The organism is Agrobacterium sp. rho-8.1 (assembly GCF_033957725.1).
GTDB lineage: Bacteria > Pseudomonadota > Alphaproteobacteria > Rhizobiales > Rhizobiaceae > Agrobacterium.
The window spans coordinates 1,275,343-1,333,013 of record NZ_CP192789.1; the positions used below are offsets into that span (position 1 = coordinate 1,275,343).

A 57,671-nucleotide genomic window follows, 5' to 3' on the forward strand; every position below is an offset into this window, starting at 1 on the left:
GGATGCGGGAAAGCTCAAGTGCCCCTTTGGCAGAAACGCGTGTCCGTCCCTCGAAGGCCAGCGACAGGCACAGATAGATCAGCAGCAGCAAATCCTTGTTGGCGCCGGGTGACTGGTGGAAATGGTCGAGAATATCGAAAACGCGGTCGCCGCCCGTCACGTCATTGTGGAACGTGGAAACCAGCCCAGAGCGAGCCCAGCCTGCGCGAACGCCCCAGGGTTTGCTCAAAATGACATCGTCCACCGTCGCGCAGACAACATAATGCGCTGCTCTCGCCCGTTCCGGGCTTATGCGGGCCGATGCCAGATCCCGTTCGTAACGGGTAATCGCCTCCACGCAGGCGCGGCGCAGATGGTCTGGGCTCGGCTGAGCGTCGCTGAACCGCAAAACATGTGCGAGGTTCAGAAGGGGGGCTGCCGACTGGACCAGCGTTGGTACCTCTTCGCCACCAAAGCGGAAGTTGGTGAGAAGCGCATCAATGGGCAGGCCGCCATCCCCGCTGGACGTGCGCGCAGGGGCGTCCTCACCTTCGATGATGTCATCGAGGATGGCCGCCATGTTGCGAGCGCTTTGATTGCGGGCGCGGCTTTCGTCGGTGATTTCTACCACCGTCGGTAAATCTTGCCAGGAGGAGGGCTTTTCGGTGCTCATTCGCGTAATGCCCACATTTCCATCTCGAGGCCCGGAAACTCGCCGGCGAGATGCAGCGCTATGGCGCCTGAGGTTTCAAGCTGCTTCCAAAGAGGGGTTTTCGTATCGATTTCGAAGTAGATCGTGCCTGACCTGTATGGCAACTGGCGTGGCAACACGGGCAGCGAGCGAACCGGGATGCCCGGAAGTGCGACGTTGACGAGCTCGGAAATGCGCTCCACCGGACCAACCTTGATCTGGGCGGGAAGCTTGCGACGGATGTCCTCTGCCGACATATCCGCACGCACCGCCAGTACGAAGCCTGCGTCACGCAGCAATGTCCTGTCGTGAATGGTGCCGACGCGCACGCCGTGTCTGCGCTCCACAAGCTCGATGGCCACCGCCGATTGCTCCAGCACGGCAGACAGTGAGGTGCGCAGATCATCGAACACCGCTGCAAAACTGGCCTTCAGGTCATCATGTCTGTAGGGCGGGAACTCCGTCGCTCGCTTCTTCTCCGTGGTAAAGGTCGCCAGCTCACCGGCCAGTTGAATGCAATCCTCATAAAAGCGAATAGGGTGAAAACGCGTCGCATTCGCGAAAAAATGGGCAAGCAGAGGATCAGCGCGATTGAGGATTTGCAGCAGAAAATAATCGCCAACTTCGGCAGTTCCGCGGATCGTCGGGTCGCCGATGCGTTCGGAAATGGCCTGCGCACGATGACGCACGATGCCCAGCAACTCAGTCAGAAGTTCACCCAGCCGCGACGAGGCGGCGCAGTTCAAGGACGGAGGGATAAAATCAGGATCGAGAATAACCGCCCGGTCCGATCGAACCTCGATAACCTTTGCAAGACCAATCAGATCATAGCCGGAGAGATCGTCGCCCGTCTTCAAGAAGCGCAGGCTGAGGCGCCCCACGTCGATCGGCGCCACAAAATCGGTATCGACGTTTGCGTCCGATGCTTCATATGTCGTTGCGACGACCCGAACACTGCTGGTGTTGGCAATATTACCACTGGACATATCTGCCTTGCCTGGCTGGCGTGCGGGCAGCGCCAGATACACGATGGCATTCTTGACGCCTTCGTCCAGATCGAGTGGCGGGGGCAGGTCGGAATCCTCGGGAGCCTCGAAAGGTGTACCGTCGGGCAAGATACCGCGTAGGTTTGATAGGGCAAACTGACCGATTGCCAAGGCACTGCGATCAATACCGATTTCCGCGATGCCCCAGGGGTAGGGGGACAAGTTGCGTGTGGTATTGCGCACGAGCCGTTCTGTCCAACGGTCTGATTGCTGAAAATGTTGAACGCGAAGGAACATGCCTTCGCTCCAGGCAACACGGTTTTCATGCCTCATCTTGTCTGCTTACCCCCTTGGTATCTGTTTCGTGATCGGACGTTGCTTCTTCCTGCGCCACGTCGCCTTGTGCTGCGCGCTGGAGAAACTGCCGGACGGATAATTGCCGACCTTCCTGTTCAAATTGCTGCTTATAGGCGGACCAGTAGTCGGTGCGTTTGATGACGGAGCGCCATTCCTTACGTTCGATCTTGGCCCGCCAGTCGTTTTGTGCATCTGCCATGGCCTCGACTAGCCTGGGTTCAAGCTTGCGGGTGCAGGTCTGGATCAGTGTCTCAAGTGTCGATGCGAGGAGGCGCTGCTGGCGGATGAGGCTCTCTATGCGTCCGCGTGCGGTATCGTCGCTCAGTTCGATATCGATTGCGGTGTGGTCGATATCCAAAACGGCAAGACTTTCGGCGGTTTCCTTTTCCAACTGGACCAAAAGATCGTCAATGGCGTCCTGCGCTGGAGAAAAAACAGGGAGTTGCGGCTCTTCGATTTCGAATTTATCGTTCGCATCCGTAAAAACGGCATCGAAATCTTCCGGTGCGGCCTTTGTCTTCGGCCGCGTGACCATGACCGGAATATTTAACGCATCCGTATGCTCGTGTTTGCTGCTCTCATCCGGTTCCTTATCCCAGTCATTGGGCAGAACGACACCGATGCCGGATGTCGCAGGCGGCGCGTTCCAGCCGATCTCCACATTGCGCGAGATGGATTTGCTTTTCTTGCCCGATGGATTGGCGACAGCTTCGGGCCACTCATCGTTGGCGGCGCCACCTGCAATCACGCCGCGCGCCGAACGGCCGTTTGGGGCGATGTCCGCAAGGATTGCCGAGATCGTCATACTCTCGTCGCTGACACGCAGAGACGTATCAGGATCGCCGAAATCCATTTCGGCTTCACCCGTGATGACCGCTTCGAAAACCTGCCCACCGATGCCGATCTGCGATCCATTGTTCAACCGCGCCGTCTGTCCCTCCAGAAGCAGGCGACCATCCACCTGCGTTCCGTTCGCACTGCGGTCGAGGATCGTGAAGCCTTCGCGGTCACGGTTGAGCGTGCAATGAACTTTCGATACACGCCTCGCGTCGTCATCGACCTGCCAGTCGCAGTCACTCGAGCGACCGATGACCCGGCTGCCGTGTTCAAAACTCCACTGCGTGGGCTTCCCAGCACCACCCGCGTTTTTCTCTTTCAGCACAAGTTTCATCGTTTCGTCCTCATGCAGACAGCGCCGAGGCTTCGCGCTCGGTCACGATGGCGTCGGTACTATCCTTTTCGGCGGGCGCAACACGTGCCCAGCTGTTCCAGCCAAGCCGGGCGGGGGCGTCCGGTTGTCCCAACTGGCAAAACGGCACATCCTCTTTTTTCAAAATGACCTGAACATCAAAATCAAAGGCACTGCCGACGAAAAGGCGTGTGACTGCAAAAATTTCGGCGAGGCGTTTCGATCCCGGGGTCAGCGCGAGATAATCGGCATAGCCGACAGGGCCGAGCACGATGCGAAAGCCACCGCTGAAATCCTGTACAGCGCTTCCGGCCGAGACGTTCCGCCCTAGCGACAAGCCGCCCGGCTGACCGAGCTGGCTTTGTTCGTGAATGGGAAGCGGAACCCAGCGCCTGCGAAACTGTTCGACCGTGACATCAAGGCCGGTAAATTCGGAAAGCATAGCCGTGAGTGCAGTCGCATTGCGGTTGCGGTTTGCCAGAAGTCCGCTGAAGCGAAGCAATACGTCATCCTTGACGCCAACTTTTTCGCTGAGCCCGGCTGTACCAAAACCGGTAAGTGACAGCAGGGTCTTTCGGAAGGCGTTGTTTTCCCAATCGTTTGACCATCGCAGTCCACGAGCAAGTCTGTATTTTTCGGTGGCAGCAACGAAAAGCTCGCTGAAACGAGCCGCGAACAGACTGAAAAAGCTGCCCAGCGCCTTCGAGCGATTACGCTCTTCTCTTTGCAGCATCTCGCTATAGACGGGTGGCAGCGAGCCGAGTGGCCCCATGATCGGCGCGAAAGCCGAACGCAACTCCGCTTTGCCGTCTTTTCGTCGAAAGCCGCCGATGGCGACAGGCGTCAGACGCGAGCCATTATGCGCGCCAATCGACAGCTCCTCGTGCCCAGCCAAATGCTGCGCGACACGAAAGGCCGTTGCAGGCTCGAACGCGCCGGGGTCACGCCCCAGTCGCTCCGCTTGTTGTTCCCGCATATCCTTGGCTGCCTCTGGCATCCAGACCTCCTAAAGCAGTGGGCGGTCCGCCGCACGGGCAGGCCACTTGGCAAGAGGTTCGGATTGGCCACGCATGGTTGCTGTCAGGCGCGTGAAGCTGTTGATGGATGTATAAAGACCAAAGAAATGGTTGAGCACGCTCGCAAACACGAAGGCGGCAGAACGGTCGATCATGGCCGGATCGAACTCCAGAGTGATGTCCGTTCCCGGAACCATGGCCGATCCGATCCGGGCGTGGGAATTGTTGGCTTCCACCGACGTAATCGCTTCCACCAGTTGGCGTGTCTCCGGCGTATCGCGGAAAGCGTAGAGCGACAGGATGTCCTTGAGCGGTGCGCCACCATTGTCAAAGAGCGAGAGATGGTTGAGCAACAGGTGGGAGACCAGCCTCCATTCGCGCGCGGATCGTTCGGTCATTCGCACGGCTGGCGTCGGCGGCAACAGGGCATGAATGGACTCGATCGCCTCGTTTCCAGCCGAGAGCTGGAGGAAGGGATGCCCTCCGCCGAAAGGAAGCTGGCTGGGAAGCTCGCGATTGATGCACAGCGTTTCCACGCTGGCGACGACATCGAGCGGCCCCAAGGGACCACGTTGCTGGTCAACGAAGGCTATATCCGTATCGGATGAACCATCGTCATCATCGAAACGCCGGTAGGATTGCCAGAACACATTGCAACCATTGCTTCTCTGGGTTCGACCAAAGAATGGCGACGTCGTTTCGATCTGACCGGAACGGTTTGTCAACTGGACGCTTTCGACACCGTAGATTTCTCGTGTTCGCTGGCGTCGTGCATCCGGCAGCAGCCGGTATTCTGTTCGGGTGCCGTCCAGATTGATCGGTTCGCAGGATTGCTGGAAAAGGTTGATGACGGGAGAGGCGTTGAGCACGAAGTCCTTTGCTGAGACCATCCGCTCAAGACGCGCATCGGCTGCGTCGAGGTATATATAGAGTTCGCAGTCACCGCCGGTCCATTGATCCATGCCGTCAATATCGAGAAACAAAAACTTGTGCGGAAGTGCGAAAAACTCAGTCAGCAGCCGGTAACCGTCGAAGCTGTTTGCTGGGTAGGGCAACATTGCCTGATCGCGCGCAAAGCCCGAAGTCTTCAGGCTCTTTGCCGGAAGAAACACGGCGTTCTTATCTTCGGAATGCTGGGCAAGTGCCACTCCGACACAATGATTGGCCAGCAATTCGTAAAGGGCTGTTGCCTGCTGCCATGCCGACGAGATGAAAATCGGCAGCGAACTCAGTCCCATCTCTCGGAATGTCGTGGGGCGCGGTGCGGTGGTGCGCAGGGAAAGCTTCAGGCAACTGGCAGCGCCAGCACTACTTGACGAAAACGGCGCGTCGATGGGCTGGCTGACGAGCGATGCGCCAGAGATTTCCAGCGGAATGATATCGGTGTCCTGTGCGGTCCGGAACCGGCAGCTCTCCCCGCCAATCGGTTCAGCCAGAATTTCGCTATGACGATCCAACCTCTGAACGGTCGTGAGAGCGGCGCTCGGCTTGAAATGCACGACGCTCATCGAGGGCAGGGGCGCCAGATAATGGGGATAGAGCGTCTCGAGCAGGCTGTCCGAGAGCTCGGGAAATTCGTCATCGAGCTTCAGACGCACACGGGCGGCGGAGTAGGCAAAACTCTGGATCAAGCGTTCGACATGCGGGTCGTCGGCAACGTCGCCGGTCATCCGCAGCCGTCCGGCAATCTTGGGGAATGCCTTGGCAAAGCGGGACGCACGCTTTCTCAGCGCAAACAGTTCGTCATTGTATTTTTCCAGAAAGCCGTCAGGCATTTCCTGCCTCCACCAGAAAGCGTTGGGTGGAAGGGTCTATCTTGGATTCAAAGCTGATCGGTGGCATGCCCTCATGCAATCGGAACGTTGCCTGAATGCGCATTCTCAGCGCCCGATCACCGTCCACCCGATTGCGCAGAATGGTGACCCGAACATCTGAAAGCCGTGTCTCAAACATGCTGATGCGCCGCTCGATGGTCTGGGCGAGCTTTGCCTTGGAGGCATCGGTTACGAGGTTGGCGGACAATATGCCGTCCACGCCGTAGCTCACCAGCGCGTCTGAGAGCTCTTTGAGATCGCCGGATGGCCCCGCAGGATTGCGCCGCGTGTTCAGCAAGGCTTCCAGATCGCGGCGAATAACCTCTCGCATTTCGCGAACCTGATCGGCGAGGCTGGCTGGAGGATCATTTTCCGCATCCGGTGCATCATCCAGCAGTCGGTCGAAAACCGACCGAGACAACGTCCGCTGTTTTGGTCTGTATTGCTCGAGCGGATCAACCACGCGCGGTCTGCCTTTCTTGCGTTTCAGCTGTGGAGGTCAGTGTGGAGATTTCGTGGAATGGTACGAGGTCGTCGCCAATCAAGAGGCAACGCTGACCCTCTCCGGTGACGAGTGGCCCGACATCGTTCCAGACCGTTTCACGACCGAGCAACATTGTCGGACTGTCGGTTCCGCTGTGGTACAGCGATGGCACCAAGACAGACGCCATGGCGCCGTCGCGCAGAGATAACTCTGCCTGGCGGAAGGCGATGTCGCGGGGGCGTTTCATGGGCTCGATCGTCAAGGACCCGATCCTGGCGTAATCGATCCATAGATAGCGACCACCGTCCGTCAGCACTTCGAGGGCGTGCGGAATACGGTCATCGAGATCGCGAATATCTCCAGCAGGCTTGCCGTTGCAGGCCACGGATAGCTCACCGCGCTGAGCCTCGAGTTCCGCGAGTGCGCCCGTGGCCGCTTCCGCGTCACCCGCGCGCGCGGCGATATTGGCCTTGATCGCAAGCTGATCGAGTTCGGAAGGACCATTTGCAAAATCCGGAACGGCGCCGTCTATAAACCAGGCATTGCGCGCTGCCATAGCACGCAGATGGTGGCGTATGATGGAAAAGCCGACAGCATCCTGTGGGGCAAACGTAGCGGCAAGGTTGCACTGCGCATCTGCTTTTTCGAACTCGCCAGCGAGGATGAGAAGGTCGACGTAAAGATTGCGTCCTTCCTTATCCGACGGCTTTACCTTCACATGCTCTTTTGCGGCGCCAATGGCCTCCTGGAGCTGATCGCCGTCGAGCAGGCGGGAGATGTCTTCGCGCAGTGTCATGCGGTAATCCTTCGCGGCTCGGGGGCTGCCCCGCTGCGGACAATTGGAGTTGTCGTTTCGGCAATCAGGTGGAAACTTGTGGAGACGTCATCCAGCTGAAAGTGTGGCTGGAGACGAACGGTACACGAGAAGCTGCCCGGTTTTCCCGGGATTTCGAAGACCTCTATGCCCGCGGAACGCAGGGGGTAGCGTGCTCTGAGAGTCGCCTCGGCGTCGTCATTACCCAGTGTATAGGACGCCAACCATGTTTCCAGCTTGCGTTCGATCGTGCGCGCATCACTTAGCGCGCCGATATCATCGCGCATGATGACCTTGAGATAGTGCGAAAAGCGGGAAGCACACAGCACGTATTGCAGCATCGCAGCCAGTCTGGCGTTTTGTCGTGCGCTCTCTCCGGAATAATGGCCCGGAGCATGAAGCGACTGATTGGCGTTGAAAATTGCCATACTAGATAAATAGGTCGTAGAAACCGGCACGATTCCGAGGTCGGAGAACTGTTGTTCCTGCCCCGTGGTGAGCTGTGCTTCGACGGGCGACTGTGCTGAAAGCCCGTTGCTTTCGAGGCCCAATTCGAGGGGGGGCAACTGAGCGGGCGACAGCATGCCGCCATCCACAGCGTCCTGCGTCACACCGCGAATATCGGCAAACCAGCCACTCTCGTTGAAGTTTCTGACGACGACGGCACCAAAGGCAAAGGCGGCATTTCCCCACAGCAAAGTTTCCCCGTTCTCCGACACGTGTTCACGGAAGGGGAACGGATCCTCGCGCCTGCGGGAATAGGGTTTGTGTGGAGAGCGCAAAAGGATGCGCGGGGCGACAAGTCCAACAAACCGGCTGTCATCACGCGCACGCAGTGCATTCCATCGCAGCCGCGACTTTTCTTGCTTCAACCATGTAAAGTCGTGAACGCGGTTCAGTTCGGAAAAATCCTGAAGGCCGACTGTCATAGGGGACGCCGCAGCGACGAATGGGCAAAACGCGGCAGCGGCCACCATGCCGATCTGTGAAAGAGCGGTTATGGAATCGATACCTTCGAAGTCGTCCGGCGAGAAAGTATAGTCACCGATCAACAGACCCACGGGCTCGCCGCCCGGCATTCCGAATTCGCGGCTGTAAATGATTTCGAAAAGATGGCTTTGATCGAAATCCGTCGCCCGCTCCATGCTTCGGGCCAACTCGCGCCAACTTGCATTCAACAGCTTGATTTTAACATCTGGGCTGCGGCTCGCTTCTCGCACCACCATGGCAAGCCCGCGCCATCTCGCTTCCATCGCCTGGAAATCAGGATGGTGCAAAATGACGTTGACCTGCGCGTTCAACGCCTCGTCTATGAGTGCGATGAGCAGGTCGGCCTGACTGCGGGTGTCCGAGACGGACCTTGGCTTCATGGATGAGCTCCAGGCGGAAATGCGGGAAGAGGGGCACTGCTGCCCCTTTTCATGCTCAGTTTTTGGTCGGAATGCGGGCGACCATACGCAAGGACGTCGTCAGCTCTTCCATCTGCAACCATGGACGCATCCAGGCAACGGCGTTGTATGCACCAGGCTTGCCAGGAATTTCCTGAACGGTGACCTTGGCGTCGCGAAGTGGATATTTCGCTCTGGATTCCTCGCCGGCCTCGTCGTTGGCGTTGACATAGTTGGAGATCCAGCGATTGAGCCAGACTTCGCAATCCGATGCCTCCATGAACGAGCCGATTTTATCGCGGCCCATGACCTTCAGATAATGTGCAAACCGTGACGTCGCCATCATGTAGGGCAGACGGGCGGACACTGCTGCGTTCGCCGTGGCTTCCGGCCGGTCGTAGAGCTTGGGCTTGTGTGCCGTCTGCGCGCCGAAGAACACGGCGTAATCTGTGTTCTTGTAATGGCACAGTGGCAGGAAGCCGAGTTTGCCGAGTTCCGCATCGCGACGATCCGTGATCCCGACCTCAGTCGGGCATTTCAGATCCAGATCGCCATCGTCACTGGAGAAGACATGCATCGGTAGATTTTCGACCTTGCCGCCGTTTTCAGCACCGCGGATGGCCGTGCACCAGCCGTTTTTAGCAAAGGCGTCCGTCAGCTTCGTACCCATGACGTATGCCGCATTCATCCAGCAATATTCGTCATGATCCAGATCGTTGTTCACGGAACCCTTGGTTTCATCATACGCAAACTCGTCAACCGGGTTTGTCTTCGGTCCGTAGGGCATACGTGCGAGAACGCGTGGAAGCGCGAGTGTGACAAAACGGGAATCGTCGCTTTCGCGGAAGCTGCGCCACTTCGCGTATTCGACGGTGTCGAAAATCTTTTCAAGATCGCGTGGACGCGCCAGATCGCGGTAGTCGTCAAAGCCGAACATGCGCGGGCTTGCAGCAGAAATAAACGGGGCAAACGCAGCGGCCGCGATCGAAGAGACGCCCTGCAACAACTGAACGTCTTCGAACGAGTTATCGAACTCGTAGTCACCGATAATGGCGCCCATGGGTTCGCCACCGGGGGTGCCGAATTCGTCTTCATAAATCGACTTGAACAGGCGGGATTGGTCGAACTCAACGGCCTTTTCAAGATCGCGGCTGACTTCACGCTTGGTGGCGTTCAGAACGCGGATTTTCAAATTGACGCTCGTCTCGGAGTTCTTGACCAGATAGTTCAGTCCCCGCCACGTACCTTCCAGTTTCGTGAACTCGGGCGCCTGCATGACGGCGGCGAGCTGAACGGAAATGGCACGGTCAAGGTCGGCAATTGCCTGATTAAGGGTAACGGTCAGGTTACGGTCATATTTGACGGTACCCTTGAGAGCTTGATCCGTCAGCGTGCGCAGAAGATTTTGAGCACGGTCGGGTTCGGTCTGGCGTGTTGCGGCAACCACCTTGGCCAGAAGGCCATTTTCTTCGGTCGTCGTTGCCTGTGCTTCATTTTTCAGCAGGCTATCAGCGCTCATGTCTCAATCCTTCCAAATGCGGCTTTCTTGTTTGCCGCTAGAACCGGGGAAGCCCCGGTGCCGGGGCGTCTCAACGAAGCAATGCTTGTGCAGCGAAGCTATTTGCCTTCGCCGTTCTTCTCTTTCAATTCAGCGACAAGCGTCCCCAGATCGGTCTTGTTCTGCAGGATGTCTTCCAGAAGGCGCTCCAGGTCTTCCGAACGGTCCGCTTTGGAAAGCAGGTCGCGCAGTTCGTTGCGCGCATCGAGAAGGGCCTTGAGCGCCGGAACCTGCTCAACCACTGCACCGGGCAGGAAATCGTCCATGCTCTCGAATTTGAGGTTGATCTGCAAATCCGTTCCGTCGTCCTGAAGGGTGTTGGGAACACTCATGTTCAGACCCGGTGTCATGCGGCGCATGACCTCATCGAAATTATCACGGTCGATCTGGACGAATTTGCGCTCACCAAACGGCTTCAACGGCTGGGTCGGGTTTCCGGAGAAGTCACCCAGCACGCCGACGACAAATGGCAGTTCCTTGACCACCATGGCGCCTTCGGTTTCAACTTCGTATTTGATGTGAACGCGAGGTTTGCGAACACGCTCCAGTTTCTCATGTACACTTGGCATTGGAACCTCCTTGACGCTTTAAAAGCATTGCTGACTTTGGGGAGCATGCTCCCGTGGTTTCACTATTTCCCGGCATCATCGCCACCCGGCTTTATGCCCGCTGCCGTCAACACCGCATTGCGCGCGTGCGCCTCGGGCAACAGCTCTGCAAGTAGCTCTGAAAAATCCATGCGCCCCCTGCGAACCAATGTTTCGATAGCCAGCGAAATCGGAGAATGCGGCTCCGTTCGGCGGAAGTAACGCGCAACTGCGAGAAGAGTTTCAAATGCGTCGTCACGTGAAGCGATTTCTTCCGGGTTCGAAGTTAAGTTTTTCTGAACTTCTGGCTGCGCGGGTGCATTTTCTCCATCCGTTATGCGTGTATTCTGTGGCGGCGGCGGTGGTGCACCATCTTTTCCACCCAAGGCGCGGATTGCTGCGGCTGTTTCGATGAGGATATTTCTGATGTTGGAACTCGCAGGTGCATTCGGCCCACACCGTTCCGAAAGAATTGCGCTGATCGCGTCAAACATTTCCAGGCAGGCATTCACGTCGGCCAGTTGTGCGGACATGGCGGCAACGCCGACTTCGGACGCCGCCTGATACAGATCTTCGCGGCGCTTGGTTTCGGCGGGTCTCTGCGCCAACTGAAAGTCCCAGAGCGTTCTTTCTCCGAACTTCCCGCCCGGAATAAGCGAGCTCAGTCTCAAGGGCTGAACAAGCGTTCCCTCGCTTCCAACACCGTTCAATCCGGCGAACGGAGAAAATTTTTCTTCGTCATCATCATCGCTGATCGATTTAATCGAGTCCCACTGGTTGCACAAAATGTCATGGGTCAATCGGTAGATTTCGAGCAGGCCGATGTAGCCGCGCAGCCTAAGTTCTGCTTCGGCAAGCCATGCCAATATTTCGATATCACGACTTTCCGAATATATAATCTGCAATCCGAGATTGCTAACCTCTGTCCAGTTATTGGAAATCCTCAGAACTTCCTGCGGGGAAACAGAGCGCTCTTCTGCTCGGGCCTGGTTTCTTTCATCCTTAATTCTATAGTAGAGTTCACGAGTTCTTTGATTGCTTCGAATATTTTCTCCGCAATCTCCAAGGTATTCTATATTGCTTGTGACCTCTTGCGCACTCAATATCAGTCTAACCCTCTTAAAGTATGATGTTTCCGTGACGGTTACTTCCGTTACGTAATGTAAGTCACCAACCAGACTTATGGAAAATAAGGCAAAATTGTGGTGACTTCATTTTAAACTCGTCAAATAAAAAACGCAACTTTTGGCTGGACAAGTGAGTTTCACCCACCTAACTATGCCACGTCACGTTGTGTAATGTCGCAAATCGGAGGCTCGCTGCATGTCGCACATAGATCTCAATCGCCTGATTGAAGCGCTTGAGCCTGACCTGCGGGTATCGCTGGAGGCTGCCGCATCGGTCGCTGCCAGGCGTAATCATCGATATGTGGATATTGCCCACTGGTTGTGCGCGGTTGTGGAAAACGACAAGCATGCTGACATTTTGGCGCAACTGAAAATTCCCGTCGACAACCTGCGAGCCGAGATCGACAGAGCCTTGGACGATGCGGCAATCGGCGATGGCGAGGCGCTTTCGCTGTCGCAGAACGTCTTGACGACCGGGCGCGAGGCATGGCTCCTTGCGTCTTTACAGGATGGTCGCAGCCACATCGATCTTGTTCACCTCATTCTCGCGCTTGATGAAGAGACTTCGCTGCGCAGTCTCGTGCGGGCGGCTTTTCCTTCGCTCAAGCTGGTTGATCGCGTTGCGCTCCAAGCTTTGCGCGAGGAGCAGGCCTTGCAACCCACGAGCGGTGGTAAGGCCGAGCAGGGTTCACCTCTGGTGGGGCAGGGCAAAGACCAAAATGATTTTCTGAGGCTTTACACGCAGGACATGACGGAAGATGCCCGTCAGGGCAAGGTCGATCCGGTTATTGGTCGTGACGACGAGTTGCGACAAATGATCGATATTCTGACCCGTCGTCGTCAAAACAATCCCATACTCGTCGGCGAGGCTGGCGTCGGTAAGACGGCGGTTGCGGAAGCACTGGCTCTGGAAATTGTTTCCGGAAATGTGCCTGAAAAACTGAGAGACGTGCGACTTCTGAGCCTCGATCTATCCCTTTTACAGGCAGGTGCAGGGGTGAAGGGTGAATTCGAGCGGCGTCTGCATGGTGTTATCGACGCGGTAAAACGTTCAGTTGAGCCAATCATTCTATTCATCGACGAGGCTCATGGACTTGTGGGCGCAGGCGGTGCCGCAGGGCAGGGAGATGCTGCAAATATTCTCAAGCCGGCGCTGGCCCGCGGTGAAGTCCGTACAGTGGCAGCAACCACGTGGAGCGAGTACAAGAAATATTTCGAAAAAGACGCGGCTTTGACGCGCAGGTTCCAGCCTGTCCATGTGCGCGAGCCCGATGAAGCAACCGCAGTGCGCATGTTGCGCGGCGTCGCCGATACGTTCATCAAGCATCATGGCGTCACGATACGCGATGAGGCCATCGTCGCAGCCGTACAATTGTCTGCGCGCTATATGCCCGCTCGCCAGTTGCCGGACAAGGCTGTCAGTCTTCTGGATACCGCTGCGGCAGCAGTTTCGCTTGCTCGCCAGACCCTGCCCGAAAAGCTTCGGAACATGGAAAGTGAGAAGCGGCTTTTGGCGACAGAGCATGACTGGCTATGTCGGGAGCCTTCAGACGAGGATGTCAGCAAACGTATTGACGTCATTGACACCGAAATGGCCCGTCTTGAGACTGAGATCGGGAACCTGCGGTCGCGTTATGATGCGGAGATACTCGACTTATCGCAGTCCGTTGCATCCGATATGAATGGGCTCGACGGATCGAATATAGCGCCGCTGAGGCCAGTTCCTGTTTCCACAGGAAATGGCGAGGAACGATTGGTGCCGCTCGTCGTGGACCGGGAGATGATTGCCGCAGTTGTGTCGCGCTGGACGGGTATCCCGCTTGGAAAGCTGCTTGCCGACCAGATCGAAAGCGCCAAGACCCTCGATGAGCGCATGAAGCAGCGTGTCATCGGGCAGGACTGGGCCATCGATCGAATTGCAGATGCGATGCGTGCGGCGAGAGCTGGCCTATCGGATCCTCGCCGTCCACCTGCCGTTTTCATGCTTGTCGGCATGTCTGGCACCGGCAAGACAGAAACCGCTCTCTCCCTCGCCGACCTGCTCTATGGCGGGAATGGCCATCTGACGACGATCAATATGTCTGAGTTCAAGGAGGAACATAAGGTTTCCCTGCTTCTCGGCTCCCCCCCAGGCTATGTCGGTTATGGCGAGGGTGGCGTTTTGACGGAGGCGGTGCGTCGTCGTCCATTTGGCGTCTTGCTGCTGGACGAAATCGATAAGGCGCATCCGGGCGTTCAGGATATTTTCTATCAGGTGTTCGACAAGGGGATGTTGAAAGACGGTGAAGGCCGCGACATCGACTTCAAAAACACGACGATCTTCATGACGGCCAATACGGGATCGGAACTCCTGTCCGCTCTGTCGGCCGATCCCGATACGATGCCAGAGGGTGAGGCTCTTGAGGCACTTTTGATGCCGGAGCTGACAAAGCAGTTCAAACCAGCGTTCCTCGGTCGAACTATTATCCTGCCTTTCATGCCGCTGGGACCGGAACAACTTTCCCGGATTGTGGACATCCAAATTCATAAAATAGCCGAGCGGGTGCGCGCGGCTTACGGGACTGAACTGGAACTTTCGACGCCGGCGCGAGAAGCGCTCGTCGGACGCGCTGGTTCAAGTGAGATCGGCGCTCGCGCCATCGAAATCATGATTGGCAGAGATCTGCTGCCACCTTTGTCCAGCTTCTTTCTCGAGAAAGTCATCGCTGGCGAAAAGGTGAAGCACGTGACTGTCGATTTTGATGATACCGGGTTCGGCATCCGTGCCGATGCGGTTGGGAATATGGACGAATTCGCGGCGGCTCCTGCAGCTGGTGCGGATAAAGTTGCCGCGTCGGATGGGGTTTCTCGACGCATGCGGCATTAGACGAAAGGTAACCCGACCTCGAAGCAAGAGGTCTATCAATCATTACAGGAGCTTACAGTATGCCAATTTATCTGCAGTTGGACGGCATTCAGGGTGATGCAACCCATGAGGAACACCGTAAGTGGATGGATATCGAAGCCCTCCACTGGAACGTCGCTCGTAACATGAATACCTCTGCTGGTTCTGCGGCGAACCGCGAAGCCTCCGAGCCGACAATCTCGGAAGTGATCCTCACAAAGGTCAGCGACTCATCCTCCACCAAGCTTTTTGGTGAAGCATGCGCCGGACGCACCGGCAAGCAGGCGACGATCCACCTCGTCACGACCGGCAACCCCGGCAACACCTATATCGAGTACCTGCTGACCAATACTCTGATTGCCAGCTACTCCGTCGATTCCAGCGGTGACCGTCCTGTTGAGACCATCAAGCTCAACTTCACCAAGATGGAAGTGAAGTACACACCGTTCGACGATCAGAACAACCCACAGTCTCCAATGATCTCGTCTTACGATCTGGCGACAACCAAGGCAGCGTAATTGCCTTGCCTTCGGTGCGGGATCACCCCCGCACCGGAGTTTTTCATGGCGGCACGAACCTTTATCGGTGTCGCCCAAGCTTCGGCTTTCAATGGATGAAGATATGTCCAAATTCTATCCGTTGCTGACAGTCGCGGCGACCGTCTCTTTTTGGGCGGGGCTGGGGGTAGTGCAGGCTGAGGATCGGACATGGACATTTTCGGGTGCGGAATTGAAGCAGGCTATCGAGGGAAAACTTGCGCCCGAGGTCTCCGATCCTGAAATTCGTCGCATGATGTCGGTCGCAAAAAGCACCGCCTATATTGCGGGTGTGGCAGACCTGACCGCGAATACCCAATGGTGTGGCGCGGGCGTTGCGCCTCATGAACTAACAGATCGCGTCTATACCTATTTAGTCGATGCGCCCTCAGAGAAGCTCAATGAGTCAGCTGCCACCTTGGTGGAAAAAGCACTTGAGAGTTCCTTTCCGTGTGAACCCAAAAAGACCTGATCGGATCCTGTCATGCGCGTTAATTTCGATACGCTCTACGCAAACTATCCAAGCAGCGATGTGTCGCGAGGCACGCATGTCAGTCAGAAAGACCTGTTCAAGGAAATGGGCTGGGATGATTTTATCGGTAATCCCAATTACAACAACACCTGCGCTATTCGGGTCAGCATTGCGCTCGTAAAATCGGGCGTCAATATTGTTCCAAGCTCGCACAAAATCCAAAAAGGGCCTTTTGCCGGCAAGGGTGTTCAGGTCTCCATGCGGCGGCTGGCCGACCTGCTTGCACAAAACAATTATCTCGGTCGCCATGAGGACTACACGCCTGCGACTGCCCAGAATGGCATCGGCGCTCGCAAGGGCGTCGTCGCTTTCAATGACATTCCTGGCTACAGCGGTGGCGGTCACATCGACCTCGTTCTCGGTGGCGCTGACGCGACACAATGTGGCTCGCATTGTTACTATAATTCCAAGACCATCTGGTTCTGGCCTTTGCAATCCAGCCGCGTGTCCTGAACGCGACTTCAGCCATAACATCGCGGGTATGAACTCATGCTTTTGTGAGTGCTGGACAGACTAATTGGGTTGAGGTTATGGGCACTATGATCAGATTTCAACGCTCGCCCATGCCGCCACGGGCGGTGAAAAAGTGCAGCATCTCCCTTTCATGGATACCGACGTGACGAGCGCGCAGAAAAGACGTCACTGCATTCAATCGAGATTGGTCCAAAATCGTAGATGCATGAGGCCGGCCGAGAAGATGCGGCATCTGATGGGTTGACGGCGAAGCCTGTGCCTTGGGAGCGGTTCTCCACAATTATCGAGAAAGCAGGCAGGCCTGAATTGTTATCCTATGCTAGGGCTATGTCGGCGCCACAAATGATCGTCGTCTTCGGCCGTTGGCTTGATCGACCAGTTTGAGGCGCTTTCGCTTTAGAGGAGGCCAGATATGACCAAGAGAATCGTTTTTACAGGTGGCACAGGCAAAGCTGGGCGCCATGCCGTTCCCAAGCTATTGGAAAAGGGTTATTCCGTTCTGAATGTCGATTTAAAACCCTTGGATTTGCCGGGGGTCAACACTTTGATTGCGGATATCACCGATAGCGGTCAGGTCTTTAATGCGCTGACGACACATTTCGGTTTCGATGGTTTTGAAACAGGCGCGCCGCCTTCTGCGCCTGATGCCGTCGTGCATTTCGCAGCCATTCCCCGTGTGTTGATCGAGCCTGACAACAAGACCTTCGAAGCGAACGTGGTGGGCACATATAATGTGATCGAAGCAGCCATGAAGCTGGGTGTCCGCAAGGTCATTATTGCTTCAAGCGAAACGACCTATGGTGTCTGCTTTGCGGAAGGTGAAAAGGATTTTCACGCCTTTCCATTGGATGAGAGTTACGATTCTGACCCCATGGACAGTTATGGCCTGTCGAAGCTCGTCAATGAAAAGACGGCGCGGGCTTTTGCCATGCGCTACAAGGCAGATATCTATGCGCTACGCATCGCCAATGTCATCGAGCCGCATGAATACTCCAACTTTCCAGCCTTTCTCGATGATCCCATGTCGCGAAAACGCAATGCCTGGAGCTACATCGACGCGCGGGATCTCGGCACTCTCGTGCATCTTTGCATCGAAAAAGACGGACTGGGATATCAGGTTTTCAACGCCGTCAACGATACGATCACGGCCGATCTCCCGACCGCAGAATTCCTCGCCAAATACTGCCCCGATACGCCGATTTTGCGGGAAATGGGGGCAGATGAAGCGCCACTTTCCAATCGCAAGGCGCGCGATATTCTTGGCTTCAAGGAAGAGCATCCTTGGAAACAGTACGTCGCAAGATAGCGCTTGAATCCTCTTCGCCGCTTTCGACGAACTGAGAAACAGATGGTGGGTTCGTGACGCGAATCTGCCTTCTTTTCTCTAAGTCCCCGGTGCGCCCGGACAGGAAAAAACATCCGTCGCGCACCTTATGGTCTTGGTACCAATCAGAGCTTTCAAGCTCGTTTATCCCTTCATTATGCTGCCCGTAAAGCGCGATTAATGCAGTGACGGCATCATGTCGTGTGCCGCCGTTCCCTCGCGAATCTCGGTGTTTTTGCACATTTCCTGACGTTTTTCGTGCCTCAAAAAAGGCAACTGCACAGACAAGCAGCGCGTCTCAAAAAGAGATTTAGTCACTTCGAAAAGAGGCTTTACAAATGATATAAAGTGATAACAATAGAAAGTATGAGGCGAGCCCCTGGTGAGGGAAATGGCGACTGAAATCGGTCGTGCAGGGAGGTCGCATGTATTGGAGGTCGTCATGGAAATGTCATCGCTCACCGCGCGTCAAATTTACGAGCAGGCCAAGGCAAACCCGACACGTAAACGGTTTGGGTTCGGTCGCAAGCCGATGCTGATCAACATCGATCTCCAGTGTGCCTATACCTCTCTTGGCGAATTCGTGTCGGCCTACGAAACCGATCCGAGGCAGCTTGAGCACGTCAACACGCTGTCGAACCTTGCTCGCGACAAAAAGCTTCCCGTGACCTGGACCTATGTGGCCTACATGGAATCGGGTGAGGACTGCGGTGTCTGGGGTACGCGGACCAACACGCCGGATTCCCTGCAGAACATCAAGGTCGGTTCCCGCAGGGCCGAGTTCGATCCGCGTCTGCAAATCGATCACGTCAAGGACATCGTCATCAACAAGCGTATGGCGTCGCCGTTTCATGAAACCAATCTTCAGTCGCTGATGGTCTGGCATCAGTGTGATACCGTGGTTCTGACCGGTGGTTCGACCTCCGGCTGCGTCCGCGCCTGCGTTGTCGATTCCATTTCGCGCGGTTATCGCGTTATCGTTCCCGAGGAATGTGTCGCGGACAAGCATGAGAGCCCGCATTTCGCCAACCTCTACGACATCGCGATCAAATATGGCGATGTTATCCCCGTGGCGGATGCCATCGCCTGGTACGAGGCCTACCAGCCGGAGGTACGCTGAGATGGGTGCAGAGGGAACCGAGATGAAGTCGGATCTGGGTCTTTACGATTACCTTCCATGGCCCAATCGTCCCAAGATCGTCTGGCCCGGTAACAAGAAGATTGCCGTCTGGATCGCGCCCAACATAGAGTTCTACGAATACGATCCGCCGAACAACCCCACTCGCACGCCGTGGGCGCGGCCGAACCCGGATGTCTTGCAATATTCGCACCGCGATTATGGCAACCGCGCTGGTTGGCAGCGGATGATGGCGGCGATGGATCGTGCCGGGTTTCGCGGTTCTGTCTCTTTGAACGTCGCGCTTTGCGATCACCATCCTGAAATCATCAAGGCCTGCGCTGATCGCGGCTGGGAGTTCTTCTCCCACGGCATCTACAATACGCGTTATGTCTATAATCTCGATATCGAGCAGGAGCGCGCTGTTATTCGCGATGCGTTCGATACGGTGCGCAAGCATACCGGTCAGGAACTGGCCGGGTGGCTCTCGCCAGCGCTGTCGAACAATTTCTGGACGATGGATATTCTGTCGGAAGCCGGCATTCAGTACACCTGCGACATGTTCCACGACGACCAGCCGATGCCGGTCAAGGTCAACACCGGCAAGCTGATTTCGATGCCTTACTCGCTCGAGATGAACGATGTCATCGTCTACAACAGCCAGAAGGTCACGCCGCGCCATTATGGCGAAATCATCAAGCGGCAGTTCGATCAGCTTTACAAGGAAGGTGATGAAAGCGGCACGGTCATGTGCATTCCGCTGCATCCCTATCTCGTTGGGCAGCCGCACCGCATCGATGCGTTCGCCGAGGCGATTGAGTACATCGCTAGCCATGATGGCGTGTGGCAGACCACAGGCCGCGAGATTGCTGCTGCCTACCATTCTACCGGTGCCTATGACGCCATGAACGCTGCCATGGTTGCCCACAATGTCGGGAAAGGTGCGGTCTGATGTCGATGCCCAAGGATTATCTCAGCTATCCTGCCCGCCGCTACGGCATGGACCATGATCGCTACGAGTGGAGCGATCTCTTCACCCGCAAACCGGTTGCCTGGCCAGATGGTGCGCGTATTGCGCTGTCCATAGTCACCCACGTCCAGCATTTTCCGCTCGACATGCCGTCGAAGCCATTCAAGGCACCGGGCGCTTTGTCGATGCCTTACCCGGATTTCCGCTATTATACGAACCGCGACTACGGCAATCGCATCGGCATTTTTCGCATCCTCAAGCTTCTTGCGGAAAAGGAACTGGAGACCAGCTTTGCCATCAATGGAGCAATTGCCGAACGTTACCCAGCGCTTATCGAAGCCGTCGTAAGGGGCGGTCACGAGATCATTGCCCATGGTCTGGATATGGGCAAGGTCCATCACTCCGGGCTTGGCGAAGACGACGAAAATGCCATCATCGCCGAGGCTTTGAACCTGCTGCGTGAAGCGAGCGGACAGAAGGTCGAGGGGTGGCTGTCGCCGGGTCGCGCGCAGGGTTTCAATACGCCCGATCTCTTGGCGCGCAATGGTGTTGCCTACAGCCTTGATTGGGCAAACGACGATCTACCTTACGAGATGCAGACGAAAAACGGGTCTCTGCTCGCCGTGCCCATGGCCTATGAAACGGACGACCGTGTGGTGGCGGAAGAATATTTCCAATCCGAAGCGGAATGGGTGCAGCAGGTCAAGGATCGTTTCGACGTCCTCTACCGGGAAAGCGCGGACTATGGCGGCCGCATCATGAGCCTTCCGCTGCACAGCTGGGTCTCCGGCATGCCTTACCGCATCGAATATCTGCGTGAGGCGCTCGACTACATTCTGTCGCATGACGGTGTCTGGAATGCGCCAGCGGGTGACATCTGTGCAGCGTTCCGTGCTTCGCGTTAAAGCCGAACGTCGAGCCGAGTAACAGGAAGACAGGGTCATGGCGCAAGCAGCCGCACCGCGCACAATGTTGGGCAAGATCTGGGATGAGCATGAGATATTGCGCCATCCCGCCGGGCCGTCGCTGCTCTACATCGATCGCGACATGATCCATGAAGGCAGCTTCCACGCTTTTGCCGATCTCAAATGTCGTGGCCTGAAGCCACGGCGTCCACAGCAAATCTTCGGTGTCGCCGATCATTATGTGCCGACACTGGGGCGAACATCGAGCGATGCGGCGAGCCCCGCCATCGCTCACATGATCGACACCTTCGATGAAAACATGAAATGGGGCGGTATGCGCCATTTCGGAATAACGAGCCGCGAGCAGGGCATCGTCCACGTCGTGGCACCGGAACAGGGCATCACGCTTCCCGGCCTCACCATCGTCTGTTCCGATAGCCATACCTCGACGCAGGGCGCCCTGGGCGCGATCGCTTTCGGCATCGGCCAATCCGAAAACGCCCATGTTTTGGCCACCCAGACGCTGTGGCAGTCTCGTCCCAAAACCATGCGGGTCACGATCGATGGAAGGCTTGGACAGGGCGTCACGGCCAAGGACGTGATGTTGGCGCTGATCGCGAAGATTGGTGCTGCGGGCGCCGGTGGCCACGCCATCGAATTTGCCGGACAGGTGGTAAGAGACCTTTCCATTGAGGGTCGGTTGACGCTGTGTAACATGTCGATCGAGGCTGCGGCCCGTTTTGGCATGGTCGCTGCAGACGAGACGACCTTCGCTTACGTCAGAGGTCGCAATTTTGCGCCATCGGAGCAGGAATGGGATGGCGCGGTGGCGCATTGGCGCACGCTCTCCAGTGATCCGGAGGCTTTCTTCGACGCAGAAATTTCGTTGGATGGTGCCGATATCGCGCCGATGGTGACATGGGGCACGAGCCCGGAAGATGCCGTTTCGATCAATGGTCGTGTTCCCGATCCATCAAGTTTCGACAGCTCCGATAAGCGTAAGGCGGCGACGAAATCGCTTGAATATATGGAGCTCGCTCCCGGTACGGCTCTGGATGGCTTGAAACTGGACAAGGTTTTCATCGGCTCCTGCACCAACAGCCGGATCGAGGATTTGCGGGCAGCGTCAGTCATTCTCAAGGGCCGTAAAGCGGTCATCCCGGCCATCGTCGTGCCGGGCTCGACACAGGTTAAAGAGCAGGCGGAAGCAGAGGGCATTGCCGACATTTTTCGGGATGCAGGCTTCGAATGGCGCGAGTCCGGCTGTTCGATGTGCGCGGCGATGAACGGCGACATGGTTGGTCCCGGTGAACGCTGCGCCTCCACATCGAACCGCAATTTTGTCGGTCGCCAAGGCCCTGGTGCCCGCACCCATCTGGTCAGCCCTGCCATGGCGGCTGCCGCTGCCATCCGTGGCTGTCTGACCGATGTGCGAAGGATGTGAGGACACGATGATGAAAGCCTTCATTCGCGAAACATCCACGGCAGTAGCAATCCCCGGCGTGAACTGTGATACCGACCAGATCATTCCCGGACGCTTTTTGAAGGCAGATCGCGCCCAAGGCTATGGGCAGTTCCTGTTCCACGACATCCGCCGAAACGAACAGGGGGAGATGGACGCTTCTTTTGCGCTTAACCAGCCCGGTGCCGAAAAGGCGACCATACTGCTTGTCGAGGACAATTTCGGCTGCGGTTCGTCCCGCGAGGGCGCTGTGTATGCGTTGGTCGATCATGGCATCAGGGCTGTCATCGGCCCTAGCTTTGGTGATATCTTTTTCAACAACGCTCTGAAAAACGGTCTCGTACCCGTCCGCTTGGCGGCTGACCATTGCGAGGCGCTGGCGGACTATCTTGGTCGTGTTGCCGATGCGCAGGTAACGGTCGATCTCGAAGCTGGTGAGCTCATCTTGCCCGGCGATCTCGGCACTCACCCCGTTGCCATCGATCCCTTCGCGAGAGACTGTATCTTACGCGGTCTTGATGAGATCGAGATGACGTTCACATTCATGGAACAGATCACCGCCTTCGAAACGGATCGAATGGCGTCACATTCCTGGCTGGGCCGTTGACGGGCGGACCAGCGAGTTTCTTTTGCCGTCTCATAAAAAAACTGGGAGCATAACAATGACATTCGAAATTCAAAGACGCAGCCTTTTAAAAGCATCCGGTGCCCTGGCCGTTGGCTTGGCCGCACCGTCCATTCTTCGCGCGCAGACCCCGACCGTAAAGGTCGGCGTCATCGAGCCGCTAACCGGCAATCTTGCCTACAACGGCACGCAAAGTGCCGCCGGTGCGAAGTTCGCAGCAGAAGCCATCAATGCTGCAGGCGGCATCAAGTCCATGGGTGGCGCGAAAATTGAGCTCGTCGTGGTCGACGCGCAGAGCCGCCCGGAAGCCGCTGCCGCTGCCGTCGATACGCTGATCCAGGCCGATGCCTGTGCCTTTACGGGTGCGACGGCATCCGCGCTCGGGCTTGCATCCTCGCAGGCTGCTGCGAAGTACAATCTCGCGCAGGTCTTCTCCATCGGCACGGCCGAAACCGTCGTCCAGCGTGGCCTGCCGAATGTCTTCCGCTTTACCCCCGGCGTGAACAAGTGCACCAGTGTTGCGCTCGATAACCTGAAGCTTCTGAATGAGAGCACGGGCAGCACGGTCAAGACTGCGGCAATAGTGCATGAAGACGGGCCGTTCGGCTCCAACATGGCGAAAATTCTTGCCGAGCAATTGCCAAAGCAGGGTATCGAGGTTGTCGAGACGATCTCGCACCCGACGCCGCAGCGTGACTTTTCCAACATCGCTTTGCGTGTGAAGGCATCGAAGGCCGATATTCTCATTCCTTCGAATTACATCAACGAATACACGCTGATGGCGCGTGCGCTCAACCAGCAGCGCGTGGAACTGAAGGCGATCTATTCGATCCTCGGCGGTGCGGCATCCAACATCAAGTTCGTGCGCGAAAACAACAAGGTCGCGCAGTACGTCATGGATTGCAATCACTGGTACGATCCTTCCAAGGACCTGTCCAAGGCGCTGGCCGCCAGCGTTACCGCTGCCAATCTGGATATGACCTATGACGTTATGGTGTCCTACGCGACGATCCAGGTTATTGCCGACGCGCTGGAGCGTAGCGGTTCCGCAGACCGGCAGAAGATGATCGAAGCCCTTGCTGCATCTACCTTCGATCAGTCGATCATGCCTTACGGCCCGACGAAGTTCGTCAATGGCGACAATGTCAATTCGCGGCCGGTCAACACGCAGATCCGTGGTGAGAAGATCGAACTGGTCTTTCCGAAGGAATATGCCACCGCAGAAGCGGTTTTCCCGATCCCTGCCCAAAACTGACACGGTCTCGCCCCCATGGACGTCAATGTCTCTGGGGGCACTCTTTAAACGACAGAGAGGCGAGCCCTGATGTCAAGTCTGATCTTACCTGCCGTGTTGAGCGGCCTGATGATGGGAGCCGTCTATGCGCTGGTGGCGCTGGGACTGACCCTCATCTACGGCGTGCTCCACATCATCAACTTTGCGCATGGCAGCCTGTTGATGCTGGCGCTTTACGCCGTCTATTTCCTGTACTTCTATTTCGGCGTGGATCCCTATCTCGCCATTCCCATCGTTCTGCCCGCATTCTTCGCGCTCGGCTATGCGTTGCAACGTTTCCTGATCGCGCCGATGAGCAGCGGCTCGGAACAGAATGTTCTTCTCATCACACTCGCCGTATCGATGATCATCGACAATCTGGCGCTCTATTTCTGGACGTCGAACACGCGCACGGCCGATATCGCTTACGCCTATGATACGGTCGAAGTGTTGGGTGCCTATCTGCCGCTCGGGCGCGTGATTGCTTTCGGTGCCGCACTCGCCGTCGCGCCGCTGCTCTGGTGCTTCATGGCCTATACGCGCACGGGCTCTGCCATTCGCGCCGTGGCGATTGAAAAGCGTGGTGCTGAACTCGTCGGCATCGATGTCAATCACACCTATGCGGTCTGTTTCGGTATCGGCACCGCCTGTGTCGCACTCGCCGCCTGTCTGTTGTTGCCGACATTCTACATCACGCCGCAGGTTGGTTACACCTTCGTGCTCGTTGCCTTCACCACGGTGGTGCTGGGTGGGATGGGCAGTCTGCTGGGTGCCTTGGTCGCCGGTCTCCTTCTTGGCGTGATCGAGTCATTATGTGGCCTCTTCCTCGGCGAAAGCCTCGGTCAGATCGGCATCTTCCTCGCCTTCATTCTCATCCTTCTCTTCAAACCGTCAGGGCTACTCGGGAGGGCAAAGACATGAGACCTCAATCCATCGGGCAGATTGCCCTTATTGCGGCGGCTCTCGCCTATCTCTTTGGTGTCTATTTCGCGTCATCGCCAGTGTGGATGGGCTTTACCATCAATGCGCTGATCGTCGCCGTCGTTGCCCTGTCGTGGAATATCACCGGCGGCTTCGGTGGAATGTCGTCCTTCGGTCATGCAGCGCTTTATGGCACCGGTGCTTATGCCTCCGCCATTCTTCAAGTGCAGTATGGCGTCAACGCATGGGTCGGCTTCGGTGCGGGCATTCTTGCCGGTGCCGCCATGGGTGCCTTCATCGGCGCGCTCGCCTTTCGTTATGGCCTGAAGGGTTCCTACTTCGCGCTCGTCACCCTGGCCTTTGCCGAAGTGCTGCGCATCTGCGCATCGTCTTTCGATTTCACCGGCGGTGGCAGCGGGCTGCAACTGAAGCTGGCCCCCGGCGTTGCCAACCTGCAATTCAACGACCGTGCCATCGCTTACACCGCTCTTCTGGTCGTGGTGGCTTTGGTTATGGCGCTGACGGCTCTCATCAAATTTTCCCGCTTCGGTGCCTACCTCATCGCCGTCAGGGAAAACGAAGATGCCGCACGTGCACTCGGTATCGACACCTACAAGATCAAGGTACAGGCCATGGCGATCTCAGGCGCCTTCGGCGGTTTGGCCGGTGTGCTGTACCTCCAGCTCTGGCTCTTCATCGACAGCAACGTGGTCTATGGCAGCGCCGTTTCCATTGAAGCACTGATCGGCCCGATCATTGGCGGGGCCGGGACGATCTGGGGTCCGCTGCTCGGCACGCTCGGCCTGCATCTTCTAGGGGAAGGCGCGAAACATCTGCTGCCCAATGCGCCGGGTCTGAACTTCGTGCTCTATGCGATTGTGCTGATCTGCGCGCTGCGCTTCCTGCCGAACGGTCTGGTTGGCCTTGCTGGCAAGCTTGGGACCTTCAAGAAGAAGGAGGACGACAATGCTTGAGGTTCGTAATCTTTCCAAACGCTTCGGCGGCTTGAAAGCCGTCACGGATGCCTCGCTCGATGTGCCCGAGGGTTCCATCGTCGGACTGCTCGGCCCCAACGGTGCGGGCAAGACAACTTGCTTCACCATGATTGCCGGTTTTACCAAACCAGACGAAGGCACGGTCCGCTTTCAGGACAAGGACATTACCGGCCTTGCGCCGCACAGCATTTGCGCGCTTGGCATGATCCGCACCTTTCAGATCGTTCAGCCTTTTGCGGGGCTGACGGTTCAGGAAAATATCGCTGTCGGTGCCTATCTCCATCACTATGATCGACGTGAAGCGATGTCGGTTGCCCGCGATGTCGGCAAGCGGCTCGGCATGGGTGCGATGCTTGATCGCCCTGCATCGTCGCTGACGATTGCTGGCCGCAAGCGGCTGGAACTGGCGCGTGCGCTGGCAACCGGTGCGAAGCTGCTGCTGCTTGATGAAGTGATGGCGGGTCTGATCCCCTCGGAGATCACCGAAATCGTCGGCATCATCCGTAAAATCCGTGATGAGGGGCACACCTTCCTGATGATCGAACACGTCATGCAGGCGGTCATGCAGCTTGCCGAAACAGCTTATGTCCTCAACCAGGGCAAGATGATTGCCCACGGGCCACCGCGTGAACTCGTCAAGGACCCGTCGGTGGTGGAAGCCTATCTCGGCCACGGTGCCGCTGCCCGGCTGCAGGAGGAAAACCATGCTTGATATCAAGGGTATCCGCGCAGGCTACGGCTCGATGAGCGTGCTGCAAGGCATCGATATGAGCGTCGAAAACGGCGAAATCGTCGCCCTGTTGGGCTCCAACGGTGTAGGAAAGACGACGCTCAACAACGTCATATCCGGCTTCATCAAACCCAGTGCCGGATCGATCTCCTTCAAGGGCGTGACGATAACAGGCAAAAATGCGCGTGACATCGTGGCACTCGGCATCGCCCATGTGCCGGAGGGTCGAAAGGTTTTTCCGAATCTGTCAGTTGGCGAAAATCTGAAGCTCGGTGCGTTTCGCCGTGCCGGCAAAAACACCAAGCAGAATTTCGAGCGTATCTGCGAGATTTTCCCGAAGCTTAGGGAAAGAATAAACCAGCTTGCGGGCACGCTTTCCGGCGGTGAACAGCAGATGCTGGCGATTGGTCGCGGCATGATGTCGGAGCCGGAACTGCTCATTCTGGATGAACCGTCGCTGGGTCTCTCCCCCATTATGGTCGAAGAGATGTTCGGGCTAATCACCAAGATCAATGCTGACGGCGTTGCCGTGCTGCTGGTGGAGCAGAACGTGATGCAGTCCTTGAGTGTGGCAAAGCGCGCCTATGTCATCGAGCAGGGGCGTTTTGTCATGCAGGGGGAGGCCGCAACCCTGCTGGCTGATCCGCAGCTGCGCCAAGCCTATCTCGGAATGTGAGACGCTGCCCCGGATGGAGTGAGCCGGGGCCAATTTACGGAGAAATGGAGAATACAATGTCCCTTACACGTACCCAACGTCTGCGGCAGCTGCTCGCAGGCGAACGAGCCCTCATGGCTCCCGGTGTGGTCGATGCCATGTATGCCCGACTTGTGACAGAAGCAGGTTTTGATGCCATGTATATGACGGGTGCAGGTACCTCTGCCACGCGCCTTGGCTACCCGGATGTCGGTCTTTTGACCATGACGGAAATGGTCGATAATGCCACGCGTATTGCCGACGCCTCGGACATTCCGCTGATTGCCGACGCTGATAATGGTTTCGGTGGTCCGCTGAACGTCCGCCGCGCAATCCAGCTCTATGAGCGTGGCGGTGTGGCTGCTGTACACCTGGAAGATCAGGTGCTGCCGAAGCGTTGTGGTCATCTGGCGGGCAAGCAGATCGTCTCAGCGGACGATATGGTGGCCAAGGTCAAGGCTGCCGTGGACGCGCGGATCGACCAGAACTTTGTCGTCATCGCCCGCACAGATGCTCTGGCACTACACGGCCGCAATGCTGCATTCGACCGTGCTGAAATGTACCGTGAGGCGGGTGCCGATGTCATCTTCATTGAAAGCCCTGGCCCGGATGACCTGCCGCATATCGCCCCGCGTTTTCCGGGCGTTCCGCTGCTCTACAACATGGCGACCTCGGGCAAGACGCCGTTTCTGACGCGATCTGAAATTGAGGCGCTGGGCTTCAAGCTCATCATCTATCCCAACTGGCTGCTGCTTTCGGCTTGCGAAGCTGCGCGCAAGACGCTTCAGGTCTTGAAAACCGAAGAGACCATTGCGTCGGTTGCGCCGAATGTCATGAATTTCAAGGAATTCTTCGACATGGCGCGGATGCCGGAAATTCAGGAGCTGGAGGCGCGCTACGGCACACCGGAAGCAAACCGCACCAGCTATTGAACAGGAGATTTGAGCCATGGCAGTTCTATCTGCGGAAGGCGTGACGTTCGATTTTGAAATGCCGGTGGTCGTCGTCGGGGCAGGGGCCTGCGGTCTGGTCGCAGCCCTTGCGGCCCATGATGCAGGGCAGGAGGTCATGGTCTTGGAGCGGGACGAGAACCCGACAGGTTCCACCTCGCTGTCCGCCGGTCTCATTCCGGCACCGTGCACCCGTTTGCAGAAGGAGGCGGGCATTGAGGACAACCCCGAACTTTTCGCGCAGGACCTCGTCGCCAAGACGCATGACAACACGCCTTACGATATGGCGTTGGTCGCGGCCCAAACCGTGGGTCCAATGATCGACTGGTTGATGGACACCCATAAGGTCGAGTTCGAACTGGTCACAGGGTTCACCTATCCCGGCCATTCGCGCCTTCGCATGCATGGCCCGAAAAGCCGGACCGGTGCTGACCTCGAACAATCTCTTCTCGCAGCAGTGTCTCAGGCCAATATCGATCTTGTCACAGACGCGTCCGTTGAAGACCTTTATGTTGATGCGACTGGTCGCGTCACGGGGGTCCGTTTCCGGCGTCCCGATGGCGCGCTGGAAATGCTGGGCTGCAAGGCGCTCGTACTCGCATCCTGCGGCTTTGCCGGCGATGTCGCCTTGGTGCAAAAATACATCCCGGAAATTGCCGATGCCGAGTGCTGCGGTCACCTTTCCAACACGGGCGATGCGGTGAAATGGGGCGCACAGATCGGCGCGGCACTCGCCGACATGGGCTCCTATCAAGGGCACGGCTCGGTTGCCCATCCCCACGGATTACCATTGACTTGGGCGGTCATCACCAAGGGTGGCATTCTCTTCAACGCCGAGGGGCAGCGCTTTTCCAACGAGATGCGCGGCTACTCCGAACATGCCGCAGAAGTTGCAACGCAGCCCGACCACATTGCTTGGGACATCTACGATTCCAAGGGTGAAGATGCAGCAATCGGCTTCTACGACTACCGTGAGATACGCAAGCTGGGTGCCGTCAAGACGGCAAACAGTTTGGAGGAACTTGCCACCGTAACGGCGCTTTCGCTGGCCGCCATTCGCGAAGAGTTCGAAGCCATCGAAACATCCGCACGCACAGGCGAGCCTGATCGCTTCGGTCGCAGCTTTACGCAAGATCAGGTGTTGAGCGCGCCGTACTACGCCGTCAAGGTCAATGGTGCGTTGTTCCACACTCAAGGTGGTCTGGTAATCGATGCCGAGGCGCGGGTGTTGCGCGACGATGGCACGGCCTTGCCTAACCTTCTGGCAGGCGGTGGTGCCGCTCGGGGCGTGTCGGGAGATTCCAACTACGGCTACCTTTCCGGCAACGGCCTTTTGACGGCAACCAGCTTCGGTCGGTTGGCGGGCATGACGGCCGCGCGGATTGCCGCCGAGACCTGAAACCGGATTTCGAACGTGAAGGAGGACATGATGAAAAAGGTCATGGTTATCGTACCGTTTCCCATGGGGCAGGATGACATCGCCCGCAGGCAAGCTCAGATGAAAGCGGTCGATCTCGGCCCCGGAATTGAGTTTCACTATCGCGCCGTGCGGGTGGGTCCAAAGAATTATTCGAGCCAGCACGATATGGCGCTCGCCGATTTCTCGATCCTCGATGCCGGTCTTGATGCCGAGAAGGAAGGCTTCGACGCCGTCTGCATCGACACCATGTCCGACAGCGGCATGTCGATGCTGCGCTCGGTTCTGACCATCCCTGTCATTGCGCCGGGCCGTCATTCCATGCTGATGGCGCAGATGCTGGGCGACAAGTTCTCGATCCTGATGATGTGGGATCGCTGGAAAATGCTCTACACAAAAACGCTGGGCGAGCTTGGGATGAAGCATAAATGTGCCTCCATGCGCTCGATCGGCGTGACGCCGGATAATAAGAGCTTGCTGGCTGGCAAGGAAGACGAGGTGTTCCCGCTTCTGCTGGATGCCGCGAAAAAATGTGTCGAAGAGGATGGCGCGCAGGTGCTGATCCTTGGATCGACGACCATGCACGAGGCGCATTCCTGGCTGTCTGCCCGCATCGGCGTTCCCGTCATCAATCCGGGACCGCTGACCTACAAGCTGGCCTCGATTGCGCTCGACCTTAAGCTCACCCACAGCAAGGCGACGTGGCCGACGCCGCTTTCACCCAAGCATGACATGATCCGTGCCATCGGTGCTGCCGGTGGGGCCTATATGGAGGGTAGCCAATGACCCGCATTCTCGTGATCGTTCCCTTCGCGCTGGATGAAGAGGGCGTGCGCAATCGCGAAGCGCAGTCGCAATATGTGCCGCTGCCTGCGGATTGGGAACTGACCTATCGCCCCGTGACCTGCGGCCCGACATCCTTCATGTCTCCGCACGACTGGGGGCTGATGGATCTCGCCATCTTCGAGGCTGGATGCAGTGCTGAGGCCGACGGTTTCGATGCCGTTTGCATCGATACCATGTCGGATAGCGGTATGGTCATGCTGCGCTCTGTCCTCTCCATTCCCGTCATCGGTGCGGGCAAGGCTTCGATGCTCTATGCGCTGACGCTGGGCGGCACGTTTTCCGTACTGGCGCAATGGGAGCCAGCGCTGCCACGTTATCGTAAGGCCATCCGTGAATATGGTTTCGACCGCCAATGCGCCTCTGTGCGCAGTTTCGATCAACCGCCGGATTTCTCGAACTTGCTGGGCGGCAAGGAAGACAGTGTCTTTCCGCGCATGCGTGATGTTGCCATGCGGTGTATCCAGGAAGACGGCGCGGAGGTCATCTGCTTGGGATCGACGACCATGCATCAGGCCGGAGAATATCTCGCTGCCAACCTGCCGGTCCCCGTCGTCAATCCCGGTCCGTTGACCTACAAGCTGGTTGAGACCTTTCTGGCGCTTGGGCTGAGCCATGGCAGGGACGTCTATCCGCCTCCGGTCGAGCCGAGGCTGGAGATGTTGCACGCCATGATGAAGGCTGGTGCGGAAGCAGAAGCGAAGGTCTAAAAGTAGGGGGTGTTCGTTGGCCCGTACCATTAGTTGCCGAGCGAGAAATCCTTACCATCTTCTCGTTTCAGCGACACGCGATATTCGTAGCGGTCTGCCCGGTAGAAAATCTCGGCTGCGTAGAACGGGGTGAGTTCTGCGTTGAAGAACAGTCGGTTCACGAGCATCAGCGGTGCGCCGATTGGAATTTCCAGGTGTTTGGCAGCGTAATCATCTGCTAGTGTTGCCGTCAGTGTTTGCTCGACCTTTTCCACCACTGCGCCAGCCTTCTGCACGAGATCGATCATATTGGTCGTTGCCAGGTCCTGACGTTTGAGCGTCTCTCCGATTTCTGGCAGCAGATAGGCAATGGAAAGCGAATAGGGGCGGCGATCCAGTGAGCGGACGCGAACTGCCCGAACCAGGGGCGTGGTCGGCGAAACTCCCATCTGCTCACAGATCCTCGGCGGGGCTTCGCCAAGATCCAGGCTGATGGCTTTCAACCGTGTGCTTTTACCCACCGCGTTGAGATAGCTGAACAGGCCGTTGATATTCGACACCACAGCGCGGTTGAGCTTGTTCTCTTTCGAGCGATCCGTGACATAGGTGCCTCGCCCGCGCGTTCGGGTCACAAGCCCCTCTGCCGTCAACATTTCCATGGCTTTGCGGATCGTGATGCGGCTGACGGAAAAGCTTGTGGACAGTTCAGCTTCGCTGGGAACGGCTACTTCGCTTGGATAATAACCTTTCAAGATGCGCTCTCGCATGACCGCATAAACCCGATGATAAAGAGGGGTCGGAGAATGAGTGTCGCGCATCAAAGGTGACATCCTGACAATGAATAAAGCTACACAAAATAATTGCATACGAGACTGTGTGGTGCAAACTAAAAGATTATAACATTATGTCATTTATATCATTTGTAACCGGGTGGGCGCCGTGAAATTATTGGGCCGATTGCTCTGTTTTTAAGAGTTGCCAACGGCTTCAGGTTGCAGGATGGTAACGATAATGCGGAAATAACGCGTCAAGCGTTAGGCTTTTAAGCTTCTGCATATATACGTTTCTATGGGGATGTGTATCCTTGGGGCATTGTTGTCATTTTGTCGGATGCGAATTTGAAACTTACGATCATTCTCAAAACGCTGAACGAAGAAAAGCGCATCGGTGCGGCGATCGAAAGCGTCATCACCGCTCTTTCAGAGTTTGAGGGCGAAATCATCGTGGCTGATAGCGGATCGCGCGATAAAACCGTAGAGATCGCATCACGATATCCGGTCATCATCGCCCAGATCGAGGCGCCCGCAAAGGCCAGCTGCGGCATCGGTCCTCAACTGGGCTATCAATACAGCAAAGGCGAGTTCGTCTGCTTGATGGACGGCGACATGTTGCTCGATCCGACATTTTTGCCCGCGGCACTCGATTATATGGACAAGAACCCGCGCGTCGCGGGTGTGAGCGGCCATGTCAACGAGGTCAATCTCGATAATCTGGAGTTTACCCGGCGTGTGCAGAGAAATGCGCCAGAAAATCAAAGCGGTGTTCTTGACCGGCTGAATGGCGGTGGCCTTTATCGCCGAGCGGCTATCGAAGACGTCGGTTATTTTTCGGACCGGAATCTGCACGGTTATGAAGAGTTCGATCTTGGACAGCGCCTTCGGTTGCGTGGGTGGACGCTTTATCGCCTCGACAGACGGTTCGTGGACCACTTCGGCCATAGCATCAATTCCTATGTGCTGCTCACACGGCGCTGGTCATCGAAATATCTTCGTGGCGTTGGCGAGCTTTTGCGTGCCGGGTCCGAACAGTCCCGGTTCGGGAATTTGACCCACGAGCTTTCCGAAATTCGACTGTGGCTCGGTGTCTATGCATGGTGGGTGATTCTGTTGGTCTGCCTGATCGCAGGCTTTTTCAACGCATACGGCTTTATCGCGTTTTTGGTTGCACTTGTCGCGCCGGTCGCCTTGATGAGCATCCGGCAAAACAGTCTGTCACTGGGGTTTTATGCCGTCGTGGCATGGTGTTTCCACGCCGCCGCACTGCCACTCGGTTTCCTGAGCGCGCGCCAGCCGCCGGAGAGGTGGATTGAAAGCAAACTTTTGAAGTCGCAATGAAAACAGTCGTTCTCGTCAGTCTGATTGCGTGCCTGTTGGTACGCCAGCCAGCCGTCGCAGACGATTGGCTCCCGGTTCGTGAGCAGTCATTGGAAGTCCAGCCGGGCAGCCCGTTGGATTTCTCTCGTATCCTTCCCAATGGCACCATCGATGATGCTTCCAGGATCGTGATCAATTCCGCTGGCAAGCTGGCGAAGGCCAACGATATGGAAACACCACAGCGTTTTCTGTGCGCCTCGCTTGCCTGGAGCCCGGCGTCTGGAGGGTTTCCGGACCACGCAACCGCGGACAGGTATGCCACTCAGTTAAAAATGCACGGCTACAACATCGCCCGGTTCCATTATGTGGATGCAGCATTGATGGAGGGACGTGCGACCGATTTCGATTTCAATCCGCAGGTTCTTGACCGTGTTCACTACCTGATGGCTGCACTGAAACGAAATGGCATCTCCTGGATTCTAGACGGGCTTACCTCTTCCAGAGGTGCTTACGGCGGTTTTGGCGATCGATGGGAGGTTAAAGGTGATCTGAAACTTGGTGCGCAGATTGACGAGACTGATTTTGGCCACTGGCTTAAATTCCAGGAATTGTTTCTCGCCAAGGTCAATCCCTACACGAGCATGGCGCCTGTTAACGATCCAGCACTGGTCGCGATCGTCCCTTTCAACGAGAACGGGTTGGAATTTGATTCCATGATGCAGCAGGTGGCGCGGGGCAGTGTCTTTTCCGAACGTCTCAAGCCACTGTTCAACGAATGGCTTTTGAAAAAATACGGTTCGATGCAAGCACTCGCTCAAAAATGGGGCTGGTGGGTGATGGAAGGCGACTTGTCCGATCGCTCCATTGCATTGCCAACCAACCGTTATGAGCGCAGCGAGCGGATGCGTGACCTGCAATCCTTCTTCATCGATGTCGAGCAGGGCGCAACAGTCAAGACGACGAGCGCACTGCGTCAACTTGGCTTCAAGGGTATCATCTTGCCCTACAACAACTGGCCGACGGTTCAGACAGGCATTACCCGCAGCAGTCAAGACGCAGTGGCGATGAACACCTATCAGGACTGGGTGGATTCCTACGCTCCGGGCACCAGCATTCAGGGCAAAAGCTCGTTGGAGGATGGGCTGCTTTATCTGCGGACAATCGGGCTTGCGCGCTGGCTGGGTCGTCCGTTCTTCGTCACCGAATATGACCATCTCTTCTGGAGCCCGTTCCGGTACGAGGCGGGGCTCGCAGCACCCGCATTTGCTGCCCTACAAGGCTGGGACGTGCTTTGTCGGCATGCCCATGGCCCAATCGTCCTCACCTATGGCGAAGATTTTCCGCATAAGAAACAGATGCTGCCCTACGCCATTGCGCTCGACCCGGTGGCGCGCGCGGGTGAAACGCTGAGCGCCCTCGTTTTCCGCCGTGGCGACGTAAAATCATCCTCGCTTCGCGTACCGTTTCTCGTCGAAGGGCAATCTGGTCTGCCCGATGGTATCAACGATATGGAGCCGGAAGCGCTCACGCGGTTGGGATTGATCGGTGCCGTTGGACTTCAGTCATCCACAGAAAGCGCGGTCACAGTCGCACCGTCTCGCGAGGGCCAGACTGCGATGGGCATAGTTGCGAAGCTGAAAGAGCAAGGAATGCTGGCGGCCACCCATGCTGCCGATTTGGACCAGGGCCGTGTCGTCAGCGAGACCGGAGAGTTGCAGTTGAATGCGCCGGAAAAAAGCATGGCTGTTCGATCGCTCCTGACGGAGGCTCTTGCTTTCGATGCGCTCAACACACCAGTCGATCTCGGTTTTGTGACAGTGCAATCGGCAGATGGAAGGGGACTGTTTTCATTGTCATCGCTTGACGGCTTGCCGCTTGAGAAAAGCCAGAGGCAGCTGCTGATTCTCGCGTCTGACGCGCACAACACCAATATGACGTTTCGGGACACGGAAGAGCGGATCATCGAGAATTTCGGGCAATTGCCGGTGACGATCCGCCGCATGCAGACCGTCCTTCGCTTCCGCAATGACAGTGCCTTGACGATCTCCCCTGTCGGGCTTGATGGGCGTGTCTATCCCCCGGTCCTAAATGCCGGTGCAGGTGAAACGATCACGCTGAGCAACGACACGCCTCAGGGACCAACGACCTATTTTCTGGTCGAAAAGGCGATCAAGCAGCCATCATTGCCTCAATAAAAGTCGTGGACCAGGCGGCTCCAGCTTTCGCCGGCAACACCGCCGATATAGGCTTGGCCGCTTTGCATGGCCTGCTTGAACTCGGTCGATCTGGAGGCGGCGGACACGCCTGTGACATGTCGATACCAGATGCCCTTCTGCTTCGATAATGCCGGTATGATCTCAGGCCGAACTTGTGCCGAGGCGAATGTGAAGCCCGCCTCTTTCAGCGATGCAAAAACAGTATCAACGACGGCTTCCTGCTTCCCCGTCTGCCATAACAGATCAAGAATCTGCGCTTCGCCGCCTCTGGCTCCAACAAAAGAGAAGACGCCGCTCACAGCGCCATTCTCGTCCTGGACCTGAGCAAGCACTAGGAGACCTTGGCCCAATGCGTTGCTGGATGCCTTGATTGTCCAGTCGAGATCTGGCGCGGAGTAGATCGGCGCGACCGTATAGCTGCTCAGGAACTGGTTGGCGTACTGCGCGTAAAGGTCAGTATCAACTGGGCTAGCGGTGAATCCAGAGGCTGTCTTCCTTCCGGTCATGGATGCTGGGGAAGGCAAGGAGCCCTGCCGCAGGAGTGCTGGATATTTTTGGGAGATGCGCCGCCTGACATAGCTGGCGGCTGCGGGCAGGGGCTTGAAAACCTTGTACCAGCGCAAGCCTTGGACCGGCAGTTCGACGCCGCCGATGGCTTTGAGATGGGACACGCTGACGGGTGCGGCGCTATCGGAGAAGCTGATCTGGTCTACCCGGGGGCGAAGTTGAAAGATCAAAGAGGCGATGCTGCGTGGGTTTGCGTCGTCTGCCGCCATAAAGGCGCACGCCAACCGTGCCGTGACCGGTTCTTCGCCAACTCGGTACGTCATGGGCAAAATAATGAGGATGCTTTTGACGCTTCCGGTCCCATCGGCTGACACGATACTCCCGTTGTCCGGTGTGTAATTCGGGTGGGAAAACATCAGCTGGGTGAGATATGTGTTCAGTTCGGTTTTGTTTGGCTTCGACCGACCTCGAAACACCGACGCGAAGAGGTCGGCGATTTGAGCCACGTCAGCAAGTTCGGCAGGTCTGACCCTTGTCGCAAGTTCCGATGTCATAACGCAACCTCCCTAGCTTTTTCCGATGACCGCGCGACATGAAACCGCACCACGATCCATGCTGCCAAAACGATGCTGATTTCGATTGCGTAGCCTGCGATGAAAATGCCGTAGGGCGGCCATGCCCATGCCGCGAGGCCAATCACCAATGCGCCAATGCCATTGGAAAGGTTCAACACCCAAGCCCGCGATGCGTGTTCACCGGCAGCACCGAGCAGATCGACCGCGATGGACCATATCGCAACGAAAACGATGAGCCAGGCCATGATCCGCAAAAACTGCGGCAGAGACACGTATTCGGGGCCGAAAATCAGAGGCATGAACGAAGCGGCGGCAAAGATCACGATGGCTGCAATCAAACCCAGAGCAAAGGCAACGCCCAGAATACGGATGGTCAACCGAAAGGCATTATGAATGCCCGACATGCTGGCAACGGCGAGACGGGGGTAAACAAGCCGGTTCAGCGCATCGATGGCCATATAGCTGCTATCGGTAATTCGTCTCGCGACACCATAACTTCCTACGACCTCGGCTCCAGCCACGAAACCCAACACCAGCAAATCGACGTTTTGGCGAATGGCCCTGAAGATGAAGGGTGTGGCAAAGAGTAGCCCAAGCCGAATTTCATCCCTCTCGATGACGTATTTCGGGCGGCCAATGCGCAGGGCGAAATGGGCGTAGAGAACAAGCGTCAAGAGATGGGCGCCAAGCTGCCATGTTGCCCAAGTCTGGACGGTCGACACCTGGAACGCAAAGCAGGCCAATGCCGCCGTCACCGTGCGGATAAAGGCAAAGCCGACGACGGATGCATTGGCAGCACCATATCGGGAGTGCGCGAGAAAAATACTTTCACCCAGCATGATCAATCGAACCAGGACGACGTTGGTCAAAACCAGTTGAAATGTCGTCAGGATGCTTTGCCCGGGCGTTTCGCCAAAGCTGATGAACTGCGGCAAGAGCACGGTGCCAAGGACGACCAGAATGGCTCCGCTGATAAATGTCAGGATGAGATTGTGGCCGAATATCCGAGGGAAACATTGGGGGTCTTGTGGTACGCGGCGCACCAGGCACTCAGAGGCGCCCAGTCCGCACAGATGTACAGCGATGCTGGTAATGGCCATGAAGGAGACGTACCGGCCAAATTCCTCCGCACCAAACGAACGGGCCAGGATTGCAAATGTGATGAGCTGCGCGGCGTTGGCAATCAACAGGCTCACGGACGATGCGCTGTAGGACAGCAGCATACTGATCAACCGTGGCTTGTCTTTTTTGTCGCTGCTTATCATCTCGTTCATATCCATGCCGCAAAAACAGATGCGCTGTAAACGATTTATCAGCGGACTCTATGATTTAGTAGTTCTGTATATAAAGAAAATGTTTCGTTTTGATTGATGTAGAGGTTACGGTGAGGCATGTACGAGTACCCAACCGAGAAGCGCGCCAGGCCGGTCTTTGACGATCCAGTGCCCCGCGCGACCGTCCATTCGAAGGGTTCGACGCCTGTCGAGCCCATAGTAACAGTTGCGATTTTACTCGCCTGGCTGCGTCGTGGCCTGTTTTTTATCGTCATTTTTGCACTTTTGGGTGGTGCTCTGGCCGTGGGCTTCGGGCTTGCCGTGAAGCCACGCTACACATCCAGCATGGACATTCTGCTGCCACCCCCGACCGGCCAAGTCGTGCCAAACGAGCTCACGACGCCAAACATCCAGAGTGACGCGCAGATTCTCGATATTTCGAGCAAGCTGTTGTTGATCACGTCGGGCAACGTGCTGCGGCGAACGGTCGAGCAGCAGAACCTTCAGAAAGTGCCGGAATTCAATTCAGCCGCTGACACACAAGAGGGTTTCTTCAGCTGGCTGACAGTGGCGACCCCCGCGCCATCTGATGATGGCGTTGTTGTCGCGATGCGAAACCTTGCCAAGCGTATCAAGGTCGCACGCCAGGGCGGGACCTATCTTGTCTCGATAAGCCTGTGGACGCGCGATGCCGATCGGTCGGTGGCGGTGCTTTCGACACTGGCGCAATCGTTTCGCGAAGAACTCGAGGCGACCCAGACCGATCTCGCAAAGAACGCCAGTGCCGCGCTTTCCAACCGTCTGGAAGAGCTCAGACTTGCCGCCACGCAGGCTGCCAACGACGTGATGCAGTTCCGCCAGGATAACAATCTCCAAAATCTCGGTGGCGGCTCCGTCAACACGCAGAGCGTATCGCAACTGAACACGCTGCTGAATGAAGCATCCTCTCGATTATCGGACGTTCAATCGCGTTACAGACGGCTGAGCCAACCGGCAACCGATGGCATCGTGCCTACGGATACGCTGGATTCTCCGACACTCATTGCGTTGCGTTCGCAATACAGCGTCCTCAAACAGCAGTACGAAGAACTGGCGCTGACATATGGTACGCGCTATCCAAAACTCGTCACGGCACGGGCGCAGCTTGGAACGCTTCGTGCGGAGATGGCGCGGGAAACAGAACGCTCGCTGCAGACTATTCAGGTGGATATGGATCAGGCGGAAAACTCCGTTGCCACCTTGCGCGCCCAACTGGAAAATGCCCAAAAACGTGTTTCCACCGATGATACGGCTCAAGTCCAGCTGCAGGAACTGGAACGTAACAGTCAGGCAAAATCCGCCCTTTATGACACCTTCTTGAAACGCGTTGGTGAAACCAGCGAGCAGCAGCAGATCAGTGTCTCCAACCTGCGGATCGTCACAGAGCCGGTGCCGCCGGAAAAACGCAGTTGGCCACCACCAACTTTGCTCCTCGCAATTGGCGGCGTTCTGGCAGGGTTGATACTGGGTGTCATTTCCGTTCTGGCGGCCCGCCTGTTCGTCATCCTTCGAGACAACAATTGGCGCTTTGAGCGGGGAAGTTGATGCAAACAGTCTCAGGCCTGAAAGAACACGCCGGTTTTCAAGGCAAGATCAGGTCTCTGGTCTTTATGGGCCTGTTCCTGTTTTTCTGGGTCACGACAAATCCCTTTGTGGATCTCACCAGCGTCGAGGTCAGCGGATCGAACGCCACGGGTGGATCCAATCTCTTAAACCAGCTGGTTTTTTTGGTTTTGACTGTCGTCACACTCTATGCGGCCCTGACCCATCCGCTCCGGTCTCGCATCTGTCAGCCGCAGATTCTCGTTATCGCGCTGTTTTCGTGGTTTCTCATCTCGTCCGTTCTTTCGAACTATCCTGTCGATGCGATCAAACGAACCATTCTGGCGATACTGACATGCCTCAATGCCGGGATGTTTCTGCTGCTAGCGCGTTCGGAACAACAGTTTGCGCGTCTGATGCTGTACGGGACAGCGATCACGCTGGGTATAGCCTATTTCGGTGTCGTCTTTCTGCCGATGCTGGCTATCCATCAGCCAACCGAGCTGATCGAGCCCATGAATGCGGGTTTCTGGAGGGGGCAGTATTCCCACAAGAATCTGGCTGCCGCCGTGATGCTTGTGGCGGCGTTTTTCGGGCTTTATTTTCGCAGTGTGGGTTGGAAGAAAAGCGGGCTGGCTGTCGTCATCCTGTCCGTGTTCTTCCTCATCCAGACTGGCGGAAAATCCTCCACCGCCATGTTGCCGCTGATACTTCTTCTTCAGTGGATTTTCGAGAAGTTTCGCTGGAGCCGTTGGCCGATTGCGGTCGGTGGCATCGCTGCGTTCAATCTTCTGGCACTGGGAGCAGCACTCTCGGAAGGTTTTCGCGGCCTCATCGCATCACTGGGTGTTGACCCCACTTTCACCAACAGAACCGATATCTGGAAGATTGCGTTCGACGCGATCACCCAGTCGCCCATTTTCGGCTATGGCTTTCAAGGTTTCTGGCAGACCGCCGACATCACGCAGAGCTCGGCAGGATTGGAGACTTGGGCCGTGAAGGCCTTCAACGGGCACAATGCCTATGTCGATGCCCTGCTGACGACGGGAATTCCCGGATTCATTCTCACCATAGCCCTCGTTATCTTCGTGCCTCTACGCGCTGTCGGGCGTCTTGGCAACGCTTCCAACAGCCCCGCACTGTCGCGCCTTTTTATGCGGGTCTGGCTCTATGTCATCTATGCTGGCTGCCTTGAAGTGATCTTCTTTCAAAGCGGGAGCCCGATCTGTTTTTTCTTGTTGGTCTCCATATTTGGACTGGAAATGCAATCTCGCATGAACCTCGTCAGCGACCGAAAGCCCGTCTGGGAGGGACAAAATGCTGTTGCGGTCTAGGGCGAGATATCTCGGTGAGCGTATTGCCGAAAGGGCCGTGCGGGCACTGCCGGTGTCGACGCTGAATGTGACATGCCAGCGTCCGATCGTGTCATTTACATTTGATGACGTGCCGGACACGGCCTACACGGCGGGTGCTCGGATATTGGAGGAAAACGGTGTCCGAGGCACGTTCTACATTGCGGGAAGTCTGATCGGGACCACAGAGCCCGACCGCAACCTGATCTCCGCAGAAGGATGTCGGTCACTTGCCCAATCCGGTCATGAGATCGGCTGCCACACATTCGCGCACAAGCCCGTCAGAACGTTGAGCGGCTCGGAGCTAGCGCGCGATCTCAATGGCAATGCCGAGGTTCTCGACGGCTTCGATCACGCAGCGGGGTTAAGAAACTTCGCCTATCCCTATAATCAGGGTTCGCTCCGGCATCGTCATGCTTTTTCCAAGCGCTACGCTACGGCCCGTGCCGGTGGGGATCGCATCAACCGTGGCAAGGTCAATCGGTCCTATCTCTGGGGAATGGAAATCAGGCAGCCGGAAGTGGATGCGCTGGATTTGACCCGTCAGATCGATGCGGTTGTGGCAGAGCCCGGTTGGCTCATTTTCTTCACCCATGACATCAGCGATGACCCGACGCCCTATGGCTGTACGCCCGAGACCTTCTCATGTCTGGTTCGCCATGCTGTCTCAGCCGGATGTCTCGTGCTCCCCGTGCGCGACGCCCTCGGTCACATTCGAGAAGTGGGGCCCGGCTGAATGGGAGGCACGTTGCTTGCAATCAACAACTATTTCTATCGGCGCGGCGGCGCGGAGGCGATATTTCTCGATCAGATCGAGATGTTCGAGCGTGCCGGCTGGCAGGCAGTGCCGTTTTCGATGCAGCATCCGAACAATCTCGCATCCCCTTGGTCGTCCCATTTCATTCCAGAGATAGAATTCGGTCGTCAATCCGGCCTTTTGACCAAGATCGAGCACAGTCTGGAGGTCATCTATTCTCGCAAAGCCCGGACGCATCTCAGCAGTCTTATCGATCAGGTTCGTCCCGATATCGCCCATGCTCACAACGTTTATCACCATATTTCACCCTCGATTTTCCCTCTCCTGAAGAAGCGGGGAATTCCGACGGTTCTGACAGCCCACGACCTGAAGCTCGCCTGTCCCGCATACAAGATGCTCTCGCCTCAGGGTATCTGTGAAAAATGCAAGGGAGGCCGCATCCATAACGTTTTGACGAACAAATGCATGAAGGAATCGGTCGCGCTGAGTGGCCTCGTCATGGTCGAAACTGCCGTTCACCGCACGTTCGGGCTTTACCGCAACTACGTCGATCGCATCATCGTACCGAGCCTGTTCTATCAGGCCAAGCTCATCGAGTGGGGCTGGCCGAGCGAGCAACTCGTTCATGTCCCGAATTTCGTAGACCAGTCGATCACCGACAATCCTCTTGTGTCGGAAGAGGGAGATTACTTTCTCTTTGCCGGTCGTTTGGCGCCCGAAAAAGGCATCGCGACGTTGATCAGGGCCGCCAGTCTTTCAGGGCAACGGCTACGCATCGCAGGAACGGGACCCGATGAAGCGTCACTTCGTGCACTTGCGCAGGATGTCGGTGCCAATGTCGAGTTCTTAGGCTATTTGACCGGAAGCGCCCTTCATGTTGCTATCGCCGGTGCCAAAGCGCTTGTGCTGCCATCCGAGTGGTACGAAAACGCACCGGTCAGCCTGCTGGAAGCCTACGCTCTCGGACGTCCGGTGATTGGAACAAACATTGGCGGAATACCCGAACTCATCAAGGACGGGGAGACGGGTCTGATCGCGCGGCCGCTGGACGCTGAAAACCTCGCTGAGGTTCTGATTGCTATGAACAACCTGCCTAAGCGGGCTCGCCAAGATATGGGCGAGCGTGGCCGAGACTGGGTCAACTGTGAGTTTTCGCAGGGCGCATATCTGGAACGTACGACGGCGCTATATCGGGATCTGGGTGTTCGCTAACGGTTTAGCTGTCATGGATATCGGCTGATGATCACGGCATCCAGAATATGCATGTCCATGTCAGGACGCTTGAAGTCCTCACCGAGACCTGACGTCAGTTTTTCCCTGGTTTCTTTCGGTATGGATTTGGCCGCGATGACCCTGATATCGACCCAGCCGTTTCGCTCGAACGCCCGGACGTAATCTATCGGACGCTTTCTGTTGGGCTGACCTGGAAAAGCGAAGCGAGAATAGAACCAGTTCGAAAATCGATAGATATTATTGGGGTCACGCTGCCGGAGGGCATTCGTGTGGGTCTGGAGATCGACAATATGAAGGCTGATGCAGCCGCTTTGCGCAGCTCGCGTCAGTCCGTCGATGGTTGTTTCCACGGCATCGAAATGCTCGAATGCCGCACAACTGAGGATGAGATCGAACTTATCCCCTTTGCACAGGGCCGGAATGTCGAAGGCGGGGTCCACGCAGTATTGGAGACCTGAGCCGTTTTTGAGGATTTGATGTGCGACCTCTACATCCTTGGGTGCCAACTCACTTGGATAGTGCGCGATGGCATCGAGACGGAACTCCTGCGTCTCATCGGCGGCCAGTCTGAAGGCATCAATCGCCGTGTAGGATTTGGCTCCATGTGCCAGAAGCAAGGCGCCAGTCGCAAGCGACGATCCAGGCCCTAACTCAAGGACCGAGCGGCCCCTCACGGAAACATCGTGTGGCAAAAACTTCAACCATGACTGAATGACGTCGTGGACATAGGCGATCCGCGCGTTTTTGTCGTCTGCCCTGACTGTGTTCGGTTTTCGGTAGCCCATCAATTTGTGCTTGCCCCAAACGCCAATCAGGATTGCCGCGCCAATGAGCTTGAACAGACTATTTCGTAAGACAATCGGCATTTTCGCCCCATCCGCCATTGCGTTCGTTCAGGTCCGCCATTGACGCACGGTTTCTGCACGGGACGTCAACTGCGAACAATCTTAGAAGTGAATTAGTTATTTTAGGATTGACTACTTTAAAATAAATTTCATGCCATGGTTGACTTGGTCTGGTTGAAAGGTCTGGTTGAAAGGTGTGGTTGGATGCATGCGCCTGATAATCCTGCGATGAGCAGAGCATTGTCGACCGCCGCCGTTGCCAAACTCGATGGACAACGAAAAACGAGCCGTCGCTACGAGAACATCGATGCTCTCAGGGCAATAGCGGCTCTCTCCGTCGTCATCCAGCATTTCTTCGGGGACAGTTTGCGCGAGGCAACACATCAGGATGGCATCGCGTTTCAGATCGCTGCAACCAGTATTGCTCATTTCGATGCCGGGCGCTTCGGCGTTGTCTTGTTCTTCTTGATCAGTGGCTTTGTCGTGCCCTTCAGCATAAAGGGCAGCCATCCGCTCCGCCGGTTCGCAATCTCGCGTTTTTTTCGTCTTTTTCCGGCAATGTGGCTGGCGCTGTTTTTCCTGGGGGTTGCCTCGGCGATGCACGGCCAAATTCCCTCCGTGTCGACATTTGTCGCGAATATGACAATGATGCCATCTCTCTTTCGACAGCCGTGGATGTCAGGCGCGTATTGGACATTGACGATCGAGATCGTGTTTTATGTTCTGTCGGCAGGTCTGTTCGCACTCGGCCTTCTTTACCGTCCTCTTGTCATTGCATCCTTCGCAATCTTGCTCGCCTTGGCCACGGCTACTCCTGTTTTCCTTAGGGCAGGCGGATGGGCGTTTCCCGTGCAGTATATCAGTTTGCACGTCTCTTTTCTCTATCTTGGTCTGTTGTTGCGCATGGCGCTTGTGGACAATCTCGCGGGTGCGTGGATCGGGGCCACCTGCGTCTTGCTCATCCAGACAATCGTGCTTCTCAGCATCGGCGAGTTTTCGCTCTCGCGGAGGGATGGCTTTTTTCTTGTTGCGACATTTCCCATTCTCGCAAGCTATTTCGCAGCACTCTGCGTGTTTGTATTTTCGGTGAAAACAGAGCTTCCCAAACATCGGTTTCTCTCGTGGCTGGGTGCGCTCAGTTACTCGATCTACCTTTTTCACGGGATTGCCGCGCTTATGGTTTTTTCTCTGCTTCCCCTCACAGGGACGAGGGCTGATCTGGCGACTGCTGTCGTCTGTCTAGGTCTCACGCTTGTCCTCTCAGTGTTCGTCTATGAGTATTTGGAGAAGCCAATGATCAACCTTGGGTATAGGTTTATCAGGCGAGAAAACAACGCGGAATCGAAGATTTCGGCCTAGTGTTCGGATTTGTGCAGCCCCGCCGTTTACTATACCCGCGGGATCAGTTGTGTGTTTGTCAGAACCTACTAGCCTAATCCAGATTTTAAGTTATTATATCCTAATGTTCTAATGTGAACTAGGAGCGGGCTATGGATCATGTCGAAACACTGGAGCGTCGGCCTGCATTTGAGGCGACGAGCCTGGCTTATCCGGAAGACAATACCAACTTCTTGGATTCCATGCGCATCTGCATGATTGGACTGCGGGGCATTCCCAATGTCCAAGGCGGTGTTGAAACCCATGTCGAGCAGCTCGTATCGAACCTGGTTGATCTCGGTGCGGATGTCCATGTGTTCGCGCGTAAGAATTACGTCGCCGACACGAAGTCTTACGTGTGGCGTGGCATCACCGTGCATCCCTTGTGGGCACCCCGCAGCACGCGGCTGGAGGCGATTTTCCATACGGCATTTGCTCTGTTTAAAGCACGGCTCCTCAACCCGGATATTGTCCACATCCATGCCGTCGGCCCATCTCTGGTGGCGCCGCTGGCCCGGCTCCTGGGTTTGCGGGTGGTTTTCACGCATCATGGTTATGATTACGATCGTGAGAAGTGGAATCCCGTCGAGAAACGAATTCTGCAACTGGGTGAGTGGGCCGGAATGCGCTTTTCCCACGCGCGCATCGCAATTGCAAAGCACATTGCCGAGCGCATGCAGAATGATTTTCATTCACCTGTCCACTTCATTCCAAATGGCGTGAAGGTAGATACCAAAAATCTGGAAGACAGCGTACTGGAAGAATTCGGCTTGAAAAAAGGTCGATATGTTCTCCTCGTTGCTCGCTTGGTTGCGGAAAAACGCCAGCTTGATCTCATCGATGCTTTCGGCCGGGCGAAGCTGAAAGGCATCAGGCTTGTTTTGGTTGGCGGGGGAGATGCGGACAGTGGTTACGTCACTGAACTTCATGCCCGTGCGAAAACCAACCAGAACGTGGTTCTGACAGGCGTCCAGTGTGGCAAGAGGCTTGCAAGCCTGTTTGCCAATGCTGGTCTCTTTGTTCTGCCATCGAGCCATGAGGGCATGCCGATTGCTCTTCTGGAAGCCATGGCGCACGGCTTGCCGGTGCTGGCCAGCGACATAGAGGCAAACCTTGCTCTCGCTCTCGAAGACAGCTGCTATTTCCCGCTCGGCGATATCTCTGCGTTATCCTCAGCCCTCCAGAGCAAGATAGACAATGCATCGACGGTCACCGTTCGACAGAACGGCTCCAAAGTGATGGCAAAGTATGATTGGCGTGCCATCGGCATGCGTACAGCAGAAATATATCGATCAATTTCGAAAACTGCCCCATCCAGATCATATCGTCAACCGAAGCGAAATGTCGCTCCTATAACGCGCTAGAACGTTTCCATCTAACGAGGAAGCGCTCTAACGTGGGAAGCGTGCAAATCCCTTTGCCAGTATTGCGCCTGTTGGTCGGCCGGTCGGAGATCCGCCTGCCTGTTCAAGCGTGATTTCGTAGAGTTGGTCGCCGCGCGGGGCGGGTAAGGCCGGTCCGTTGAGCTTGGTCGAACGAACACCTTCGAGTAACCCAAGCGACACGGGTCCCATCTCCTGTGATGGAAGGGTCCAAACCTGGATGGTCTTTTCCTTGGGCACGTTGAAGTCTGCCAGTAGTCTAACCGTTGCATTGTCGTTTCCGAAGTCTTCCACGACTGCTTGCACGTCTCCAGCTTCGTTGACGAGAACTGCGACAACCATCGGATCTACCGAGCGCATCAGACTGAAGGTCAACCCGACGGCGAGCAGCAAACTCGCCGCAATGGCCGAGACCGCCGTCACGCGCCATGGACCCAAGCGGTTATCGTTGGCAACAGGGTTTTCTACGCTTGGTCTTGATGACTGTGAAGAGTGCCGTTGAGGTGGAAGATTCGTCTCGATGCGTTGCCAAAGGCCGTCATCAACAACGAGCGCTTCCACGCCGGTGTCCAAAGGGAGAAACCGCTCGCGACTGGCATCGATTGCTGCCCGTAATTGTGCGTCCTCCTCCATCTCGATTTCAATTCTGGCCGCCTCTGCATCGTCCATCAGGCCCAAAACATATTCGTCGGCGATGTCGGCAATGTTTTCTTGCGCTGCTCTCATGCCATGCACTCCCTCAGTGTCGACAGTCCGCGGCGGATCCAGGATTTGACGGTCCCAAGTGGCATCTGCAATCGACCGGCGATTTCACCATGCGTATAGCCGTTGATGTAGGCCATCAGGATCCCGCGTCGCTTGGTCTCGTCCAGATTGCTCAAACAATCGTAAAGGCGCGAATTTCGATCCAGCTTCTGCCATACGGCGATAATCTCATCAGCCTGGTCGCTCTCTTTCATCGATTCGATCTCTGCCACCGTCTGTTCGCGCTTGCCATCGCGAAGAAGGTTGAGGGCTCTGTTGCGAACGATTGCGTAAATCCAACCGCGCGCAGATCCTCGGTCGGAGCTGTACTGATGCGCGTGGGTCCAAATCCGAATAAAGGCTTCCTGCACAACCTCTTCAGCCAAATCGCGCCGACGCACGATACGTTGCGCCACTGCAGTCAATTGGCCTGCTTCACGATCGAAAATGCGTCGAAGCGCGCCCTTGTCACCCTTCGCGCATGCAGCAAGAGCACTGTTCAGATCATCTGGCGCAACGCCCATCGGCATTCTGTCCTTTTCAACGTCCTAATCGCGATTAGCATCGCATATGATTTCAATACCCGCAGACGGAATATTTGGATGCAGCAAAAAATAATTTAAACGGCTGCATCCAAAACAGCTGGTTGGCGTGTCTTAACCTACAGAAGCATCCAAAGCCGAGTGCGGGATGACTTCCAAACGGAAAAACGTACGGGAGAAAGATATGAACACCATTCGCCTCGCTCTGATCGCGTCCACTGTATTCGTAACAGCCGCTGGAACAAGCATCGCTGCCCCTGTCCTGGGGCTGACCGGTGACAAAACGCTTGTCATGTTCGACACACAAAAGCCGAGCGTCAGCAAAACAATGGACGTTACGGGCGTCGACAAACTTGTTGGTATCGATTTCCGACCTTCAAACAAGACCGTCATCGGCGTGACACCGGATTACCGGATCGTTTCCATCAATCTTGAGACGGGTGCCGCGACCGATATTGCCAAGATGGACAAGACGCTGACAATCACGCAAGCGCCCTTGGTCGTCGATTTCAACCCGATGGCAGACCGCCTCCGCTTCATGAGCGGCACCACAAACCACCGCGTTCATCCCGACACCGGTGCTGTCACTGTCGATGGCACGCTCGCCTTCGAAGAAGCCGATATGCACAAGGGTGAGACGCCCAATATCGTCGCTGCCGCCTACACGAACTCCATTGGCAAACCTGAAAAAACAGCGATGTACAACATCGACGCCACCATCGGCGCTTTGATCCAGCAGACCAAGCCGAATGATGGCACATTGAAGTCTATCGGCAAGCTTGGCTTGAAAGAAAAACCGGCAACCTACGCGTTCGATATCGAAGGTATGGAAGGTGGGAAAAACACCGCATATCTGGCCGCTGGCAAAGTGCTCTACACGGTCAATCTCGAAACCGGAGCCGCCACCGAAGTCGGTGCCATTACCGGGACAGATGCTGAAATCCGCGATGTCGCCGTTCTGCCCGCAATGTAAGCAGTAGCTGGATCCAAGGACTAGACGGGTGGCCCCGATGTTGTTCGGGGCCATTTCTATTGTGGGAAGAGCACGAAAACGTATTCTCCAGCAAAGACACCTTCGCTGTTCATGAATGGGCAGAGGACTGACAAAGCAATCGGCATCGTTACGATGCGGCATCAAATACAGGTCTTCCGGCGATCCATGTTGAGTTCATGGACAGATCGCGGTTCAAGATTACGAAATCCGCATCATAGCCTGCCAGAAGGCTACCTTTTGTGTCTGCCTTGATGGCTTGCGCGGGGTACGTCGACGCCATGCGCAGGGCTTCCTCCAACGGAAGGCCAATGCGTTCGTGGACGAAACGCACGCAGGAAAGCATGTCGATATCGGCGCCTGCAAGTGTTCCATCCGCAAGGGTCAATCGCCCGTCTTTCCGGTAAACATGCCGTCCGTTCAGTTCCAGCCCAGTGTCATCGGTACCGATGGTTGACATGGCATCCGTCACGAGAAAAATGCGACCGGGCTGATTTTTTGCTTTCAGTGCAAGAGCCATCGAGACCGGATCGACGTGAAAGCCGTCGGCAATCATACCGCAATGAAGCCTGTTGTCCTGGAGCCCAGCACCAACAAGACCGGGTTCACGGTTGCCAAGCTGGCTCATGGCATTGAAAAGATGGGTCACCATCGAAGCGCCTGCGTCAGCGTAGTGTGCGGCCGTCACGTATGTCGCATCGCTATGCCCGAGGCTGACAATGATGCCTGCTTTAGCGAGCGATGTGACCTGCGCTGCGCTCACGCTTTCCGGCGCGATGGTCGTCAGAATATGGGAAAGTCTCTGTTTGCACGTGAGGAGCAGGTGCAGGTCTGTTTCTTTCATCGGTCGGATCAATGCCGGATCATGCGTACCCTTGCGAGCCGAAGACAGATGCGGACCTTCAAGGTGAAGGCCGAGGAACCCCGGCACGTCGGTCTCCTGCGCCGTTAACCCGGCTTCAACTGCTTTCTCGGTGATGTCAGGCGTATCCGTTATCAGCGTAACCATCAGGGCAGTCGTGCCGAACTTGGCGTGCGCTGCGCAAATCCGGATGATGCCATCCACATCTGGCCGGTTGTTGAACATCACTCCGCCGCCGCCATTGACCTGAAGATCGACGAAGCCCGGCACGATGAGCAGTCCGGTTGCGTCGATCGTTTCGGCATCGTGATGAACGGACGCTGAGATAGCGGCGACTTTACCATGCTGGACAACAAGCGATTTGCCGTCGTGCCACATCTCGCCATCGAAAATGCGTGCGCCGGTGATGGTGTTGGCACCGGTCATCGTGTCTGCGTCACCTTGTTCAGAGCCACGGGAGCATCGGGATTAAAGCCACGCGCGCGCGAAAGCGCTTCGATGAAGCCGTAGAAGGGTGCGATCAGCAGAAGCGCGTCGGTGAGCGGGTGGTTGGTTTCGGCAAAGGGCAGGGCTGTTGCCGATGTCGCTTTGGCTGAAGTGAGGAAGACATTCGCACCCTTTGCGGCAAGACCATTCGCTGTTTCGGCAACCGAAGCTTCGGCGCGGTCGCGTGCCGCAAAAGCAATGATCGGAAACCGTGGCGAGACCAGCGAAACCGGGCCATGCATGACCTCTGCGGACGAATAGGCCTCGGCGTGAAGTTCACAGGTCTCCTTGCATTTCAGGGCTGCTTCGGACGCAATGGCTAGGGCAGGGCCACGCCCAAGCATGTAGAGGGAATCTTCTCCTTTGATCGCCTGGGCAATTTCGCTCCAGTCGAGTTCGATGGCTTTTGCAAAGTTCGCGGGCAGTGCCGCGATGGCTTTGACCAAAAGGCGGTCTTCCGTTGCTGCCGCAAGAATGGACAGGCCCGCGACAATGGAATTCACAAAGGATTTCGTCGCGGCGACGGCTTTTTCTGGCCCGGCTTGAATGTCGATGGCCTGCGTCGAGGCGTCTGCCAAAGGTGACGAGAGTGTATTGACCAGAGCAAAGGTGAGCGCACCGCCACGCTTCACATTGCGGGCAAGTGCAACAATATCCGGGCTTTTGCCGGACTGGGAAATGGCCAGTGCGGCAGCCCGTTCCAGTTTCAGGGGTGCATCGTAAATGGAGGCAAGCGATGGACCCAGCGAGGCGACGGGCAGGCCAGTCTGAAGTTCAATGGCGTATTTCATGAAATGGGCGGCGTGGTCCGACGAGCCGCGAGCGATGGTCACGATCACCGCCGGATCGTGTGCTTTCAGATTTCGTCCCGCGTCTTCCAGCGTTTTCGAAGACGTCTCCAAAAGCCGTGCCACTGCATCCGGAATTTCATCGATTTCCTGTCGCATCAACGTCGTCATGTCACAGTCTTTCTGCTTGAATGGTTATTCTGAGCTCATGGTCAGTTCGGCGACCAGATCATAGGCATCGCTCCGATACAGTGCCTTGGAAACTTCCATAATGCGCCCGCTTTCCAGATAGGCCATGCGCTGAACAGACAAAGCCGCAGAGCCGGGCGGCACGCCCAAAAGTACAGTCTCGTCATCGGTCAGATTGCGCGCAGAGATGCGTTGAATGGCCCGGATGGGCCGTATGCCACTTTTTTTCAACACCATGTAAAGAGAGTTTTCGACCGATTGCGGGTCTTTGAGAATATCGTCCGGCAGGCTTGTGACTTCCAGCGCAATCGGCTGCTCGTTGGCCAGACGTAACCGAGTCAACCGCGCCACCTGCGATGATGAAGACAGGCCGAGCGCCATTCGTTCGTCAGGAGTTGGATAATAGAGACCCCTATCCAGCCAACGGGTGCTGGCGGTCATGCCTCTGCGGCGCATGTCTTCTGTAAATGACGTCAGCCGTGTCAAAGGTTGCTGCATGCGGGCTAGAGGCTTGACGACGAAGGTGCCGGAACCATGACGACGCACCAGGAGGCCGTCACGCGCCAGATCGTCTATGGCTTTGCGAACAGTCACGCGGCTGACCGCCGCTTCCTCCGCCATGTCCCGTTCGGGTGGCAGGGCATCGCCATGCTTCAGTCGTCCCGCCTGTATGGCATCCTCGATGGCCTGTCGCAGCTTGAGGTAAAGCGGCCCGCCTGATGCCGACTGTAACCGGTCAAGCTCCAGAACATCGCCCATACAGACCTCTCTTAGACTTTTCCGTTCGTGCTTCTAACATTCGTGCCTCGCTTTCGGCTATAGCACAGCCTTACCAATGAGCAATACCAAAATCAAACCACATGCGCGTCAAACGAGAAATTCCAGTTCGGCGCCTTCGTTGCGAACCGGAGTTTATCGACTTTTGTGCGGATGCGGTCGCGTTTCTTAATTAATTCTGAATTGCAGGGACAATTGGTATAGACGGGTGGCATTTTTTTGGTATTGTTTTGGTGCTGGTGTTGAATATTCACTGTTTTTGAAGTCTCGGCATCGGATCAATATTTTTTTTAGAAGGGGCTTTCATAACGCGACGAAGTTTGCCAACTTCTGAAAATAAATTTCAGAAATGAAAGCGCTCAACCCAAATAACGTAGCCGTCACAAGAAATGGCGCGTAATTTGCGAAAAAGAATTACGGGAACGAAAAACGGGGAACGATAAGATCATGAAAGTGGGAATCGTCGGGCTGGGATTCCGTCTGGGATATCTCGGTTACGTTTTCAGTGAAATCGACAAGGATTTCGAGATCGTTGGATATGTCGATCCTGCGCCGGCCGGATTGCCGGGCTTGCAGGAGAAAGGCGTTTCCGCCGGCAAGGCCTATGAAACGCCACAGGACCTTTTCGACAATGAGGAATTCGATCTTCTCATGATCGGCTCTCCCAACCACATGCATCTCGACCATATCCGTCAGGGACTTGAGGCCGGGTATACGATCTTCACCGAAAAGCCGATCGTCATCAGCATAGAAGAAAGTTTCGAGCTGGCTCGATTGCTGAATACCTACGGCCATGAGCGGCTCATGGTCGGCCTCGTATTGCGTTATTCGCCACTTTACCGCGATTTGCGGCAGGCGCAGGCCGACGGCAAGCTGGGTGAGGTGGTTTCCATCGAGGCATCGGAACATATTCCCCCCTACCACGGTGCCTTTTTCATGCGCGACTGGCGCAGATACGAGCACTATTCCGGCTCCTTCATGCTGGAAAAATGCTGCCACGACCTGGACCTGTACAATGGGGTCGTCGGCGCACGTCCGCGCTACGTCTCCAGCTTTGGTGGACGCAAAAGCTTCACGCTGGCCAATGCACCGCAAAATGACGGCATCAACGATATGGAGGTCTACCACCGCAAGCCGAGCGGCTGGATGGGGTCCGACAAGGTCTTCGACAGCGATGGCGACATCATCGATTACCAGACGGCTATCGTGGAATATGAGAATGGCGCGTCATTGGCGTTTCATACCAATTTGAACGTGCCGGATGATTTTCGCCGTTTCTGCGTGATGGGTGCCAAGGGCATGGCCGAGGGCGACTTTGTTCGAGGGTTCCTCAACGTGCACAATGCCCGCACCAATGAGAAGACCGTCTCCAACACCTACTCGGCCTCCAATTTGTCGCAGCACTATGGCGCGGATGAGCAGATGGCGGCTGATGTCATTGCTCATGTGGTGTCAGGTGTGCCGCTGCCGGTTTCGGCTCTGGATGCCATTGAGGCCGGTATTCTGGCGTTGGCCATGGACGAGGCACGTCGCGGTCGCAAGGTCATAGACCTGAAATCCGTTTGGGAAACGTATGACGCCGCCCTGCATGGGTCCGTGTCTGCCGCTCCAGACGCGAAATCAGCGTGAGGGAGGCGACGGTGGACGCAAAACGCAGCACAGTCATCTTCGCCTGGCTCCTTCTTCTCCCCGCCATTCTCTATATCACGGTCATCGTCGCCTATCCCTTGGTTGATACGTTCATTCTGTCCTTCACCGACGCTTCGCTGAAGCGCACGACGGAATGGGTGGGCTGGGCTAATTACAGCAAAATCTTCAACGCGACTTTTGCCGAAGTCATTCTGCGCACCTTCGTCTGGACCTTCTTTTCCGTGTCGTTCAAGATGATCATCGGAATTTTCGGTGCCTGCATGCTGAACGCCGCAGTGCCCGGCAGAACGATTTTCCGCATGCTGACCACGCCACCATGGATCGTGCCGATGGCGATTGGCATCTTCATGTGGGGCTGGATGTATAACGGTCAGTTTGGCATGATTTCCGGCATGCTGCAGCGTTTTGGCATTGTGGACGGTCCTGTCGCGTTTTTGGCGAGTGGCTCCACGGCCTTCTGGGCGACCATCATGACCGATGTCTGGATCGGCGTGCCCTTGGTAACGCTCTATATGCTGGCTGCAATGCAATCTATTCCGCAGGACCTTTATGAGGCTGCATGGACGGACGGTGCGGGACGGTTTTATCGGTTCCGCCGCATTACGCTACCGCTTCTGGTTCCCGCCGTGATCACCATGTCGATGCTGTCGCTGATTGCGACGTTCAACTCTTTCGACATCATCTGGATTCTGACCCGCGGTGGACCGAGTGGCGAGACGACCACGATGATCATCGACACGTATCGCACTGCCATCGGCTCCAACAAATATGGTGAGGGTGCTGCGCGAGCGGTCCTGATCTGCATATTCCTGTCGATCTTCTGCGTCTGCTACTTCCGTGTAACCAGCCGCCTTTCTGCCGGAGACAAGCGATGAGACAACCACCTGCTCTGATCAACCGCTACAGCTGGTACGAACTGATCGGCATCTATGCCGGGATCGCCGTTTTCCTGATCTTCATCCTGGCGCCTTTCGTGGAAGGCTTTCTGGTATCATTGAAGCCGCTCAGCCAGCTGTTTTCCTCGCCTTACCGTTTTATTCCCGAAAACGGTTCGTTCGAGGCCTATCGCACCATGTGGATCAGAATTCCAGGTTTCGCGCGCTACATCTTCAACTCGTTCCTGATTTCGATCGTGGTCACAACCGTCGTGCTGATCCTGGTCGTCCCGGCGTCCTACGCCTTGGCACGGTTCGAGTTTAAAGGCTCAGGAACACTTTTGGGGGCATTTCTCGCGGTCAACATGTTCTCCGGTGCCGTTCTTTTGATTCCGCTGTTCCGCTTGATGCGTTCGCTGGGCGTTCTGAACACCTACTTTGCCATGATCGTGCCGGGTGTCGCCTTTCTCATTCCGTCGGCGATCTGGATGTTGCGGACCTATATGATGCGCATTCCACGGGAACTGGATGAGGCGGCGTTCGTGGACGGTGCAAGCCACCTTTATACCCTGCGACGCGTCATCGTGCCGATCGCGATGCCCGGTATCATGGTCGTCGCCATCACCACCTTCATCGGGTCTTACGCGCAGCAGTTCATTTTTGCGCTGACCTTCAATTCAAAGACGGAATATGCGCCGCTGCCGGTCGGCCTGTTTGCATATTTCGGCAAACAGGAAGTGATCTGGAACGAGTTGATGGCGGCGAGTTTCGTCGGCATCGCGCCGGCGACCATCGTGATCTTTTTCCTTCAACGCTATCTCGTCAGCGGCCTGACCGCGGGCGCGGTGAAACAATAAGCCAACCACCAGAGAAAAACGGGAGCTAACACGTGACAGTTCATCTCAAAACCGGGCTTTTTGCCCTGGCCATGCTCGGCTCCACCGCGCTTGGCGCCATGACCGCAAATGCTGCGGATCAAGAAATCAGCTGGATCTATTGCGGCGACAAGATCGACCCGGTGCATGAAAAATACATCAAGGAATGGGAAGGCAAGAACCCCGGCTGGAAGGTCGCGCCGGAAGTGGTCGGCTGGGAACAGTGCCAGGATAAAGCAACGACGCTCGCCGCCGCCGGCACGCCTGTCGCCATGGCCTATGTCGGTTCGCGCACGCTGAAGGAATTTGCCGAGAACGACCTCATCGTTCCCGTGCCGATGACAGCTGATGAAAAGAAGGGCTACTATCCGTTCATTCCCGACACGGTCACCTTCGATGACCAGCAGTGGGGCGTGCCCGTCGCATTCTCGACGAAGGCTCTTTACTGGAACAAGGACCTGTTCAAGCAGGCCGGTCTCGACCCTGAGAAGCCACCGACAACCTGGGCTGAAGAAATCGAATATGCCAAGATCATCAAGGAAAAGACAGGGATCGCCGGTTACGGCATGCCTGCCAAGACCTTCGACAACACTATGCACCAGTTCCTGCATTGGGTTTACACCAACAATGGCAAGGTGACCGATGCTGAAGGCAATGTGACGCTCGACAGCCCGGAAATTCTGGCAGCTCTCCAAGCCTATAAGGACATCACGCCTTACTCTGTCGAAGGTGCAACTGCGTACGAACAGAACGAAATCCGTGCCATCTTCCTTGATGGCAAGGCCGGGATGATCCAGAACAGCACCGGTGCCGCTTACCGCCTGCTCAACACCAAGATTAACTGGGGCGTGACGACATTGCCGCTTGGCCCATCGGCCAAGGGTCCGGGTACGCTTCTGATCACCGACAGCCTTGCCATCTTCAAGGGCTCGGGCGTTGAGGAGAAGGCCATCGAATTTGCTAAGTTCATCACGTCTCCCGGTCCGCAGGAAGAGTATGAGCTGACGACGGATTCCGGCCTCACGCCACTGCGTCCATCTGCCAAGGTCGATCAGCTGGTCAAGGACAAGCCGTACTGGAAGCCATTTATCGATGGCATCGCTTTCGGTGGACCAGAACCTTTGTTCAAGGATTACAAGGGTTTCCAGAACGCCATGATCGAAATGGTGCAGTCTGTCGTGACATCCAAGGCAACGCCTGAGGAAGCCTTGAAAAAGGCTGCGACCGAAGTCGAACAGTACAAATAAGCAGATATCTCGGCAGCCGCGAGCCTGTGCCCGCGGCTGTCTCCACCACAATTACAACAGCAGCTTTGGCTGGTGCGGGGAAGACAGGTTTTGGGTCAGCTCTCTCTCAACAACGTCCGCAAATCTTACGGGCATTTCGAAGTCATCAAGGGTGTGCAACTCGAAATCGAGGACGGCGAATTTGTCGTCTTCGTCGGCCCCTCAGGTTGTGGCAAATCCACACTCTTGCGCATGATTGCAGGCCTTGAGGATATTACGGCCGGCGAGGTGGTCATCGATGGCGTGAAGGTCAACGATCTCGCACCCGTCAAGCGCGGCATTGCCATGGTATTCCAGTCCTACGCGCTCTATCCGCACATGACCGTGTTCGAAAACATCGCTTTTCCACTTCGGGTAGAGAAGATGGAAGAGGCGAAGCTCAAAGAGAAGGTCGAAAGCGTTGCAAAGATCCTGCAACTCGACCAGCGTTTGCAACAGCGTCCGGGCATGCTCTCAGGTGGACAGCGCCAGCGCGTTGCCATCGGTCGTGCCATTGTACGTGAGCCGGAAATATTCCTGTTTGATGAGCCCCTTTCGAACCTTGATGCCGCCTTGCGCTCCGATATGCGGATCGAGTTGACCAACCTTCACCGGACGCTGCAAGCAACGATGATCTATGTGACGCATGACCAGGTGGAGGCCATGACCATGGCTGACCGCATCGTGGTGCTCAATGCCGGTGAGATTGCGCAAGTGGGCGCTCCGCTGGAGCTCTATCACAAGCCGGCCAATCTGTTCGTTGCCGGTTTTATCGGCAATCCTAAAATGAATTTCCTGCCGGTTATCTGCAAGGCTGTTGGCGGTGAGGGTATCACGGTCGAGTATGATGGTCAGACGATCACTGTTCCGGTCGAGCCGCGCGCCGGTCTCGAAGGCTCACGTCTGATGCTCGGGATCCGGCCCGAACATACAGCTATCGGTGCTGGCGATCTCAATATTCGCGTGGTGCCTAACGTTATTGAACGCCTGGGGATCAACACGATCGCCTATGGCATGGCACCAACGGGTGAGAGCTACTGCGCTTTATTGTCGGGTGCCGCACCTGTTGCAATCGATGAGCCGATCATGGCCGGCATCAAGGCA

53 protein-coding genes (2 of these 53 only partly in view) are annotated in these 57,671 nt (G+C 56.3%); 33 read left to right on the plus strand and 20 right to left on the minus strand.

Annotation, left to right across the window (positions count from 1 at the left end; genetic code table 11):
* The 11 genes from tssL to tssA all read right to left on the minus strand — a co-directional run.
* Positions 1-652, minus strand: partial view of a type VI secretion system protein TssL, long form gene (gene tssL / locus RMR21_RS20700; RefSeq protein ID WP_498671289.1) — the beginning only. Its footprint begins 860 nt before the window's first position; 652 of the gene's 1,512 nt are visible here — the first part of the coding sequence; its start codon is at positions 650-652; the stop codon falls past the left edge of the window.
* The gene (gene tssK / locus RMR21_RS20705) at positions 649-1,989 is read right to left on the minus strand and encodes a type VI secretion system baseplate subunit TssK (RefSeq protein WP_498671290.1); all 1,341 of its coding nucleotides are present in this window, start codon (positions 1,987-1,989) and stop codon (positions 649-651) included. Before tssK ends, tssL begins: the two co-directional genes overlap by 4 nt.
* On the minus strand, positions 1,979-3,184 hold the full coding sequence (locus RMR21_RS20710) for an FHA domain-containing protein (protein ID WP_498671291.1): 1,206 nt from the start codon (positions 3,182-3,184) through the stop codon (positions 1,979-1,981). Before RMR21_RS20710 ends, tssK begins: the two co-directional genes overlap by 11 nt.
* A 10-nt stretch (positions 3,185-3,194) precedes the next feature.
* Positions 3,195-4,199, minus strand: a complete 1,005-nt coding sequence (gene tssG, locus RMR21_RS20715) for a type VI secretion system baseplate subunit TssG (RefSeq protein ID WP_498671292.1) — start codon at positions 4,197-4,199, stop codon at positions 3,195-3,197.
* A 9-nt stretch (positions 4,200-4,208) separates the two neighbouring features.
* Positions 4,209-5,993 carry a type VI secretion system baseplate subunit TssF gene (gene tssF / locus RMR21_RS20720; protein WP_498671293.1) on the minus strand — a complete coding sequence of 595 codons (1,785 nt, stop codon included), beginning with the start codon at positions 5,991-5,993 and terminating at the stop codon, positions 4,209-4,211.
* A complete protein-coding gene (gene tssE, locus RMR21_RS20725; RefSeq protein ID WP_498671294.1) occupies positions 5,986-6,495 on the minus strand; it encodes a type VI secretion system baseplate subunit TssE in 510 nt (169 codons plus the stop codon). The genes tssF and tssE overlap by 8 nt, the downstream gene beginning before the upstream one ends.
* The gene (locus RMR21_RS20730; protein WP_498671295.1) at positions 6,488-7,312 is read right to left on the minus strand and encodes a type VI secretion system accessory protein TagJ; all 825 of its coding nucleotides are present in this window, start codon (positions 7,310-7,312) and stop codon (positions 6,488-6,490) included. Before RMR21_RS20730 ends, tssE begins: the two co-directional genes overlap by 8 nt.
* Positions 7,309-8,700, minus strand: a complete 1,392-nt coding sequence (gene tssC, locus RMR21_RS20735) for a type VI secretion system contractile sheath large subunit (protein WP_498671296.1) — start codon at positions 8,698-8,700, stop codon at positions 7,309-7,311. The genes RMR21_RS20730 and tssC (RMR21_RS20735) overlap by 4 nt, the downstream gene beginning before the upstream one ends.
* A 55-nt stretch (positions 8,701-8,755) precedes the next feature.
* Positions 8,756-10,237 (minus strand): type VI secretion system contractile sheath large subunit, encoded by a 1,482-nt coding sequence (tssC, locus tag RMR21_RS20740; RefSeq protein ID WP_498671297.1) that lies wholly within the window; start codon positions 10,235-10,237, stop codon positions 8,756-8,758.
* 98 nt (positions 10,238-10,335) lie between these two features.
* Positions 10,336-10,845: a type VI secretion system contractile sheath small subunit gene (gene tssB / locus RMR21_RS20745; RefSeq protein WP_498671298.1), complete on the minus strand. Its 510-nt coding sequence runs from the start codon at positions 10,843-10,845 to the stop codon at positions 10,336-10,338.
* Positions 10,846-10,907: 62 nt separating this feature from the next.
* A complete protein-coding gene (tssA, locus tag RMR21_RS20750; protein ID WP_498671299.1) occupies positions 10,908-11,966 on the minus strand; it encodes a type VI secretion system protein TssA in 1,059 nt (352 codons plus the stop codon).
* Positions 11,967-12,186: 220 nt separating this feature from the next.
* On the opposite strand from tssA, the gene tssH reads away from it, so the two are divergent.
* From tssH to RMR21_RS20845, 19 genes are all read left to right on the plus strand, one after another.
* The gene (gene tssH / locus RMR21_RS20755; protein WP_498671300.1) at positions 12,187-14,856 is read left to right on the plus strand and encodes a type VI secretion system ATPase TssH; all 2,670 of its coding nucleotides are present in this window, start codon (positions 12,187-12,189) and stop codon (positions 14,854-14,856) included.
* Between the two features lie 59 nt (positions 14,857-14,915).
* Positions 14,916-15,392, plus strand: coding sequence for an Hcp family type VI secretion system effector (locus RMR21_RS20760; RefSeq protein WP_174155026.1), 477 nt, complete (start codon positions 14,916-14,918; stop codon positions 15,390-15,392).
* A 103-nt stretch (positions 15,393-15,495) separates the two neighbouring features.
* Positions 15,496-15,882: a Rap1a/Tai family immunity protein gene (locus RMR21_RS20765; RefSeq protein WP_498671301.1), complete on the plus strand. Its 387-nt coding sequence runs from the start codon at positions 15,496-15,498 to the stop codon at positions 15,880-15,882.
* Positions 15,883-15,894: 12 nt separating this feature from the next.
* Complete coding sequence (locus tag RMR21_RS20770; protein ID WP_498671302.1) at positions 15,895-16,395, plus strand: type VI secretion system amidase effector protein Tae4; 501 nt, start codon at positions 15,895-15,897, stop codon at positions 16,393-16,395.
* Positions 16,396-16,828: 433 nt separating this feature from the next.
* Positions 16,829-17,722 (plus strand): NAD-dependent epimerase/dehydratase family protein, encoded by an 894-nt coding sequence (locus RMR21_RS20775; RefSeq protein WP_498671303.1) that lies wholly within the window; start codon positions 16,829-16,831, stop codon positions 17,720-17,722.
* A gap of 460 nt (positions 17,723-18,182) precedes the next feature.
* Positions 18,183-18,860, plus strand: a complete 678-nt coding sequence (locus tag RMR21_RS20780; RefSeq protein ID WP_498671304.1) for an isochorismatase family protein — start codon at positions 18,183-18,185, stop codon at positions 18,858-18,860.
* 22 nt (positions 18,861-18,882) lie between these two features.
* Positions 18,883-19,809: a polysaccharide deacetylase family protein gene (locus tag RMR21_RS20785; RefSeq protein WP_498671305.1), complete on the plus strand. Its 927-nt coding sequence runs from the start codon at positions 18,883-18,885 to the stop codon at positions 19,807-19,809.
* Positions 19,809-20,732, plus strand: coding sequence for a polysaccharide deacetylase family protein (locus tag RMR21_RS20790; RefSeq protein ID WP_498671306.1), 924 nt, complete (start codon positions 19,809-19,811; stop codon positions 20,730-20,732). The genes RMR21_RS20785 and RMR21_RS20790 overlap by 1 nt, the downstream gene beginning before the upstream one ends.
* A 37-nt stretch (positions 20,733-20,769) precedes the next feature.
* Complete coding sequence (gene leuC / locus RMR21_RS20795) at positions 20,770-22,176, plus strand: 3-isopropylmalate dehydratase large subunit (protein WP_498671307.1); 1,407 nt, start codon at positions 20,770-20,772, stop codon at positions 22,174-22,176.
* A 7-nt stretch (positions 22,177-22,183) separates the two neighbouring features.
* Positions 22,184-22,801 carry a 3-isopropylmalate dehydratase small subunit gene (gene leuD / locus RMR21_RS20800; protein ID WP_498671308.1) on the plus strand — a complete coding sequence of 206 codons (618 nt, stop codon included), beginning with the start codon at positions 22,184-22,186 and terminating at the stop codon, positions 22,799-22,801.
* A 55-nt stretch (positions 22,802-22,856) separates the two neighbouring features.
* On the plus strand, positions 22,857-24,074 hold the full coding sequence (locus RMR21_RS20805) for an ABC transporter substrate-binding protein (RefSeq protein ID WP_498671309.1): 1,218 nt from the start codon (positions 22,857-22,859) through the stop codon (positions 24,072-24,074).
* 69 nt (positions 24,075-24,143) lie between these two features.
* Positions 24,144-25,013 carry a branched-chain amino acid ABC transporter permease gene (locus tag RMR21_RS20810; protein WP_498671310.1) on the plus strand — a complete coding sequence of 290 codons (870 nt, stop codon included), beginning with the start codon at positions 24,144-24,146 and terminating at the stop codon, positions 25,011-25,013.
* Positions 25,010-25,987, plus strand: coding sequence for a branched-chain amino acid ABC transporter permease (locus RMR21_RS20815; protein ID WP_498671311.1), 978 nt, complete (start codon positions 25,010-25,012; stop codon positions 25,985-25,987). Before RMR21_RS20810 ends, RMR21_RS20815 begins: the two co-directional genes overlap by 4 nt.
* Positions 25,980-26,720: an ABC transporter ATP-binding protein gene (locus RMR21_RS20820; RefSeq protein ID WP_498671312.1), complete on the plus strand. Its 741-nt coding sequence runs from the start codon at positions 25,980-25,982 to the stop codon at positions 26,718-26,720. The genes RMR21_RS20815 and RMR21_RS20820 overlap by 8 nt, the downstream gene beginning before the upstream one ends.
* Positions 26,713-27,414, plus strand: coding sequence for an ABC transporter ATP-binding protein (locus RMR21_RS20825; RefSeq protein WP_498671313.1), 702 nt, complete (start codon positions 26,713-26,715; stop codon positions 27,412-27,414). The genes RMR21_RS20820 and RMR21_RS20825 overlap by 8 nt, the downstream gene beginning before the upstream one ends.
* Before the next feature lie 56 nt (positions 27,415-27,470).
* The gene (locus tag RMR21_RS20830) at positions 27,471-28,364 is read left to right on the plus strand and encodes an isocitrate lyase/PEP mutase family protein (protein ID WP_498671314.1); all 894 of its coding nucleotides are present in this window, start codon (positions 27,471-27,473) and stop codon (positions 28,362-28,364) included.
* Between the two features lie 16 nt (positions 28,365-28,380).
* A complete protein-coding gene (locus RMR21_RS20835; protein ID WP_498671315.1) occupies positions 28,381-29,781 on the plus strand; it encodes an FAD-dependent oxidoreductase in 1,401 nt (466 codons plus the stop codon).
* 27 nt (positions 29,782-29,808) lie between these two features.
* Positions 29,809-30,585: an aspartate/glutamate racemase family protein gene (locus tag RMR21_RS20840; protein WP_498671316.1), complete on the plus strand. Its 777-nt coding sequence runs from the start codon at positions 29,809-29,811 to the stop codon at positions 30,583-30,585.
* A complete protein-coding gene (locus RMR21_RS20845; RefSeq protein ID WP_498671317.1) occupies positions 30,582-31,352 on the plus strand; it encodes an aspartate/glutamate racemase family protein in 771 nt (256 codons plus the stop codon). Before RMR21_RS20840 ends, RMR21_RS20845 begins: the two co-directional genes overlap by 4 nt.
* 29 nt (positions 31,353-31,381) lie before the next feature.
* On the opposite strand, the gene RMR21_RS20850 is transcribed toward RMR21_RS20845, so the two are convergent.
* On the minus strand, positions 31,382-32,149 hold the full coding sequence (locus tag RMR21_RS20850) for a GntR family transcriptional regulator (RefSeq protein WP_498671318.1): 768 nt from the start codon (positions 32,147-32,149) through the stop codon (positions 31,382-31,384).
* A gap of 300 nt (positions 32,150-32,449) precedes the next feature.
* Between RMR21_RS20850 and RMR21_RS20855 the strand changes: the two genes are divergently transcribed.
* Together RMR21_RS20855 and RMR21_RS20860 are read left to right on the plus strand one after the other, a co-directional pair.
* On the plus strand, positions 32,450-33,445 hold the full coding sequence (locus RMR21_RS20855; RefSeq protein WP_498671319.1) for a glycosyltransferase family 2 protein: 996 nt from the start codon (positions 32,450-32,452) through the stop codon (positions 33,443-33,445).
* A complete protein-coding gene (locus RMR21_RS20860) occupies positions 33,442-35,619 on the plus strand; it encodes a glycoside hydrolase (protein WP_498671320.1) in 2,178 nt (725 codons plus the stop codon). The genes RMR21_RS20855 and RMR21_RS20860 overlap by 4 nt, the downstream gene beginning before the upstream one ends.
* On the opposite strand, the gene RMR21_RS20865 is transcribed toward RMR21_RS20860, so the two are convergent.
* Together RMR21_RS20865 and RMR21_RS20870 are read right to left on the minus strand one after the other, a co-directional pair.
* On the minus strand, positions 35,613-36,701 hold the full coding sequence (locus RMR21_RS20865; protein WP_498671321.1) for a hypothetical protein: 1,089 nt from the start codon (positions 36,699-36,701) through the stop codon (positions 35,613-35,615). The genes RMR21_RS20860 and RMR21_RS20865 overlap by 7 nt on opposite strands.
* Entirely contained in the window at positions 36,698-37,987 is a 1,290-nt protein-coding gene (locus RMR21_RS20870; protein WP_498671322.1) for a lipopolysaccharide biosynthesis protein, read from the minus strand. Before RMR21_RS20870 ends, RMR21_RS20865 begins: the two co-directional genes overlap by 4 nt.
* 126 nt (positions 37,988-38,113) lie before the next feature.
* Here RMR21_RS20870 and RMR21_RS20875 point away from each other — a divergent pair, with 126 nt between their 5' ends.
* From RMR21_RS20875 to RMR21_RS20890, 4 genes are read left to right on the plus strand one after another with little or no spacing between them, the layout of a single operon-like run.
* Positions 38,114-39,580, plus strand: coding sequence for a GumC family protein (locus RMR21_RS20875; protein WP_498671323.1), 1,467 nt, complete (start codon positions 38,114-38,116; stop codon positions 39,578-39,580).
* Positions 39,580-40,911: an O-antigen ligase family protein gene (locus RMR21_RS20880; RefSeq protein WP_498671324.1), complete on the plus strand. Its 1,332-nt coding sequence runs from the start codon at positions 39,580-39,582 to the stop codon at positions 40,909-40,911. The genes RMR21_RS20875 and RMR21_RS20880 overlap by 1 nt, the downstream gene beginning before the upstream one ends.
* Positions 40,895-41,665, plus strand: coding sequence for a polysaccharide deacetylase family protein (locus RMR21_RS20885; protein ID WP_498671325.1), 771 nt, complete (start codon positions 40,895-40,897; stop codon positions 41,663-41,665). The genes RMR21_RS20880 and RMR21_RS20885 overlap by 17 nt, the downstream gene beginning before the upstream one ends.
* On the plus strand, positions 41,666-42,898 hold the full coding sequence (locus RMR21_RS20890; protein ID WP_498671326.1) for a glycosyltransferase family 4 protein: 1,233 nt from the start codon (positions 41,666-41,668) through the stop codon (positions 42,896-42,898). It begins immediately after the preceding gene.
* Between the two features lie 11 nt (positions 42,899-42,909).
* Here RMR21_RS20890 and RMR21_RS20895 read toward each other — a convergent pair whose 3' ends face one another.
* A complete protein-coding gene (locus tag RMR21_RS20895; RefSeq protein ID WP_498671327.1) occupies positions 42,910-43,785 on the minus strand; it encodes a class I SAM-dependent methyltransferase in 876 nt (291 codons plus the stop codon).
* Positions 43,786-43,992: 207 nt separating this feature from the next.
* Between RMR21_RS20895 and RMR21_RS20900 the strand changes: the two genes are divergently transcribed.
* Positions 43,993-45,123 carry an acyltransferase family protein gene (locus tag RMR21_RS20900; protein ID WP_498671328.1) on the plus strand — a complete coding sequence of 377 codons (1,131 nt, stop codon included), beginning with the start codon at positions 43,993-43,995 and terminating at the stop codon, positions 45,121-45,123.
* A 131-nt stretch (positions 45,124-45,254) separates the two neighbouring features.
* Positions 45,255-46,505 (plus strand): glycosyltransferase family 4 protein, encoded by a 1,251-nt coding sequence (locus tag RMR21_RS20905; RefSeq protein ID WP_498671329.1) that lies wholly within the window; start codon positions 45,255-45,257, stop codon positions 46,503-46,505.
* A 27-nt stretch (positions 46,506-46,532) separates the two neighbouring features.
* Here RMR21_RS20905 and RMR21_RS20910 read toward each other — a convergent pair whose 3' ends face one another.
* Both RMR21_RS20910 and RMR21_RS20915 read right to left on the minus strand, forming a co-directional pair.
* Positions 46,533-47,249, minus strand: coding sequence for an anti-sigma factor (locus RMR21_RS20910; RefSeq protein WP_498671330.1), 717 nt, complete (start codon positions 47,247-47,249; stop codon positions 46,533-46,535).
* Complete coding sequence (locus tag RMR21_RS20915) at positions 47,246-47,791, minus strand: sigma-70 family RNA polymerase sigma factor (RefSeq protein ID WP_498671331.1); 546 nt, start codon at positions 47,789-47,791, stop codon at positions 47,246-47,248. The genes RMR21_RS20910 and RMR21_RS20915 overlap by 4 nt, the downstream gene beginning before the upstream one ends.
* Before the next feature lie 202 nt (positions 47,792-47,993).
* Here RMR21_RS20915 and RMR21_RS20920 point away from each other — a divergent pair, with 202 nt between their 5' ends.
* The gene (locus RMR21_RS20920) at positions 47,994-48,782 is read left to right on the plus strand and encodes a DUF4394 domain-containing protein (protein WP_498671332.1); all 789 of its coding nucleotides are present in this window, start codon (positions 47,994-47,996) and stop codon (positions 48,780-48,782) included.
* Between the two features lie 148 nt (positions 48,783-48,930).
* On the opposite strand, the gene nagA is transcribed toward RMR21_RS20920, so the two are convergent.
* From nagA to RMR21_RS20935, 3 genes are read right to left on the minus strand one after another with little or no spacing between them, the layout of a single operon-like run.
* Positions 48,931-50,088 (minus strand): N-acetylglucosamine-6-phosphate deacetylase, encoded by a 1,158-nt coding sequence (gene nagA / locus RMR21_RS20925; protein WP_498671333.1) that lies wholly within the window; start codon positions 50,086-50,088, stop codon positions 48,931-48,933.
* Positions 50,085-51,107 carry an SIS domain-containing protein gene (locus RMR21_RS20930; RefSeq protein WP_498671334.1) on the minus strand — a complete coding sequence of 341 codons (1,023 nt, stop codon included), beginning with the start codon at positions 51,105-51,107 and terminating at the stop codon, positions 50,085-50,087. The genes nagA and RMR21_RS20930 overlap by 4 nt, the downstream gene beginning before the upstream one ends.
* 24 nt (positions 51,108-51,131) lie before the next feature.
* Complete coding sequence (locus RMR21_RS20935; protein ID WP_498671335.1) at positions 51,132-51,884, minus strand: GntR family transcriptional regulator; 753 nt, start codon at positions 51,882-51,884, stop codon at positions 51,132-51,134.
* Positions 51,885-52,349: 465 nt separating this feature from the next.
* Here RMR21_RS20935 and RMR21_RS20940 point away from each other — a divergent pair, with 465 nt between their 5' ends.
* The 5 genes from RMR21_RS20940 to RMR21_RS20960 all read left to right on the plus strand — a co-directional run.
* Positions 52,350-53,531: a Gfo/Idh/MocA family protein gene (locus RMR21_RS20940; protein ID WP_498671336.1), complete on the plus strand. Its 1,182-nt coding sequence runs from the start codon at positions 52,350-52,352 to the stop codon at positions 53,529-53,531.
* 11 nt (positions 53,532-53,542) lie between these two features.
* A complete protein-coding gene (locus tag RMR21_RS20945) occupies positions 53,543-54,427 on the plus strand; it encodes a carbohydrate ABC transporter permease (RefSeq protein WP_498671337.1) in 885 nt (294 codons plus the stop codon).
* A complete protein-coding gene (locus RMR21_RS20950; RefSeq protein WP_498671338.1) occupies positions 54,424-55,284 on the plus strand; it encodes a carbohydrate ABC transporter permease in 861 nt (286 codons plus the stop codon). Before RMR21_RS20945 ends, RMR21_RS20950 begins: the two co-directional genes overlap by 4 nt.
* Positions 55,285-55,355: 71 nt before the next feature.
* Positions 55,356-56,549: an ABC transporter substrate-binding protein gene (locus RMR21_RS20955; RefSeq protein ID WP_498671861.1), complete on the plus strand. Its 1,194-nt coding sequence runs from the start codon at positions 55,356-55,358 to the stop codon at positions 56,547-56,549.
* Positions 56,550-56,639: 90 nt separating this feature from the next.
* Positions 56,640-57,671 carry the 5' portion of an ABC transporter ATP-binding protein gene (locus tag RMR21_RS20960; RefSeq protein WP_498671339.1) on the plus strand. Its footprint extends 81 nt past the window's final position, so only the first 1,032 of its 1,113 coding nucleotides appear in the window; the start codon lies at positions 56,640-56,642; its stop codon lies beyond the right edge, outside the window.

Excerpts from the sequence above, each read along its gene's own strand:
- tssK (WP_498671290.1), bottom strand. The coding sequence starts at position 1,989 with ATGAGGCATGAAAACCGTGTTGCCTGGAGCGAAGGCATGTTCCTTCGC.
- RMR21_RS20710 (WP_498671291.1), bottom strand. The coding sequence starts at position 3,184 with ATGAAACTTGTGCTGAAAGAGAAAAACGCGGGTGGTGCTGGGAAGCCC.
- tssG (WP_498671292.1), bottom strand. The coding sequence starts at position 4,199 with ATGCCAGAGGCAGCCAAGGATATGCGGGAACAACAAGCGGAGCGACTG.
- tssF (WP_498671293.1), bottom strand. The coding sequence starts at position 5,993 with ATGCCTGACGGCTTTCTGGAAAAATACAATGACGAACTGTTTGCGCTG.
- RMR21_RS20730 (WP_498671295.1), bottom strand. The coding sequence starts at position 7,312 with ATGACACTGCGCGAAGACATCTCCCGCCTGCTCGACGGCGATCAGCTC.
- tssC (WP_498671296.1), bottom strand. The coding sequence starts at position 8,700 with ATGAAGCCAAGGTCCGTCTCGGACACCCGCAGTCAGGCCGACCTGCTC.
- tssC (WP_498671297.1), bottom strand. The coding sequence starts at position 10,237 with ATGAGCGCTGATAGCCTGCTGAAAAATGAAGCACAGGCAACGACGACC.
- tssB (WP_498671298.1), bottom strand. The coding sequence starts at position 10,845 with ATGCCAAGTGTACATGAGAAACTGGAGCGTGTTCGCAAACCTCGCGTT.
- tssH (WP_498671300.1), top strand. The coding sequence starts at position 12,187 with ATGTCGCACATAGATCTCAATCGCCTGATTGAAGCGCTTGAGCCTGAC.
- RMR21_RS20760 (WP_174155026.1), top strand. The coding sequence starts at position 14,916 with ATGCCAATTTATCTGCAGTTGGACGGCATTCAGGGTGATGCAACCCAT.
- RMR21_RS20765 (WP_498671301.1), top strand. The coding sequence starts at position 15,496 with ATGTCCAAATTCTATCCGTTGCTGACAGTCGCGGCGACCGTCTCTTTT.
- RMR21_RS20770 (WP_498671302.1), top strand. The coding sequence starts at position 15,895 with ATGCGCGTTAATTTCGATACGCTCTACGCAAACTATCCAAGCAGCGAT.
- RMR21_RS20775 (WP_498671303.1), top strand. The coding sequence starts at position 16,829 with ATGACCAAGAGAATCGTTTTTACAGGTGGCACAGGCAAAGCTGGGCGC.
- RMR21_RS20780 (WP_498671304.1), top strand. The coding sequence starts at position 18,183 with ATGGAAATGTCATCGCTCACCGCGCGTCAAATTTACGAGCAGGCCAAG.
- RMR21_RS20785 (WP_498671305.1), top strand. The coding sequence starts at position 18,883 with ATGAAGTCGGATCTGGGTCTTTACGATTACCTTCCATGGCCCAATCGT.
- RMR21_RS20790 (WP_498671306.1), top strand. The coding sequence starts at position 19,809 with ATGTCGATGCCCAAGGATTATCTCAGCTATCCTGCCCGCCGCTACGGC.
- leuC (WP_498671307.1), top strand. The coding sequence starts at position 20,770 with ATGGCGCAAGCAGCCGCACCGCGCACAATGTTGGGCAAGATCTGGGAT.
- leuD (WP_498671308.1), top strand. The coding sequence starts at position 22,184 with ATGATGAAAGCCTTCATTCGCGAAACATCCACGGCAGTAGCAATCCCC.
- RMR21_RS20805 (WP_498671309.1), top strand. The coding sequence starts at position 22,857 with ATGACATTCGAAATTCAAAGACGCAGCCTTTTAAAAGCATCCGGTGCC.
- RMR21_RS20810 (WP_498671310.1), top strand. The coding sequence starts at position 24,144 with ATGTCAAGTCTGATCTTACCTGCCGTGTTGAGCGGCCTGATGATGGGA.
- RMR21_RS20815 (WP_498671311.1), top strand. The coding sequence starts at position 25,010 with ATGAGACCTCAATCCATCGGGCAGATTGCCCTTATTGCGGCGGCTCTC.
- RMR21_RS20820 (WP_498671312.1), top strand. The coding sequence starts at position 25,980 with ATGCTTGAGGTTCGTAATCTTTCCAAACGCTTCGGCGGCTTGAAAGCC.
- RMR21_RS20825 (WP_498671313.1), top strand. The coding sequence starts at position 26,713 with ATGCTTGATATCAAGGGTATCCGCGCAGGCTACGGCTCGATGAGCGTG.
- RMR21_RS20830 (WP_498671314.1), top strand. The coding sequence starts at position 27,471 with ATGTCCCTTACACGTACCCAACGTCTGCGGCAGCTGCTCGCAGGCGAA.
- RMR21_RS20835 (WP_498671315.1), top strand. The coding sequence starts at position 28,381 with ATGGCAGTTCTATCTGCGGAAGGCGTGACGTTCGATTTTGAAATGCCG.
- RMR21_RS20840 (WP_498671316.1), top strand. The coding sequence starts at position 29,809 with ATGATGAAAAAGGTCATGGTTATCGTACCGTTTCCCATGGGGCAGGAT.
- RMR21_RS20845 (WP_498671317.1), top strand. The coding sequence starts at position 30,582 with ATGACCCGCATTCTCGTGATCGTTCCCTTCGCGCTGGATGAAGAGGGC.
- RMR21_RS20850 (WP_498671318.1), bottom strand. The coding sequence starts at position 32,149 with ATGCGCGACACTCATTCTCCGACCCCTCTTTATCATCGGGTTTATGCG.
- RMR21_RS20860 (WP_498671320.1), top strand. The coding sequence starts at position 33,442 with ATGAAAACAGTCGTTCTCGTCAGTCTGATTGCGTGCCTGTTGGTACGC.
- RMR21_RS20865 (WP_498671321.1), bottom strand. The coding sequence starts at position 36,701 with ATGACATCGGAACTTGCGACAAGGGTCAGACCTGCCGAACTTGCTGAC.
- RMR21_RS20870 (WP_498671322.1), bottom strand. The coding sequence starts at position 37,987 with ATGATAAGCAGCGACAAAAAAGACAAGCCACGGTTGATCAGTATGCTG.
- RMR21_RS20875 (WP_498671323.1), top strand. The coding sequence starts at position 38,114 with ATGTACGAGTACCCAACCGAGAAGCGCGCCAGGCCGGTCTTTGACGAT.
- RMR21_RS20880 (WP_498671324.1), top strand. The coding sequence starts at position 39,580 with ATGCAAACAGTCTCAGGCCTGAAAGAACACGCCGGTTTTCAAGGCAAG.
- RMR21_RS20885 (WP_498671325.1), top strand. The coding sequence starts at position 40,895 with ATGCTGTTGCGGTCTAGGGCGAGATATCTCGGTGAGCGTATTGCCGAA.
- RMR21_RS20890 (WP_498671326.1), top strand. The coding sequence starts at position 41,666 with ATGGGAGGCACGTTGCTTGCAATCAACAACTATTTCTATCGGCGCGGC.
- RMR21_RS20895 (WP_498671327.1), bottom strand. The coding sequence starts at position 43,785 with ATGCCGATTGTCTTACGAAATAGTCTGTTCAAGCTCATTGGCGCGGCA.
- RMR21_RS20900 (WP_498671328.1), top strand. The coding sequence starts at position 43,993 with ATGAGCAGAGCATTGTCGACCGCCGCCGTTGCCAAACTCGATGGACAA.
- RMR21_RS20905 (WP_498671329.1), top strand. The coding sequence starts at position 45,255 with ATGGATCATGTCGAAACACTGGAGCGTCGGCCTGCATTTGAGGCGACG.
- RMR21_RS20910 (WP_498671330.1), bottom strand. The coding sequence starts at position 47,249 with ATGAGAGCAGCGCAAGAAAACATTGCCGACATCGCCGACGAATATGTT.
- RMR21_RS20915 (WP_498671331.1), bottom strand. The coding sequence starts at position 47,791 with ATGGGCGTTGCGCCAGATGATCTGAACAGTGCTCTTGCTGCATGCGCG.
- RMR21_RS20920 (WP_498671332.1), top strand. The coding sequence starts at position 47,994 with ATGAACACCATTCGCCTCGCTCTGATCGCGTCCACTGTATTCGTAACA.
- nagA (WP_498671333.1), bottom strand. The coding sequence starts at position 50,088 with ATGACCGGTGCCAACACCATCACCGGCGCACGCATTTTCGATGGCGAG.
- RMR21_RS20930 (WP_498671334.1), bottom strand. The coding sequence starts at position 51,107 with ATGACGACGTTGATGCGACAGGAAATCGATGAAATTCCGGATGCAGTG.
- RMR21_RS20935 (WP_498671335.1), bottom strand. The coding sequence starts at position 51,884 with ATGGGCGATGTTCTGGAGCTTGACCGGTTACAGTCGGCATCAGGCGGG.
- RMR21_RS20940 (WP_498671336.1), top strand. The coding sequence starts at position 52,350 with ATGAAAGTGGGAATCGTCGGGCTGGGATTCCGTCTGGGATATCTCGGT.
- RMR21_RS20950 (WP_498671338.1), top strand. The coding sequence starts at position 54,424 with ATGAGACAACCACCTGCTCTGATCAACCGCTACAGCTGGTACGAACTG.
- RMR21_RS20955 (WP_498671861.1), top strand. The coding sequence starts at position 55,356 with ATGCTCGGCTCCACCGCGCTTGGCGCCATGACCGCAAATGCTGCGGAT.